The sequence below is a fragment of the Paraburkholderia solisilvae genome, from assembly GCF_902859875.1.
In the GTDB taxonomy this organism is placed as follows: Bacteria; Pseudomonadota; Gammaproteobacteria; order Burkholderiales; family Burkholderiaceae; genus Paraburkholderia; species Paraburkholderia solisilvae.
On record NZ_CADIKF010000049.1, the window covers coordinates 1 to 54,294 of the forward strand.

Genomic DNA, 54,294 nt, shown 5'->3' on the forward strand with positions numbered 1-54,294 from the left:
CGCCGGCCCGGCCGACCATCGGGCGCCGCGCGCGCGCCGGAGCAGCGCGCCCGCCTGCTCGACGTGGCAATCGCGCTGTTTGCCCGCCAGGGCATCGTCGATACCACGCTCGGCGCGATCGCGCGCGAAGCGGGCTACACGCCGGCCATGGTCCATTACTACTTCAAGACGCGCGATCAGCTGATCGACGTGCTGATCGACGAGCGTTTTGCGCCGCTGCGCAAAGCGCTCGCCGGCGCGTTCCACGAGAACGGCGACGACCCGGTTGCCGCCATTACGGAACTGGCGCGCAGGCTCGTCGAGATGGCCGGCGAATATCCGTGGTTTCCGTCGTTATGGGTGCGCGAAGTGATGAGCGAAGGCGGGTTGCTGAAAAAGCGCATGAATGAGCGCTTCGGCGATACACGCCAGAAAGCGACGCTCGCGCGTCTCGCGAAGTGGCAAAGAGAAGGGCGCCTGAACCCGGATCTCGAGCCGTCGCTGCTATTCGTGTCGATATTGGGGCTGACGATTCTGCCGCTGGCGGCGTCGAATGCATGGCGTAGCGATCCTGCGCGCAACCGGCTGACTGCGGCCGATATCGCCCGTCACGCGCTGGCGTTGCTGACGCAAGGCGTCGGACCGCGCTGACGTCTCACGCTCCGCTCACTGCTCGAGCGGCCTGCGCTCGAGTTGTCCATCGAGTCCCTGCGAATCGGTCAGCGCGTCGAGCGACGCGAACGCCGCATCGCGATACTTCGCGGACAGCACACCCCAGCGGCGCGCCCACAGCGACGTGACGACCGGCGTGAGCAACGCGGTCACGACCACCGAGGTCGCCACCAGTGCGGTCGCCGCCGGCGCGACCGCGGCGTAGCGCGGCTCGATGCCCGCGATGATCTGCGGCACCGCGACCGCCGCGCCGGCTGTCGACGATGCGCCGATGCCCGCGGTGCCATTGCCCTTCGCGAGGAAGATATCGGCCAGCACGAGCGTCGTGCCGGTCACGAGCATCACGCAGATACCGACCAGAATGCCGAGCAGGCCCGTGTTCAGGATGACCGCGAAATCGAGGTTATTGCCGAGCGCGAAGGCGAAGAACGGCACCATCACCGGCACCGCCGAGCCGAAGAAGCGGCGCAGCTCCGGGTCCAGATTGCCGAGCGCGAAGCCGATCAGAAACGGCAGCAGCGCGCCGAACAGCGTCGCGTACGGGAAGCTCGCGATGCCCGCGATGCCGAGCGTCACCATGGTCATGAACGGCCCCGATTCGAGCGACATCAGGCAGAACGCTCCCGCTTCCTCTTTCGTGCCGTACTGCTGCATCAGCGCCATATAGAGGCCGCCGTTCGTCTCGTTCATCACACAGATCACGGTGAGCGCGGAAAGCCCGGTGAGAAAGCCCGACGTGATGCCGCCCGGCGGCAGGAAGCGCGACGCGACGACGCCGGCGAGCGCGGCCGTCGCCACTTTGGTCGCCACGAGTACGCCGCTTTTGCGCAGTACGACCGGTGTCGCCTTCAGGCTGATGCTCGCGCCCATGCAGAAGAACCAGACAGCGAGAATCGGCAGCGTGCCGGTAATCAGCGCGTTCGAGAATGAGCCGAGGGACTTGCCCGCATGCGGCGCGAATGTATGCACGCATGCGCCGAGCAGAAGCGGAACCAGCATCAGTCCGCCTGGAATACGGTCGATGGCTTGCTTGATCTTCATGCCGGAGCGCTCCTCCACGGACGGGTCGTGCCCGCTCGGTTGTTATCGGTTGCGCTGCCCGCCGCAGTGCGCGCCGGGCAGTGCCGGACTGCAATTTAGCATTGCTTCGGAACAGCGTTCTAAAAAAATTGGCATTCAACCGTCATCGTTTACACCTACGTAATCCAAGCTGGATATGTATCTGTCACGCATCGCCGCGAGATCTATGCGCATTGACATGAACCATTTTGGACCGATGTTCCGAAATCAATCTTTTCATGCTCTAATGCGCGGCAAGCGGCCGGTGCGTATGCCGCGACTTCTGACAACTGGATGGAGACAAGCGGATGGACGAACAGGCCGTCATTTCACCGAGCTGGTCGATTCATTCAGGTGTCGGCACGCGCGCGTATACGTTCATCTGGGGCATGGTGGGCGAGAACCTGGTGTTCAAGGACATGGATCATGTCGCAGTTGCGGATCTGCGCTGAGCATATGAAACAGGTTGAATGCAGCGCACGCATCACACGTATGACATGCCGGGCGCGCATCGCATCCGAAGTAACGATGGCAACTACGGCAACCACCGCAACCACGCACGGAACACCACGCGCATGAACCCCAGCCTGTTCGATCTGACCGGCAAGATCGCGATCGTGACCGGCAGCAACACCGGCCTCGGCGCGGGGATGGCAGTCGCACTCGCGCAGGCGGGCTGCGATATCGTCGGCGTTTATCGCAGCGCGCCGGGCGATACGCCGGGCGCGATACGCGAAATCGGGCGGCGCTGCGTCGACGTGCAGGCGGATCTCAATACGATCGAGCCGATCGCGCGGATCGTGCAGGAAGCGCTCGACGCGTTTGGTCGTATCGATATCCTGATCAATAACGCGGGCACGATTCGCCGTAACGATGCGTTGAATTTCACCGAGGAAGACTGGGACGCGGTGACCGGTGTCAATCTGAAGACGGTGTTCTTCCTCGCACAGGCCGTCGCTCGGCAGTTCGTTGCGCAACAGGGCGGCGGCAAGATTATCAATATCGCGTCGATGCTGTCGTTCCAGGGCGGCGTGCGCGTGCCGTCGTACACGGCCGCGAAAAGCGGCGTGCTCGGCTTGACGCGTTTGCTCGCCAACGAATGGGCGGAGCGCGGCATCAACGTCAACGCGATCGCACCGGGTTATATGGCGACGCGCAACACCGAACCGCTGCGCGACGATGCACGCCGTCACGATGAGATTCTGTCGCGCATTCCCGCTGGTCGTTGGGGTGTGCCGGATGATCTCGCGGGGCCGGTGGTGTTTCTCGCGTCGGCTGCATCGGATTACGTGCACGGCCATACGCTTGCCGTCGACGGCGGGTGGCTCGCACGCTGACGCGGCGGCGCATCGCACAGTGACTTCGTGATGCGCGGACCAGCGCACGCGGGCCGCTTCGCGTTCGCCGCAACACTTCGCGCGGGCATGGGCAAAAGCGCTATGCTCTCGTTCCAGGGAAAGATGAACGGATGACGAAATATGCGAGTGGCAGCCAGAAAAATTAAAGCTGACGACAGGCACGGCGACATCGCATTAGCCGGCAGCGCCGAGCTTGCGGCTGACGGCGGCGAACGCAGCGAATCGGTGGCCGCGGTCAACAAGGTGTTCGCGATCCTGCAGGCGCTGGGTGAAAACAGCCAGATCGGCATCAGCGAGCTTTCGCAGCGCCTCGTGATGTCGAAGAGCACCGTACATCGCTTCTTGCAAACGCTGAAAGGTCTTGGCTATGTCGCGCAGGAAGAAGACACCGATCGCTATCGTCTGACCATCAAGCTGTTCGAGCTCGGTTCCAAGGCGCTCGAAAGCGTCGATCTCGTCCGCGAAGCCGACGTACAGATGCGCCGCCTTTCGCAACTCACGCGCGAAGCAGTTCACCTCGGCGCGTTCGACGAAAACAGCATTGTTTATATCCACAAGATCGACGCCGACTACGACTTGCGGATGCAATCGCGCATCGGCCGGCGCAACCCGCTCTACAGCACCGCAATCGGCAAGGTGCTGCTTGCGTGGATGGAGCCCGACGAGGCACGCAACGTGCTATCTCACGTGGTGTTCAGGAAGTCGACGCCGAAAACGCTGGCGTCGGCGCAAGCCGTATTGAACATCCTGCCGCATGTGCGGGAGCAAGGGTACGGCGAGGACAACGAAGAGCAGGAAGAAGGGCTGCAATGCATCGCGGTGCCGGTGTTCGAGCGCTTCGGGCGCGTGATCGCAGGGCTTTCGATTTCGTTTCCGAGCATGCGTTGCGGGGCCGATACGAAAGCTCACTACGTCGCGCTGCTCAAGGACGCCGGGCGTGCAATTTCGGCACAACTGGGCTATCACGACAGTCAGCGCGCGGTAGATTAAGCATTGTGCAGGGTCCGCAACCGGTCACGCGAGCGCCTTAATGTTGGGCTAAGGTTGCGTCGCCAGCCTCGCTGCGGTGCATTGCGCACCAGCGTACACTTCCTTGCAACTCGTCGGACGCAGCCGGGTCAATGGACGGTAGATTGATACGGAGCGCACGGCGAACAGCGCGCCGGCGGTTCGTGCAGGAACGTTGTGTAATTTCGCAGGGGAAGGGTGTGAAGGTCGTACAGTCTTTTCGCTGTCGGCGCTGGCGCGGAGCAGGTGCCTGACCAGACCACGTCAGAATGCATAAACAAGCTGTACCAACAGCTTTTTGGGTAACAACGCAAAAATGAACGGTGTATTAAGGCTCGATCAGGCGACGATCGTGCTTGTAGAAGACGACCCGCAGAATCGCGAGTCGCTCAAGAGTTTGCTCGAATCCGAGGGTGCACATGTGGTGGCGGTGTCGGATGCCGAGGAGGGAGTCGAAGCGGCGATGCGTGTGATGCCGGACGCGGTCGTCTGCGACATCGACTTGCCGGCGATGGACGGCTTCTATCTGATCCAGCGGCTGCGCGACCACGAGATTCGCGGCGATCACGCGCCGGCGGTGGCGGTCGCGATTACCGGCCACACCGACGACGCCTACCGGCTACGCAGCATCGGCGAAGGATTCCAGCACTTCATGACGAAACCGGCTCGCCCGGAGACGCTTGTGACGCTATTGCACGACGCAATCGGCACGCGCGCAGCGGGTTAGCGCCTACTGGTGTGTCGCTGCGGCGCGCGTTGCAACGCATGCGCGTTGCGATCCGCGTCCGGCGGACGACCGGCGCGTCTCGCGAATGAGTTCGCGTGAAATAATCTCGCGTGAATGCTAGCCGGCGGCGGCTTGTGCCGCCTGGCATGCCGCGCACAGTCCCTTCAGCTCGATCTCTTCGCCGGCCAGACGATAGCCGGCATCTTCGACTTGCGCGATTAGCGCTTCGCGCAATTTCGGCTGATGCAGTTCGGTGACGCTGCCGCATTGCTGGCACACCACCAGCATGCCGTGCTGACAGTGCGTCAGATCGTGGCACACGGTGAACGCGTTGATCGACTCGATGCGGTGCACGAGTCCGGCGGACAGCAGGAAATCCAGCGCGCGATAGACGGTGGGCGGCGCCGAACCGGGGTGGATTTCGCGCATTTCGTCGAGCAGCGAATAGGCCTTCGTCGCGCGTCCGGAGTTCAGCAGCAGTTCGAGCACCTTGCGCCGGATCGGCGTGAGTTTCTCGCCGCGCTTGCGGCAGTACGCATCGGCCAGCGCGAGCGCCGCCTCCGGCGAAGCGGCATGGCGATGCGCGGCGGACGCGCGCGCGCGGGGTGACTTTTCGGTGGCCGCGGAGGCCTTTGCATTTTTCATGCGCTGATTATAAAGGTCCGGCGCGCGTGCGGATTCAGTCGAGCTTCACATCGAAACCGCGCTTCACCGCGGGCCGCTCGAACATCATCTGATACCAGCGCTGCACGTTCGGGTAGTCGGCCAGGTCGACCTTATGGCGTTCGTGGCGCCATGCCCAGCCGAGAATCGCGAAATCGGCAATGGACAGATCGCCCGCGACGTATTCGGTCTGGCCCAGACGCGTATCGAGCACGGTGTACAACCGCCGCGTTTCCGCGGAAAAACGCTTGAATCCATACGCGCGGTCGCTTTCGGATTCGAGCGCGGCGAAGTGGTGCACTTGCCCGGGCATCGGTCCGAAGCCGCCCATTTGCCACATCAGCCATTCGAGCACCGGCACGCGGTCGCGCAGGCTTTTCGGCAGGAATTTGCCGGTTTTTTCGCCGAGATACAGCAGGATCGCACCCGACTCGAACACGCTGATCGGCTGGCCGTCCGGTCCTTGCGGATCGACGATCGCCGGGATCTTGTTGTTCGGGCTGATGCGCAGGAAGTCCGCCTGAAACTGCTCCTTGTTGCCGATATTGACCGGCTTGACCGTATAGGGCAGCGCCATTTCTTCGAGCGCGACGCTGATCTTGCGTCCGTTGGGCGTGGCCCACGCGTATAAGGTGATGGTCATGTCGCGAGGTCGTGTAGATCGTTGCGCAAATGGCTGCGCGGGTCGGATGAGCCGCGGGGTGGGCCGCGCCGGCTCACGCGCGCGGCGCGTGTCCCGCGCGTGATGTTGCGGTTCAGGTCAGCGGGAAATCGATGTATTTCCGGAAGCCGGTGCGCGGCGCGAGACGCGCGTACCAGCGTTCGAGATTCGGCAGCGACGGCCGTTCGATTCCCTCGAGGCCGAACCAGCGCCTGGCGTACGAACCGAGCACGATATCGGCCAGCGTAAATTGCTCGCCCTCGATATGAAAGCGCCCTTGCAATTGCGCGTCGAGCATTTTCCACAATGCGCCGGTTGCTTCGAGATCGGCGGCGAGCTTCGCGGTGTCGCGCTTTTCCGCGGGCGTGCGCACGAGCGCAAGAAACAACGGGCGCTCGGTCGGCGCGAGCGTGGCGAGCGTCCAGTCGAGCCAGCGGTCGATGCTCGCACGCGCTTTCGGCTCAGCCGGATAGAGGCTGCTCGAGTCGCCGTACTGCATCGCGAGATAGCGCAGAATGGCGTGCGATTCCCACAGCACGTAATCGCCATCGACCAGTGTCGGAACACGGCCGGTCGGGTTCATGACGAGATATTCGGCGGTATTGTTGCGCCCGAATTGCAAACCCGCGTCAATGCGGTCGTACGGCAACACCAGTTCGTCACAGCACCACAAGACCTTCTGAACGTTGACGGAATTGCTGCGTCCCCAGATCGTAATCACCGGCACACTTCCTCTGACATTACAGTTTGGCAAGCCGCGCACGCGTGCGGCGTTCAGCGGTTAACGATACACGAAGCCGAATCGTCCGACTGAAGCGCACGCGAGGCCGTCGCGTTCGCCTCGCGGCATTGCGTACAATGAGCGCTCGCTGGCGCAGCGGCATCGACCGGCACCGGTGCACGCCAGGCACACGCCAGGTGTTCGCCAACTGCACGCCGACACTCCGATAGAAGCGCCCACTCATCACGAGGCACTGCATGGCCCGCATCGTTCCCGACGACTGGAAGCATGTCGCCGCCACCGGCGCGGCGGCGCGCGAACGCGAAACGCTCGCCCTCTTTGCCGAAGCGCTGCCCGCCGGCTACACCGTGTATCACGGCGTGCATTGGACGCGCGTCAATCAGGGCTTTTCGGTGTTCGGCGAAGCCGAGTTCGTGGTCGTGTCGCCGTCGGGCCGCGTGATGCTCGTCGAGCAGAAAACCGGCTTTTTGCGCGAAACGCCGAAGGGGCTCGTGAAGGCGCATCTGCAGGTCGAGCGCAATGTGGCGATCGCACTCGCGCGCACGGTCGAAGGGCTGCATCGGCGTTTTACCGCGGCGTTCGGCGCCGGCACGTATTTCGTCGACGGGCTGCTGTACTGCCCCGACTACGCGGTGAAAGAAGCGGCGATCGCCGGCGTGGACCCGGCGCGGATCGTCGACGCGACGCGCAAGGAGCGGCTCGCGGCGATCATTCGCGACGCGCTGCCGGCCGACGAGCCGCGTTTGCCATGCGCGTCGAAGGTCCATCATTTTCTCGCCGACGAATTGTCGCTGACGCCTGACGCCAGCGCGCTCGTCGGCCAGGCGGGCACGCTCGTCACACGCCTCGCGGGCGGTCTGGCGACCTGGGCGCGGCGCCTCGAATTCGCACCGTTCCGGCTGCGCGTGATCGGCACCGCCGGTTCCGGCAAGACGCAACTCGCGGTGCAGGTGATGAAAGACGCGGTCGCGCGCGGCGAGCGGCCGCTCTATGTGTGCTTCAACCGGCCGCTTGCCGATCACATCGCGCGGGTCGCGCCGCCCGAAGCGAAGATCGCGAACTATCACCAGCTATGCGACTGGATCGCGCGCGACGCCGGCCGTGCGCCGGACTTTACCGCCCCTGACGTATTCGAGCAGCTCGAAACTGTGTTCGCGCAGACGCCGATCGACGCGCGCTGGCAGTACGATGTGCTGATCGTCGATGAAGGGCAGGACTTTCGCGAGGCGTGGGTCGCGCCGCTCGAACGCGTGCTGCGGCCGGGCGGCAAATGGTGGTGGCTGGAGGATCCGCTGCAGAACCTCTACATGCGCGAGCCGGTGGCGCTGCCGGGCTGGACCGTGCTGAAGGAAACCACCAACTATCGCAGCCCGCGCGACATCCTTGATTATCTGCGCGACGTGGTCGGCGCAACGGTGCCGCTCGCGGCCGGACTCGCCGCCGCGAGTCCGTTCGACGGCTCCGACATCGCGCTGTCGACGTACGACGAGACCGAGGCTGCGCACAGCTGCGTCGATGCGACCAAACGCGCGATCACGCAGGCGTTGTCGCTGGGTTTTCGCAAGCAGGACATCGCGGTGCTGTCGTTTCGCGGACGCGAAGGCTCGGTGCTTGCCGCGCTCGACCAACTCGGCCCGCACCGGCTGCGCAGCTTCACCGGCAAGTACGATCTGTTCGGCAGCCCCGAGTATCGCGACGGCGATGTGCTGCTCGAATCGATCTACCGCTTCAAAGGGCAGGCCGCGCCGTGTGTGATTCTCACCGAGGTCGATTTCGACGTATTCGACGAGCGCAGTGCGCGCAAGCTGTTCGTCGGCGCGACGCGCGCCACGATGAAGCTGATCGTGGTCGCGTCGCATCGTGCGGCGCGGCAATTGCAGTTGGGCGAAGCGTCGGAAACGGCCGACGGGGTCGAGTGAACGGAACCGAAGCGCCGGCTCTGCGTGCGAACCGGGCTCGGCGGGACGCTATGAGGCGTCGACTGTCGAAGGCGACCAGCGCGATGCATTCACCAGCGTACCGGTACGCGTCGCCGCATCCCACCAGATCACGCGCAGCAGCGGCGCGGCCTGCGCAATGCGCAGCGCCTGCACCGGGTCGCTTTCGATGAAATGCGTGACGCCGCAGCGCAGGGCCGCCGCGGCCTTGTGCTCGGCCGCGGCCAGCGGCGTCTCGTCGTGCGCGTCCGGCACGCGCATCACCAGTTCCAGGTGACCGAAGCCGTGGCGCTCGAGCCAACCGCGGGTCCGATCGAGATCGGTCTGCGGGCGGCCGGTGATCACCGCGCGCACGCGCTCGAGATCGATACCCGGCAGCACCTCGAACGGCTGCAGCGCATCGCGTTCGGCGAGCGCGGCGGACAAATCCGCGTCGTAGCGGGACAGCGGCACGTCCGGCAGCAGGATGCCGTCGAGGTCGATCGCGTACGTCGCGTACTCGTGATCGTGCGCCATCGCCTGCGCGTCGCCGGCTTCGACCTGCAGCCAGTCTTCGCGATAACCCTCCGTGTACGCCTGCCGCTCCCACGGGAACAGCGCGAAATAGCCGGTCGCGTCGTTCGCATAGTCGGGGCGAATGCGGCTCAGTTCGTCGAATGCGCCGGTCAGCGTCTTGACGATCAGCCCATGCTGCTCGAGAAACGCAATGCAATCGACAAGCGTGAACCCGCGGCCCGCGATGTCTTCGCACAGCAGCACTTTCGATCCGGGCGACGGCAGCGGCAAGCTCGAATCCCATGTCACATGCCGTGCGCGGCGGTCATAGCTCAGAAATGCGACCGGCACGCCGATGCTGTGCGAGGCCATCAGTGCGAGCGGCGCGCCGCCCCGCAGAATGCCGATCGCGGCTGAAAATTCTTCTGCGAGCAAGGCCGGTTGCAGCGATTCGATCCAGTGGTCGAGCTGTTCGTAAGTGAGCTGAAGAACGGGCTTTTTCATGGCTGGCGTTCGTTTGCGTTCGTTGCGTTCAGTTGCGTTGAGGGTGCGAATGGACGTTCAAAAGGGGCCGGCAGGTCGATACGCAAGGGCCGTCGACGTGGCGGCTTTTTCAGGATGGAGGCGATATTATGCATGCGGTTCACCGAATGCGCGCTTCAAATGGCGCATCGCACGGGGTTGTGCGGCGTGCGCAGCGCGCGCGGTGAACCCGTATACACATCAAAAAGAAAAGGCCAAACCATGCGGGAATACGACGGAATAGCGGGTTTTTTCGACCGGACGACACGCGGCGCGCTGGCGTTCGCGATGCTCGCATGCTGCGCGGCAGCGGCGCACGCCACACCGATGGCGCTCGACGTGACCGGCAAGATCGCGCATACGACCGACCCGGAACACCGGCTTTTCCACTTTTCCGAAGCGCAGATTCTCGCGCTGCCCGCGCATTCGATTTCGACATCGACGGCATGGACGCCGAAATCGACCTTCACGGGGCCGTTGCTCGCGGATATCCTCAGGGTGGTAGGCGCTTATGGCGACCGTATCGAGGTACATGCGTACGATGACTACACCTACACGGTGCCGGTGTCCGACATCGGCCGCTATGGCGTGATCGTCGCATACAGCATGAACGGCCAGCGGCTCAAGATCAGCGATTTCGGGCCGCTTTTTCTGATTTATCCGCGCGACGCGTATCCGGCGGAACTGACCGGCGGCATGACCGACGCGAAATTCATATGGCAGATCAAGGCTCTGATCGTCAAGTGACGAGGCCGCAGACGCCGCGGCGCGCGGCGCGCCGGTGGCGGCGGCGCGTCGTCTACGCGCTGATCTGGCTGACCGCGCTCGCCGCGCCGACCGCGGCGATCGGCTACCTGCTGTACGACGCGCTGCTGAACCCGCGCGTGACGCAGCTTGCAGGTGCGTACGACGGCTTCTACTGGGACGCCGCACAGTTGCAAATTGCGTATGCGCGGCTCGAGAGCCAATTGCTGCAGTACGAAACGGGCATCGACGGCGACTATGCGCAACTGCGCCTGAACTATCACCTGCTGCAGTCGAAGCTGCACGTGATGGCCGGCTCGACGCGCCAGTTGCCCGCCCAGGCGGCGCTGGCTGACGAGCAGCGGCGCGAAATCCGCAAGCTGACCGACATGCTCGATGCGCTCGAGCCGACGCTCGATGCGCTGCCGCGCGACCCGATGCTTGCGGACACGATCGTGCTCGAGTTGCGCCGTCACTGGGACGCGCTCAATCATCTCGCGTTGAGCCGGCGCTTCTCTGAAGTGACCAACCGCGCGGCGCTGAATACGGACTTCCTCGCGAAGCGGCGCATGCTGTTCGCAGCCGGCCTCGTGCTGCTGGTGCTGCCGGCGGCGGCCAGTGCGCAACTCGTCGTGAACGCGCGGCGCCGCACGAAGCTGATCCGGCAGCAGCGCGCGGCGCTCGACGCCGAGCACCAGGCGAGCCGCGCGGCGCGCGAAGCGGGTCTCGCGAAAGACGCGTTCCTCGGCATGATCAGCCACGAGCTGCGCACGCCGCTGCACGCAATTGTCTCGTCGATCGAACTGCTCGGCCTGAACCATCACGCCGAAGCGGACCGCAAGGTGATCCGGCGGCTCGAAGCCGCTGCGCGCCAGCTCGAAACGCAGATGAAGGATTTGACCGACTACGCGCGCCTTGGCGCGGGCAAGCTCGAGTTGCGTCACGAGCAGTTCGACCCGCGCGAGCTGCTCGCATCGGTGGCCGACGAAAGTGAACCGGCCGCGAGCGCGCGCGGCCTCGCGTTCTCGAGCAGCGCGAGCGGCGCGAGCGGGCTGGTCGAGTCGGACCCGCACCGGATCCGGCAGATCGTCACCAACCTCGTGACGAATGCGATCCGCTATACGGAGAAGGGGGGCGTCACATTGCGCTTCGAGCAGCGCGCCGACGCACTCGTGATTGCCGTGGGCGACACCGGGCGCGGTGTGCCGAACGCGCAGATTCCGCTGATCTTCAAGGAGTTCACGCGGCTCGACGAGTCGCGCGCGCAGCGCCTCGAAGGCGCGGGGATGGGACTCGCGATCGTGCAAGGTCTCGTCGATCTGTTCGGCGGCAGCATCGTGGTGGACAGCCGCGTCGGCGAAGGCACGACGTTCACCGTGACGATTCCGGTCAGGTCCGTCGCGCCGCAGGCGGCGCCGCCGCTGGCCACGCAGGCGCCGCAGCGCGGCGCGCGCCCGCGCGTGCTGGTGATCGACGACAACCCGCTGGTGCGCGAGTCGCTATGCGAAATGGTCGCGCATATGGGCTGCGACAGCACCGCGCTCGACGGCGCGGACGCCGCGCTTGCGTGGCTCGACGCGCAGCGTTGCGAGCTGATTCTGCTGGACCTGCAGATGCCGGATAAGGACGGCTACGCGTTTGTCCGCGAGTTCGCCGCGCGTGATGTGCATGCGCTTCGCGTGCCGGTGATCGCGGTCACCGCATACGGGCCCAATCTGCAGACAAAAGGCGTCGAGAATGTCTTCTTCGAGTGTTTGACGAAACCTGTGCACTACGATGTATTGCGCAATGCGGTGCAGCGCGCGCTTGCGGCGCACGCGGCTAAACAGGCCAGCGATGCCAGAGACGCGCGGGGCGGCAGTGCGGCGGTCGCGTAACGGCCGTCGTCGGCGTGGGAGCTGTGGCTGGCTAGACGCGGCGCAGCCGCTTCGACAGATCGGCGACCAGAATGGCCATCCGCGCGGGTTTTTCGTAGCACGCGACATCGAACGAGCGCACGACGTCGCTGATCTCCGACTCGCTCGCCTTGCCCGTCAGCAGTTCGCCGGTCAGCACGAAAATCGGCGCATCCGGGTTTTCCGACGCGCGTACGGCGCTGATCGCTTTGGCCGATGTCTGATTGCCGAATAGCCAGTCGATCACGACACCGTCGAATACTTGTGTGTGCAACGACTCGTTGAACGCGTCGAGGCCGTAGATGGCAACCGCGGTGAAGCCGTTGCGTTCGAGGTAGTCGCGCAGATTGTCGGCGGAGAGTTGGTCGTCGTCGACGACGGCGATCAGCGGTTTGTCGGTTTCCGCGCGGCGCGGGTAGATCTCGATCTTGTGTACTTCGAACGCGTTCTGATAGAGCGCGCCGTCGCAGCGCACGACGCGCCACTGGTCATGCCGCGACCACGCGATAAACTCCGGCCGGCTGCCCGGCTCGATCGGTGCGCCGACCCATGCGGTGCACCCGAGTTCGAGGTTGCCGATGCAGAACAGCGCCTCCTGCGCGGTGGCGCCCACCATGCCGGGGTCGAGCGACTGCGCGCCGAACAGCTGCGCGGCGGGCTCACCGAACACTTCGGCGACTTTGCGGATTTGCGACAGCGTCCACGGACTGTTGCCGCGCAGTTTGCGATGGCCTTGTGAGAAGCTCAGTTCCAGAATGCGGCACAGCTCGCTGGTTTGCTGGCGCTTCGCAATGCCGTGCCGGCTCATCAGTTCGCGCACGCGTTCGGCGACCGCGAGGGAGTCCGGGGATTGGGCGTCGTTGGGCATGCTGGATGGTTGTTCAGTCGTCGAGTTATTCATTGGGCATTGGCGCCTGATGCGTATTCTAACGAGTAAGTCGATGCAAAATGCATCAGGATCACTACCGGATTGACGCGCGACTGTTGTGCGGGTGTTGATACGGCTGTTGTACACCGGAGTACGAAGCGCTTCCTTCACTTCGGGGCGTTCATTTGCGCGAGTTCACGTGGGTGCGTGTGTTTGAGGGCACTCATTGGGTGTGCTCATGCAGGTGCGCTCATTTGGGTGCGCTCATTTAGGTGCAATATCGCGGCGCACGCGGATGATGTGTTGCTCGACATAGAACGCTGCCGCATCGCCGTCTCCATTGACGATTGCCTCGTAGATCAGACGATGCTCGGACACATACAGGCGCAGGCGGCCGATGTCGTAGATCGCGTCGTCTTTCAGCCGTTTCCACAGCGGCTGGTTCATCGCCTTCGCGACTTCGTCGGCGATTTTCACGAATAGTGCGTCGCCGGTCATCATCGCGAGCTGGCGATGGAACAGGCGATCGCTGTCGTTCCATAGCGCGCGCTGCGCGGCATCGTTCAGATCGGTGATCGAATCCATTTGCGCGAGGTAGTGCTCGGCGAGGTCGTCGCGTTGCGCGTGCGTCGCGGCGCGGCGCGCGATGGCCGGCTCGAGCACGAGACGCACGTCGAGTGCCGATGTCGGGCTGAAGTCCGCATCGGACGGTGCGCCGTTTGCGGGCGCGGTGGCGAGGCGCTGCAGCGCATCGCTGCATACGTAGGTGCCGGAATTGCGGCGCGTGAGCACGAGCCCTTCGTTCTGCAGTGCGCCGAGCGCCTCGCGCACCGCCGGCCGGCCGACGCCGAAGCGTGCCGCCAGCTCGCGTTCCGACGGCAGGCGCGACAGCGGCGCGAATTGACCTGCGCGGATGTCGATACGCATCCGCTCGGCGACCTGCTCGTAGATCTGCTTGGGGCGGAACGCGTTGTCTGGCGGCAGCAATGTCATGACCGAATGCGCGTCGGATAACTGATCAGAAATAGAACCAGTTCGACGCGGGATTTTTGAAAATTGGTTGATATGGAACCAAAGGTGGTCTACATTCAGTGCCAGTATAGAACAGTCTGATTCGGAGACAACAAAATGGTCTGCATAAAGGATCATTCGCCGGCGCTGCCACAAGCGGTGCGGAAGGCTCGGAGGTGATGCGCGCATGAAACTGAACCGCGTGATCAGCACGGTTGAAGTGCACACCGCAGGGGAACCGTTTCGCATCGTCACGAGCGGCCTGCCGAAAATTCCAGGAAAAACGATAGTCGAGCGGCGCGCGTGGCTCAAGGAGCATGCGGATTATCTGCGGCGCGCGCTGATTTTCGAGCCGCGCGGGCATGCCGATATGTACGCTGGGTATCTGACCGATGCGGTTAGCGAGGGCGCTGACTTCGGCATCATCTTCGTTCACAACGAGGGCTACAGCGATCATTGCGGACATGGCGTGATTGCGCTGGCCACGGCGGCGGTGTCGCTGGGTTGGGTCGAGCGGACCTCGCCGGAAACGCGCGTGGGTATCGATGCGCCGTGTGGGTTTATCGAGGCGTTTGTGAAATGGGACGGCACGCATGCGGGCAGCGTGCGCTTTATCAACGTGCCGTCGTTTATCTGGGAACGCGATGTGAGCGTGCGGACGCCGAGCTTTGGTGAAGTGCGCGGTGATATTGCGTTTGGTGGGGCGTTCTATTTTTATACATCAGGTGTGCCGTTTGATCTGGCTGTGCGGGAGTCGGAGATTGAGCGGTTGATTCGCTTTGGCGCTGAGGTGAAGCGGGCGGCGAATGAAGCGTTCGAGGTGCGGCATCCGTATATTCCCGAAATCAATCATGTGTACGGGACGATTATTGATAACGCGCCGCGTCATGCGGGGTCGACGCAGGCGAATTGCTGCGTTTTCGCGGACCGTGAGGTTGATCGGTCGCCGACCGGGTCGGGGACTGCGGGGCGTGTTGCGCAGCTTTATTTGCGCGGCGAGTTGAAAGAGGGGGAGACGCTTGTTAATGAATCGGTGATTGGGACGATTTTTCGCGGGCGTGTGCTGCGGGAGACGAAGCTCGATCGGTTCGATGCGGTCGTTCCGGAGATCGAAGGGGAAGCGTTTATTTGCGGGTTTGCGAACTGGATTGTGGATGAGCGGGATCCGTTGGCTTATGGGTTTTTGGTGCGGTGAGGGATTCGTTCGAACTACTCCGCGGACGCGGCATTACCTCTTGGTGACCGTTACTCGCGTATCCCATCCATCACCGCACGCTAACCGATACGATTCGACACGGTATGACGCAGCGTCGTTGGACTACCGGGTGGGTTCGTGGGTGTCGAACTCCAGGTGGGTGTAGCTACCCAATGTCTGCAAGTCGATAGCCTCCGAGGGAATGTCGCGGCTGGGGGGGAGTTCTTGCTGCCACGATGTTCGTTTCACGCACGGTCGCACGTTGCTTGAATTGCTGTTTCCGCTAACACTGCCACCTGACCCGTTGTTCATTCGGCCGCTACCCGACCGTCGGTCTGCCTCCAAACTACTCTCCAGACCGGAATCATTGTCCACATGTTGGCTTTGGGCGATATGATCGCTTTGCCCTAAAGCCGGTTCGTTCGATTCCACTACCCTTTGCGATGATGATGCACGCCGGGATGACGCCGGAATCTCTTCTTCCAACTCGGCGCGAATAGGCATTGGCAGGCCGGTCCTCCGGTAATCGTGCAGATTAAATTCAGGGTTCTTCGGCCTAAGCTTTCGTACCTCTTGAAGCATATTTATGCCGGAGACCACGCTCCCGATTTTACCGATGGTTCCAATGACCTTATGGGCGATTTTAAGTTTGGCTGCCACTGCTTCGTTTCCGTGCTTTGCTTCCACGCCTGAGGCTATGCCTAAAGCAAGTCCTGTGACACCCAAAGCGGCCGATCCTAGCGCGGTTGCATTCGCGGCGCTCGCGGCTACGCTTGCGGCTGCCGCTCCCACAACCGCGGAGTCCAAGCTGGCCCCCACCACGCTGCCCATCAGGGTGACGGCTTCGGTAAAAATTGCGGAAAAAAATGCGACCATAAACTGCTTGCCACTTGGATCGATCCGGTTTATCGGGTCATTTGCGCAGTACGCGTATGCATTTATTCCCCCCAATCCGAATGGACTTTCTCTGTCCGGGCAGTTGAACCGCATTAACGCAGGATTGAATGCACGGTAGCCATTCCCCAAGTGCGTGACCCCGCTCATCGGGTCGTTCCGCTCTCCGTTGAATCCCGGGATCGACATCGGTATACCTTCGCCGCGTTCCAGACAACCGAATGCTGCATACGAAAGGTCTTGTGGCATGCCGTCCGACAGCGCGAGCAGGGCGCTGCCGGTAAGATCGGTGCCGATAAGTTGAAGTGCCATGGTTCTCTCCGCAAAGGTATTGAGCTTTGGGTGCGCTCGGCGTCGCCAAGCTCCACTTCGTAGTCTTCGCGCAAACCTCACTCGTCGCTGACCGCGGCGCATCCGCCGTTAACCAGAACAAAACGACTTTGCTGATTTGCAGTTGCGCGTACCTCATTGACCAATTTCTGGCCGCGATAATACAACTGCCGGACATCAGCATTGTTAAGTACTTGAGTGACCAGCATGTCGTTAGCGTCGTACCCATAGCTGGCGCTTCCGCCATCCGGTGACGAGACAGTGGCAAGCCGGCCCGCGTCGTCATAGGTGAGCGTCCGGCCGGCCTCATCCAGCGTCATTCGTCCATTTGAGTCGTATTGCAAATCTATCCGGACCGGGTAAGCGCTATTACCAGAATGAATAACAGCAGTAAGTTGGGTCGGGTCCGAAGCATTGTCGTAGATGAAGGTCGCGGTGTCGGCATTGCCGTTGACTGGTGTCGTCACACATTGCGTCATATTGCCAAGCATATCGTATTGAAAACCCTGCGACGCAATGAACTGACCATAGCTGTCTGACGGAGGCTCGTTTCCGCTGCATGAATAGCTAATCAAGCGATTGCGTTTGTCGTAACCAAAATCTTCATTGCGTAAGACGCTACTGCCACGAGACGTCTTTCGGGTTGCAAATTGATTGTTGAACCGGTAAGTGCGTTCGACGGTCATCGTTTCACCTCCGCTTGTCAGGAATGCGCGCCTGGTCTCCCGACCGAAATCGTCGTAGGTGAACTGCGTGGTCAACGATGCAGACGAGGTAGCATCTGTCGCGACCTGAGTAACTAGACGACCCGCTTCGTCGTATGCGAATGTGACGTGCACGGTGGGATCTGTGAGCATCACCATCCTGCCGAACTCATCGTACGTCGCTTGTTGCAACTTACCACCGACGTCTGTGTATGAGAGCGGCTTGCCAAGTAAAGTCCATGTGTAGTCGGCATGGCGCGTTGCCCCTGTGGTTGGCACAAACTGTTCCCGCGCAATCCTGCCGCTGGCGGACCATTGGGACGATCGTGCGAGACTCCCATTCTCGTTAGCATCGACCGGTCTTCCAGTCTGATTGTTATATGTGAAATCTTGCGACAGCGTCGGACCTCTGACCTCACGCACGGCGTTTTTCAGTTCGGGAATGTATTGATATGAAAGCGTCACACCTAGATTGTCGGTGATCGACGATGGGTCGTACCCCGCATTTGCGTAGGAGCGGGTTTCCGATCTGCCGCCAGTCATAATCTTGGTCACGCGACCGAGTCCGTCGAATGTTTGACTGCCAAGATCGGCTTCGACGCCGCCTTGACTGACCTTAATTTGGGATATTTGCGGCTGCTTTGACTGAGGCGCGTAGCCCCTCGTTACCACGGTTTCGTCTGCCAGAGTTTGGGTACTTGCCCTATCGAAAACGTCATAGCTATATCGGGTTGTGTTTCCCACTTCGTCTGTTATCTGCCGCAACCGGTCTAGCCCGTCATAGACGTAGCTGATTGTAGATTGCGTTATCCCTTCTGAATCGATAAGATCGATTTTAATCGGTGATTTTGCAGTGTTATAGTGAGTAACCCGTCTGCCTAGCTGCACAGAGCCTGAGTTGATCTTCAGCTGAGAAGTTTGGGTGCGAGATACTGGGTCGTTACGTTGGTATTGTGTGTGTCCGCTCTGGTATTTTAGTTCATAATTGTTACCCCAGTCATCATACATACAAGTCGTGACCATCTGGAAAATCTTGCTTTTGTCTTTTGGATCAAGATAATCGGTGACAGTGACTCGGGCAGGCACATCGAATACATTGTATTCGATAGTTGCCGTGTCGAACCACGTTGTTGGAAGTCCAGCATCGATCGCATTATGGCAGCGGCGAATGGGGTGATTCTTTCCATCTACATAAATTTGTTCTGCATTACCCAAAATATCCGTGATGGTTGTACAGACACCCGAAACAGCGCCATTCGAATTAATGCACGGTTCATACAAAAATGTTAACGTGTTTTCGTATTCTGTTTCGGGATTAAGAACTCTCGAAACAATTCGCCCAGCAGCGTCATAAACGAAATTAATAGAATTTCCCAGCCTGTCTTGGGCAGAAAGTAATCTCATGCTCAGCCGTGATCGAGATATTTTTTTAATCCAGCTTGTGTTATCAAAACCGGTAAATGTGATATTTTGATGAAGCGAGGTACTCTGTACATCGAATATCGAGCTTAATTTTCGAATATAGTTCAGTGAGCCGTCAAAAATAGTACTCTCCAAATAATTCGCACGTCCGTAATTGGGTGAGCTTTTATCAGATGCGTCATAAGAGATTGCATTCGATAGAAGTTTCGTACCATTTCTAGAAACGGTCTCGCGACTTAGTAATATGCAATTTTCCACCGGGCTGTTATCACGGGTTGGAATACTCATATATTGGTATTCTGTTATCTCCTCCGGTACATCGTCGAAGTCAGACGGCGCCGGGGTGACGGTTTTGCTCTTTGCGTGGAGTTTAAATCCATTAGGCTCGGGCGGGCATCCAGTATTGCCTGCGTTCACTTCTCCGTCCGCCGAGTAGTATACCCATGTCGTCAATTTCCCGTCGAGTGCCTGCTCGGTCAACTTGTTGCCGTCCTCGTCGTATGTAGTTGTAGTTACCTCGCTATAAGACGATGCGTCAACAGGCAGCGTCGTATCGGTCCAGGTAATAGTTATTTTCTTCCGCTGCTGGAATTGAGGTGGTTGATTGGAAAATGCAACTCCGACTTGTGCGTAATATTCAATTGCGGTACTACGAGTGCACGAGCCTTTGGCAACTGTCTCGCTCACTAACAAATGGTAGTTATTATATGTGCGGATTGTACGATGTTCAGAGTTGTTTTCGTCAGTAATTATCTCTGTGCTGCCATACGTGTATTCGTTCAGAATCTGATAGGCGTTATCGTTATCTGGATCCCATGTATTAACACCTCCCCAACCTAGATAGTTTTGTGTTGTATATTGATAAGTGGTCACCATACCCGGCCGGTCCGGCGACGAAATCTGTGTATAGCGTTGTACCGCAGGCAAATCAGGTTGCCCTGCTGCTGGTGGAAATTTCATTATTCCAGAAGAGTAATTTGCGATCTCCTGGTAGCCTGTGGGGGAGGTCATCTTGTATAACAGGGTATAGTTTGATACGGTTTGATATTCAAACGTCCAAGTAAAGTTCAAAGCACCGGCGTTAATCATGTAACCTGTCAGGTTCTGGTTGGAAAACTTCAACGTCACGGTGTATCTCTCAGAGCTACCGGGCCAAACCTCGATTGTAGTTATGCCATTGTAAGTAAGGCTACACAACTGAGTGGTCTCATCGCTAATTCCGAGCAAATGAGTCGCGCTGCCAGAAATTCCCCACGAAAAAATCAGACCGTATCCTTTTGAGTTGAATTTTTTCGTGCAGTAAAATTGATCGGGTCTGACGGGGGTTAATATTTGAATTTCACCTGTTTTTTGAATATAATGATATTCGGAGTCAGATATTTTTTTAAATATGAAATGATTGGCCGGATTCTGCTGAATTAAGACGGAACCGTCTGTTGTTTCGATTGCTTTATATTGTTCTCCTGAATCAAGCGTTAGCAGGTGATTCGACCGATCATAGGTGGACACTGAACTAGCCCAGCCAATTCCTAGACCCATGCTATTGTCTGAATAAAACGGGGCGTATTGTAAATTTAAGGAAAAATCAGGTCCGCAACCGTTATTTCCCTTGAATTCCGCAATTTCCAGCTGGACGTGGTATTGACCAGTACGGGAGTCGACATTACCTTGAGCAGGATTTTCGAAATTGGACGGAGCTTGGCTAAAATGGGATGCGGCCATGATTTTCCCTTTTTACATAATTTGTGATTCAGATTTACGTCGCACGATTGTCTGGGCCTGTAAAAACAATTGAGTTGGAAATTAGTTTTGCGAGGTAAAGGACGGAATCCCGCTTGCCGGAGAATCGACGGTTCCTTGAGCGAAACCCTCAAATCAGATAATGCTCGAATAAACGGTTGCAATCGATCATACCGGTTCGTCGTCAATGGCTTCGATTTTAATCGTGTTGTCATCGTCGTCGCCCTTGTAAAGAGTGACTTTGACACTATTTCCGTAAGCGTCGTATACGGTAAAATAAGGGTGGACGTTCCAATTATTGGCTATATTGCCCTGATAGTACTCATCGGGAATGCGTCCAGTGAAACGGGCGGCTGTTGGTCGATGGTTCAAGTTGACATTTCTTATAGAAAATGAGTTTGTCACATTTTCGAATCCCTGATTCGTTGTTTGCGCCGTCATTGACATTTCAGTGGTTGTTTGGGATTCCATAAACTGAACCAAATTTCTTAGTGTGTGGGAGGAGTAATGGAAACCAAAAAGACTGAAGCCGTCCGAAAAACCGTAATCAACATTTGAAGCGGTCCAGGTTTTGATTATGTTTTTGGTGTTCGTGAATTCAAGGTAGTAATTGTCATGGTCAATGGTCATTGGATAGCCAGTGGTGACGCTGGTGGAAATTGTGGTTACATTTTCCTGTTTCAAAGCAATATCGTCTTTGGTATACCGAATGGGTTCCAGGAGCTCGATATCAAGTTTACAATTAAACGCATTTGGACCGAATGATCGAGTAGTATAGGTCGTGCCGTTAATGCAGATTCCCGCAGCTATTGCGCAGTATCCTGATCCGCCCTGAGATTTTGACGTCACGTAGGCCGTCATTGAACTGTCCGTGGTTCGGGGACGGGCGGCGCTCGACGTTTTTCCGGTGGAAGGGATGCTTTCGTTATATCCTGTGCTAGTTGTGCTCCACGTGCACGGGGTGCTCGACAAATCTGTGCCACCGTCGGTGTCCTGGGCGTTACACAAATATGCGCACTGCTGCATCTGCTCCTCGGTGAGTTGCACCGAGTCCGGGTAAAAGGAAACAAACACCTTTATCGCGACCTCGTGCCGGGTATTGGAATACAGTGACATTCGTGTCACGTCCGGTGCACCGTCAAATTCAATTCGTAGTTCAGTGACAACGGCGGAGGCAGGTATGTCATCGTTGTACTTTCTTAATGGCTTGAATCTGGCGTTCTCATTCATGGCATGCTCCAATGTGAGGTTTTCAACTTCCATGGGTTTGTTGGCGGCTATTTACGTTTGAAGATAGATATCTTCGCCAAGTCGTACGGTTTCGATGTAGTAGAATATATAGCCTCGATTTATTAAAGTGATGGAGCTATTGGAAAATATTAGGAAAATCGAAAATCGATTAAGTTGGTAAATCATATTGAAATATAACGTTCGAATTCTATGAGTATCCAGAGTTGATGGCGCCATGCGTGGGCCGGTTTCAAAACGTTTTAAACGGTTTCTGGAAGGAGCAGTTGAGACGGTAGTAACAGCAGACGAATGACGGAATCTCAGAAGCCGCTGATAACGGTGCTATCGGGCTTTTTTCTTGCGCACCTGATAAGCTAAAAGACCCCTGCACAGAAATCGATAACATGCCGCAAAGTCGCCCACCAGCTCCATTTGCCGCTACCGCAACCGCGCGACTCACCCCCTATCCAGCGCTCGTCGATGCACTCGCCACCGCAATCACCGACTACACAGCGCAACGCATCTCGAGCCCCGAACGGCTCGTAGTCCCCCTGAACGAAGATGCCGTACTGCTATCGATGCCGGCCACCGCGCCGGACCTCGCCATTCACAAGCTGGTGAACGTATGCCCGCGCAACCGGGAGCGCGGCTTGCCGACCATTCATGGCCAGGTGATGGCGATCGAACCCAATACGGGAGAGACGCTGTTCATCCTCGATGGCCCGACCGTGACCGGCCGCCGCACTGCCGCGATGACCATGCTCGGCGTGCGCACGCTAAGCCGCGCGGCGCTGCGCGACGTGCTGCTGATCGGCACCGGCGCGCAGGCGGCAAACCATCTGGACGCGATCGCCGAGCTGTATCCGGATGCGCTCATACGCGTGCGAGGCAGTGCGCCGGCGCGCGCTCAGGCGTTTTGCGACGAGCATGCGGCGAAGGTGCGCCGCATGCAGCCGCTCACAGACGACGCAGTACCCGACTCAGTTGATCTGGTAATCGCATTGACGACCAGCCGCACACCCGTCTACGACGAAGCACCCCGCGCGGGGCGGCTTGTAGTCGGCGTCGGCGCATTCAGACCGGATATGGCGGAGATCGGCGCGTGCACGCTGCACGGCAGCACAGTGTTTGTCGACGATCCGGCCGGCGCGAAGCATGAGGCAGGGGATTTGATCCAGGCGGGAGTGGATTGGGCAAAAGTATCGGGCCTTGCCGCAGCGCTCAACGCAGCGCCAACCACCGCCAACTACGACGCCATCGCACGAGTCTTCAAGACCGTCGGCTGCGCCGCATGGGATCTCGCCGCGGGCCGTGTCGCGCGCAGTGTGTTGAACGCAGGCTAACGCCTGCTTGTGAGTCCCGAAACCAAAAACGGGCGGCGAAAAGCGCGTACGGTAGAAACCCGCGACTCCGCCTGCACATCTGCGCACGACCGTTCACTATCCAGGCCCCACCGCCCCCCACGTGCAAACAACCCGAAAACGTTGCACCATAGGCGTCTCGCGAAAAACGCTGCGGCAAAGTGCCGAACCCCGGCCGGGTCGGGTCCGCCTGAGTCCCGAGCGGCCTTCTCCGGCATCGCGCTTTTCTAGCAATCCAGTTTCCCGACCGCCGCTTCTTTACCTTGGTGCACCTGCGCTATGACGACCTCCACCGCTCCCGCTACCCCCGACCTCCCGCTCGACATGATCATCTTCGGCGGCGCCGGCGACCTGTCCGCCCGCAAGCTGCTGCCCGCGCTCTTCATGGCGCATTCGCACGGCAATCTGCCTGCCGACACGCGTATTCTCGCGATCGGCCGCCGCGACTGGACGCGCGAACAGTACGTAGGCTGGATGGAAGAGCACTCGAAGCCGTTTATCGAGCGCAAGGCGCTCGACGCGGGCGCGTGGGACCGGTTCCTCGCACTCTTCGAGTACGTACGCATCAATGTCGATCAGGCCGATGACTACGCGCGCCTCAGTCAGGCCTCGCGTCCGGATGCGCAGCGCATCTTCTATCTCGCGACGTCGCCCGATCTGTTCACCACGATCTGCGACAACCTGTCGTCGCATGCGCTCGTCGACGCGAACTCGCGCGTCGTGCTCGAAAAACCGCTCGGCCACGATCTCGCATCGGCGCAGGCGATCAACAACGCGGTCGGCAAGCATTTCGCCGAGCCGCAGATCTACCGGATCGACCACTACCTCGGCAAAGAAACGGTGCAGAACCTGATGGTGCTGCGCTTCGGTAACGCGATCTTCGGCCCGCTATGGCAGGCGCCGAACATCCGCAGCGTGCAGATCACGGTTGCGGAGACGGTCGGCGTCGGCAGCCGCGCGGGCTTTTACGATCAGACCGGGGCGATGCGCGACATGGTGCAGAACCACCTGTTGCAGCTGCTGTGCATCGTCGCGATGGAACCGCCCGTGTCCCTCGACCCGGACGCGGTGCGCGATGAAAAACTGAAAGTGCTGCGCTCGCTGCGCCCGATGACCGCCGAAGATATTTCACGCGATACGGTGCGCGGCCAGTACACGTCCGGCGCGGTCGGCGGCGAGCCGGTGAAGGGCTACCTCGAAGAAGACAACGTGCCGCAGGACAGCCACGCCGAAACCTTCGTCGCGCTGCGCGCGCATATCAACAACTGGCGCTGGGCGCATGTGCCGTTCTTCCTGCGCACCGGCAAGCGGATGGGCAAGAAGCTGTCGGAGATCGTGATCGAGTTTGCGGACCTGCCGTTCTCGATCATGCCGAACAGCCCGTGCGGCCCGCGCAATTGCGGCAACCGGCTGGTCATCCAGCTGCAGCCGGCCGAGTCGATCCAGTTGCAGATGCTCGCGAAGGAGCCGGGTAGCGGCATGCGCACCTTGCCGGTCAACCTGAACCTCGATCTCGAGCAGGCGTTCAGCGGCCGCCGCGCGGAAGCGTACGAGCGTCTGCTGATCGACGTCGTGCGCGGGCGTCTCACGCACTTCATGCGCCGTGATGAACTGGAAGCCGCATGGGCATGGGCCGATCCGATCATCGAAGGCTGGAAGCGCGCCGGCGACCGGCCGCGGCCGTACACGGCCGGCACGTTCGGGCCGGGCGCATCGACCGCGTTGATGGCGCGGGAGAATATGGTATGGTCGGAAGAGTCGTGATGAGCAAGTGAAAAAAGGCCGAGCCACGCTCAGGCTCGGCCGATCGGATATCTAACCCATCTCTAACCCGTCACACACGCGCTATCACGCCGTATGCAACCCCCCACGCATCAACTCCCGCACCCGCGACAAATCCGCCTCGACGTGCCCAGCCTTCTCGAACAGCTCCGCGAGCCAGTCGACGAACGCGCGCACGCGCGGTGACACACGCCGCCCCTTCACATACGCAATGGAGACGGTGGTCGGCAGCGGCTGCCACTGCGGCAGCACTTCGCGCAGCATCCCGGAATCGAGCCACGGCTGCGCGGCGATCCGTGCCGGCTGAATCAGCCCGAGGCCCTGCAATCCGCAGGTCAAACACGCCTGTTCGTCGTTCACATTGACGAACCCGTCGACCTTCACCGCGAGCGGGTCGCCGTCCACGTCGAAATCGAAGCTGGCCGCGCGTTCGCTGTGCCGCGCGGTGCAGTTCACCGCGACGTGCCGCGCGAGGTCGTCGAGGCTCTCCGGCATGCCGAAGCGTTCGAGGTACGCCGGGCTCGCGCACGTCACATGTTCGAGCGTGCCGAGCCGCCGCGCGGCGAGGCCGGAGTCGGGCAACTCGCCGAGCTGGATGCTGCAATCGACCGCTTCGCCGACCAGATCCACCGTGCGGTGGCTGACGCCGATCGACAGTTCGATGTTCGGAAAGTGCGCATGGAAATCGTCGAGCGCGGGCAGCACGAACGCGGTCGCGACCGCGCCGGGCATCTCGACGCGCAGCCGCCCGCTCGGGTTCGCGTGGGTCTGCTGCAGGCTCGCTTCCATTTCGTCGATATCGGCGAGAATCTGCGCGCAGCGCTCGTAGTACGCGGCGCCTTCGGGCGTGAGACTCAGACGCCGCGTCGTGCGGATCAACAACGCGGTGCCGAGCAACGCCTCAAGGTTTTGCACGATCGTCGTCGCGCTTGCACGCGGAATGTTCAGCGACTCCGCGGCGCGCGTGAAGCTGTTCGTATCGACGATCCGGATAAAAGTGCGCATGGCTTGAATACGGTCAATCACGGGCTTCTCCAATGAGAAACAAAATAAACATGCAGCAACGACGAGCGGCCGGTGCGCCATTCCTGTCGGAAAGGCGCACCGGCACTGCGGGGCGAAACTCGGGTTGTGCCGCTGAACTGCGCGCGGCCGTTAATGGGCGAAGGTAGCGAAAATGCGCGTGCTGCCGCCCGTCGTGGTCATGTGGATTCCTGCAAAAGAGACCTCGCGGCTGCCGCCTTTAATGGCGGCAACGGCTTGCACGTTCGCGTCGGCAGTGTTCCGGCATCGGCATATGAGCGGGCGTCGCACGGACGCGATCAGCACGGCAGACACTGAATGACGCGGGTGACGTGAAGTAAAGGGTCTCTCGCCAGGGTTCCCATATTACGGAGCACGGCTTGCCCAGGGAATACCTGAATGTCTTGAAGGTTTGCCTTTTTCTCTCGCCGTCACACGCCGCAGCGCATTTGGTGCTAGATTTCAAGCCTTATTCTGTGCCGCACGAGAGGTATGCTGAACATTTCGTGTGATCTCCGCGCACTTTCAACGCTGTTTCCGCACTGTTTTCGCTCAGGTATCGCGATGACCTTTCTTCCCGATCTCCCCGTTCTGCCCGCATCGCGCGACCTGCCGGTCGCCGGCGAGACGGCCCGTGCGGTCAGCCGCGCGCAGCGTCACATGGTCGATCTGTTCGACCGGCTCGCGCCGACCGACGGCTTCACGTATTCGTGCGTGCACGGCGTCAAGCTGCTGCGCGCAAGCCGGCCGATGCCGCGCCATCCGGTGATGTACGATCCGTCCATCGTAATCGTCTGCCAGGGGCGCAAACGCGGCTTTTTCGGCGGCCGCTCGTTCGTCTACGACGCGCAGCAGTATCTGGTGCTGTCAGTGCCGCTGCCGCTCGAATGCGAAACCGAGGCGAGCATGGCTGAGCCGTTCCTCGGCATCTCGATCGACGTCGATCTGACGATGGTCGCCGAACTGCTGATGCTGCTCGAAGGCAGCAGCAACGACACGCACGACGAGCCGCGCGGCATCTATTCGACGCCGCTCGACCCGACGCTGTGCGATGCGGTCGAGCGCCTGCTCGAAGCGCTCGCGGCGCCGCTCGATGCGCGGGTGCTCGCGCCGTCGATCGTCCGCGAGATCTGCTATCGCGTGCTGACCGGCGTGCAGGGCCACGCGATTCGCGCGGCGCTCACGCATCAGCAGCACTTCGGCCGCATTGCGAAGGCGCTGCGACGCATTCATAGCGACTACGGCAATGCGCTCGACGTCGATACGCTCGCACGCGAAGCGGGCATGAGCCTCGCGGTGTTTCACGCGCAGTTCAAGAGCGTCACGTCCACCTCGCCGATGCAATACGTGAAGACGACGCGGCTCCATCAGGCACGGCTGCTGATGGTGCAGGACGGGTTGAATGCGGGAGCCGCGGCGGCGCGTGTCGGTTATGAAAGCGCGTCGCAGTTCAGCCGCGAGTTCAAGCGCTTCTTCGGCCTTACGCCGACTGACGAGTTGCGGCGCGTACGCAACGCGCTCGAAGCGCCGCCGGTGAGCATCGCACCGCCGCCGCGGCATCTCGCCGACGCGCGCTGAATCCGGCCCATGCGCATGCGGCGTGCGCGCACGCATGCCGCACACACCCACGCCGCCCGGCGAAAAAGCGGGTAATCGCCATACCCGCATCGCCGCTTGACGGGTTGAGCCCGCACGCCTTTCGTACAATGGTCCTCGCAATCCTTGACGCAGAGAGAAGGAGAGAGGGACAGCGTACCGGCGCGTCCCGCCGGCAACGTGTCACAGCGGCGAAAGCGCCGCGGCTCGGCTCGCGCAAGCGCCGCGCGACTATACTGCATGCTCCCATGCTCTTTGAAGACAGGAGGTGCACGATGGTCAAACTGGCGCTGTATGTCCGCCTGGAAGCGAAGCCCGGCAAGGAGAAGGACGTCGAGCAGTTTCTGCGCGGCGGCTTGCCGCTCGTCGACGCGGAGCCGGGTACGATCGCGTGGTTCGGTGTGCGGCTCGGCCCGTCCACGTTCGCGATTTTCGATGCTTTCAACGACGAAGCGGGCCGCGACGCGCATCTGTCCGGCAAGGTGGCCGCCGCGCTGATGGAGAAGGCCGGCGAGCTGCTGGCCGAGCCGCCGAAGATCGAAAAGATCGATGTGCTCGCGGCGAAACTGCCGCGCTAGGCCGCGCTAGCAGCACAAACCAGCGCGAGAGCGCGCCTCGCGAGTCAGGCATCCCGCGTTCGGGCGTCCTCGCTCGCGTAGATGGCGCGCTTATCTTCGTACATCATCAGATCCGCGCGCTGCACGCCTGCTTCGAGGCGCTCGCCGCGCTGCACGGTTGCCGCGCCCATCGAAAAACTGAGCGGCGAGCCCGGATAGAACTGGTTGTTCAATTCGACCAGCTTGCGCACCGTATCGATCATCGCGAGGCCGCCGCGCTCGTCGGCGCCCGGCAACAGAATCGCAAATTCGTCGCCGCCGATGCGCGCGGCGACGAACGGCGTTTCCATCGCCTTTGCGAGCACTTCGCCGGCGCGCCGCAGCAGCGCGTCGCCGGCCGCGTGCCCCAACTGATCGTTGATGCGCTTTAACCCATTGAGGTCCGCCACCACCACGGTGACCGGGTACGGGCCTTTGCGTTCGAGCCGGTTCAATTCGTCGACATAGTACGAGCGATTGCGCAGCTTCGTCAGCACGTCGTGCTTGCCGAGATACTCGAGATACGCCTCGGCCTTCTTGCGGGCGGTGATATCGGTGAGCGCCACCAGCACGAGATCCCAATTCTGCTCGTGGCCCGGCAACACGGAAAACTGCAGATGCACGTGCACTTCGTTCGCGTCGAGCGAGTAGTTGAGCACTTCGCGTTGCTGAAACAGCTTGCCTTCCCACAGGTCGATCAGCTGCTCGCGAAAATGCGGACGCATGTCGTCGCGAAACACGTCGGGCAGACGCGCGAGCAACGTGTGTTTGTCAGGTGCGGCAAACATCTCGAGCGTGTGCTGGTTCACGTCGAGCACATGGATTTCCTGCATGCAGCGCTCGACAAACTCCGGATGCACGTCGGTAAACACGCGGAAATCGACGATGCCTTGCGCCCGCGCATCGTCGAGCAGCCGCTTGACCGCGCTAAAATCCTCGACCCACAACGAGACCGGCGAATGCTCGAAGAGCCCGCGCGCGTACTGTTCGGCGTGCGCAATGCGCAGGCGCGTGCGCTCGAGTTCAGTGATGTCTTCGACGGATACCAGCACGCGGTCCCACTGCGCCCCGTGGCCGGGCAGCACCTGGCCTTTGAGCAGAACGTCGAGGCGCCGGCCGCCGAGCGTGTAGTTGACAGTCTGGCTCGTGAAGTGGGTTTGTCCGGACCAGAGCTGACACAGCTCTTCGAGGTGCGTGATCAGCATGTCGTCGCGGAACACGGCGGCGAGATTGCTGGTGAGTTCGCCGCAGTCGGTCGCTTCGAATAGCGCCAGCGTCTTGCGGTTGACCTTGATCACGCGAATACGGCTCGCGCATTCGGCCACCCGCGGTGGATGGGCTTGCAGGAACGTGCGCAGATCGGTTACGCCTTGTGCGCGCCACTCGTCGAACAGCGCGCGCACGCCGCTGAAATCTTCGAGCCACAGCGACACGGGGGCGAGCTCGAACATATCGGCATCGTCGCTCGGCGTGGCGTGGTCGTGTGGCGCGGGTTGGGCTGGGGCGGTATTCGGCATGGCGGCGTCGGAATGAACGAAGGCGCTATTTTAAGATGCGCCGGGCGCGCCAGAAAGCAGGGAAAGCGTGGGGCAGGGCGGGCGCGGCGGCGGCTCTACCGGCAAAGCCGGCTATTTCACGCACATTCGGGACACCGGAGCAACCGCTCCAACAAGGAAGGCCAACCATGACCATCGAACTGACCTTGCTCGCGTGGACGCTGGTCCTCGCGCTGATTCAGGTGCTGCTGCCCGCGCTGCTGCGCAACCGCGAAACTGGCATTCCCTACAACACGAGCGCGCGCGACGAGCCGGGCGCGCCGGTCGGCAAGATTACCGGCCGGCTGATGCGTGCGCAGGCCAACCTGTTCGAGACGCTGCCGGTTTTCGCCGCGGCGGTGCTGATCGCGCACGTCGCGGGCCGCGACGGCGCGCAAACGCAATGGGGCGCGTGGCTCTACCTGCTGGCGCGCATCGCGTACGTGCCGCTCTACGCGGCCGGCATTCCGTATCTGCGTTCGCTGCTGTGGGTCGTGTCGCTCGCGGGTATCCTGCTGATACTTTCCCGGCTGATCTGACGCCTGCCTTTCCCTGCAAGGAGCCACTCCACATGAACGACCCGCTGTCGACGATCGAAATCGAAACCGCGCCGAACCCCGAGTTCGCGGTGATCCTGATGCATGGCCTCGGCGCGGACGCGAACGATTTCGTGCCGCTGATTCCCGAACTGCGCCTGTCAGGCGCGCCCGGTGTGCGTTTTATCTTTCCGAACGCGCCCGAGATTCCGGTGACGGTGAACAACGGTTACGTGATGCGCGCGTGGTACGACATCCGGTCGTTTCAGGGCATTCACCGGGAGGTCGATGAAGCGGGCATCGACGCATCGTGCACGACCGTGCGGCAACTGATCGATGCGCAGAACGCGCGCGGCATCGCGACATCGAAGATTTTTCTCGCGGGTTTTTCGCAGGGCGGCGCGATGACGTACTCGGCCGGGCTCACGCACCCGCAGGCGCTGGCCGGCCTGATCGTGCTATCGGGCTATCTGCCGTCGCGGCCGTATATCGAGACCCGCGCGACCGATGCGAACCGTCACACGCCGGTCTTTGCCGCGCACGGCACGCAGGACGATGTGCTGCCGGTCAGCCTCGGCGAAACGGCACGCGACTTCGCGCGTGCGCACGGCAACGATGTCGAATGGCACGCGTATCCGATGCCGCATTCGGTGTGCGCGGAGGAGATCGCCGCGCTGCGCGCGTGGCTGGTGGCACGGCTCGCGTAGCGGGAAAGCGGCGAGCGAGGGACCGGCGGCGCGGCCTCCGGGTCGATGCCGGACGGCCGGAGAGGCCAAGGCCCCTGCGCAGGAAGCGTCAATTCATCTCGGCGTGAGCCGTCCGCGCCGCGCGCGCATCGTCGGCTTGCGCCGCCGGCTCGCCCGCCGGTTTGCGGCTCGCCATGTACTCGCGCGGCGTCATGCCGTAGCGTTCCTTGAACGCGCGGCTGAAGTGCGCCGCGCTGGCAAAGCCGCACTGATACGCGATCTCCTGAATCGGGCCCGGTGGCGAACCGGAGAGCAGTCGCGTCGCGTGCTCGAGGCGCAACGACCACGCGTAGCGCATCGGCGATAACCCGGCCGCCTTCAGCGCGCGCGTAAGGCAACTGGCGGAAATATTCAGCTCCGACGCGAGGCTCACCACGCTCAGCTCCGGGTCGCCGATGCGGCGCGCAATCGCCTGTTTCGCACGCAGCACGGTCATCACGTTCGCGCGGCCGGCAACCGGCGCATCGCGATCGCTGACGAGCACGTCCATCAGATCGAGGCACTGGTCGCCCAGCCGTGCCAGCAGCGCGTCGCTCACCTTGCCGGCCTGCGAGCTCAGATTGAGCACGCTGGCGCGGACCGCGCCGACATCCGCCGATGCCGGATCCGGACGGTAGACCGCCGCGAAACGGTGGCGCAGCCCGCGCTCGCGCAGCGCCGACTTCGGCACGCGCAGCACCGACAGGCGCGTCGGCTCGCAGAACGATTCGTTGAACGAATGCAGCGGGTCGATGACAGCCATCTCGCCCGGCTCGAACGTCATCGTCTGCCCGCGTTGTTCGATCGCCATCGCGCCGCTCAATACGACCTTCACGAACAGATGCTCGCCGTTCCAGTACCGCGCGCGATCGAAGATCGGCGAGACCGATTGCCACGCCAGTTCGACGTTGAGAATATCGGTCTGCCCGGCGCGGGCGACGTCCACTTTCGACGCGCCGGAGCGGCAGGTATCGAAGCGGCACGCAAGGCCGCGCATCGACATCGCTTCGACCCAGGCGTGGCGGCCGATCGGCGCGCCGTCCCAACTGTTTTCGTGATACCAGGTGTCCACGGCCGCACTTCTCCTATCGGAAACGAACGCGAAGTCTTCGCGCCGCTGGTGCCGCTTCGCGGCGGGTCGTCCGGCTGATGTGCCGTCAGGTCCGACAGGGACGGATGACGGCGTGCATTGACGCAATTTCTTCAGGAAGAACAATTGAGATGCCGAACTATTCCGTGTGCGGCAGATAAATTGCCGTGCGCGAGCAAGGATCTTCGCATAGTCAAGCCGGCGGACGCATACAGTCAACATTGCCTGCATACGGGCCGCTAGAGTCGTGTGGTACACCGCGCGCCATCGCGTGCGATCGCGTGCGGTATGACGTACCACCTCTCGCGCCGGGCCACGACCACGGCCCGCCGTCCGCGATATGTACCGGCCAGCAGCGGTGCAGAAGCGGTGCAGACGCGGTCCAAAAATGTGCAGGAGTGCCAGCACGATGAACCAACCCGACCCGACCGATCCCACCGCTGCGTCAGCCGCGGAGTTCGCCGATGCCGTGCGCGCAAATCAGCAGCAGCGCGCGTCGCAACTCGCGGGCACGTTCGACTATATCGTCTGCGGCGCCGGCACGTCCGGCACGGTCGTGGCCGCGCGGCTCGCCGCCGGCAGCAACACGCGCGTGCTGGTGCTCGAAGCGGGCGGCAGTGAAGACACGGACGCCGTGCACGATGCGCACCGCTGGCCGGAGGCGCTTGGCAGCGAACTCGACTGGGGCTTCGTCACGGTGCCGAGCCCGCTTCTGAACGGTCGTTCGATCCCTTATTCGATGGGCAAAGTGCTGGGCGGCGGATCGAGCATCAACGTGTCGGTCTGGTCGCGCGGTCATCGGGCGGACTGGGACGGCTACGCGGCGGCATCCGGCGAGCCCGCATGGCGTTACGAGTCGGTGCTCGACCTGTACCGCACCCGCATCGAACGCTGGGCCGGCGCGCCCGACCCGGCGTATCGCGGCACGCACGGCGCCGTGCATATACAGCCGCCGCCCAATCCGCATCCGTTCGCGTCCGCGGTGCTGGACGCGGCAGCATCGGTCGGCCTCACGCGTTATCCGAATGCGAACGGCCAGATGATGGAAGCCGACAACGGCTGCGCGCCGCTCGACGAAAACGTGCGCGATGGACGACGCCAGTCGGTTTTCCGCGCGTACCTGTATCCGCACATGGCGCAACCGAACGTGACGGTGCTGACCGGCGCGCTGGTGACGCGCATTCTGTTCGACGGGCTGCGCGCGACCGGCGTCGAATTCGTTCGCGACGGCGTTACGCATCGCGTCGAAGCCGCCTGCGAAGTCGTGCTGTCGCTGGGTGCGATCCACACGCCGAAGCTGCTGATGCAGTCCGGTATCGGCGATCCGGGCGAACTGCGCAACGCGAAGGTTGCGCTGCGACATGCGCTGTCTGGCGTCGGACGCAATCTGCACGATCACATCGCGTTCGGCTGCATCTGGGGCGCGCCCGACGGCTTGCCGCCCGTCCCGCCGCGCAGTCAGACATCGTGTTTCTGGGCGTCGCGCCCGGAGGAAAACGACGGCCCCGACATCTACGCCTATTCGCGCAGAGGAAGTGTGTCGGCGACCGTTCAGAACGCGCAACGCTTTGCGATTCCCGATTCCGCGTGGTCGCTCGTGCTCGGCATGCGTCCGCAAAGCCGCGGTACGGTCCGCCTGAGCGGGCCGAACCCGTCAGACCCGGTCGCGATCGACACGAATTATCTTGGCAATCCAGAAGATCTCGAACGGCTCCTCGCCGGCTTGCGCATGGCGCGCGAGATCGGGCAAGCCGCCGCGTTGCGGCCGTTCACGAAACAGGAAGCGATGCCCGGTCCGCTCGATGCAGCCGGACTCGAATCGTACTTTCGCGATGGCATCAGCACCTTCTGGCACCAGTCGGGCACCGCGAGGATGGGGCGCGACGCGCTGTCGGTCGTCGACGGCCGGCTGCGCGTGCATGGCATCGAGCGTTTGCGCATCGCCGATGCATCGATCCTGCCGCGCGTGACAGCCGGCAATACGATGGCGCCGTGTATCGTGATCGGCGAACAGGCAGCCGATTTTCTACGGCAGGACAACGCGTCCTGAACCCAGCCGTTAGCGAATCGCGAACACGCTGATGCGCGGCGCATGGACTGCCGCGCACGCCGCATAACGTGCCGCGCCACGCTTCGTTTCGACTCCAGACAAACCCGGATTGCTGCGTCAAAAGCGCCGCTGATATCGTGCGCAACGGACGAATGGAAGCGCTTCCATTCCAGATGGGTCAACCACCGTGTCAACGTCCCTGAAGTTCAACTTTTCCGGTTCACGTTTCCGACAGGAGTACCCGTGACTCACGACGCAGTTGAATCTACCGATACCGCACGCAGTGACTCCCGCGGTGACTCCCGCAGTGATGCGGGCAGCGACCCCTTCACGCCGGCCGCCGGCTCCGCGCTCTGGCGCAAGGACTTTCTGCTCGGCGCCGCGACCGCGTCGTATCAGATCGAAGGCGCGGTCGACGAGGACGGCCGCCTGCCGTCGATCTGGGACACCTTCTCGGCGACACCCGGCAAGGTGCTGCATGGCGATACGGGCGCAGTCGCCTGCGATCACTACCACCGCTGGGAAAGCGACATCGAGCTGCTCACGTCGCTGAATTTCGAAGCGTACCGGCTGTCGATTGCGTGGCCGCGCGTGATGGACGAAGCGGGGCGGCCGAACCGCAAGGGCCTCGATTTCTACAAGCGTCTGCTCGGCAAGCTGAAGGATAAAGGCCTGCAGACCTTCGTCACGCTTTATCACTGGGACTTGCCGCAGCATCTCGAAGACCGCGGCGGCTGGCTGAATCGCGAGACCGTCTATCGCTTTGCCGACTACGCGGATCTGATGAGCCGCGAACTGGCCGGTCACGTCGATGCATGGATGACGCTCAACGAGCCGTGGTGCTCGGCTTTCCTCGGCTACGGCAACGGCCACCATGCGCCGGGGCTCGCGAAGCTGCGTTACGCGACGCAGGCGATGCATCATCTGCTGCTGGCGCACGGCCATGCGCTGACGGCGTTGCGCGCGAACGATCCGGCCTCGAAAAAGGGCATTGTCGCGAACGTCGGCCGGGGCACCGGCAATACGTCGAGCGCCGCCGACACGCGCGCCGCGCATCTGTTCGAAGTGCAGCACAACGCGTGGATTCTCGACCCGCTGCTGAAAGGCGAGTATCCGGCGGACCTGTGGTCGCTCTGGCCGGGCGCCGAGCCGCTCGTGCTCGATGGCGATATGCAGACCATTCGTGCGCCGCTCGATTTTCTCGGCATCAACTATTACTTCCGCACCAACGTGCAGAGCGACGGCGCGCACGGTTATACCGAAGTGCCGCTCGACGGCGTGGAACGCACGCAGATGGGCTGGGAGGTATATCCCGACGGGCTGCGCGATCTGCTCGCCGGATTTCATCGCAACTATCCGGCGCTGCCGCCGATCTATATCACCGAAAACGGCATGGCGTCCGACGATCAGGTGAACGACGGCCGCGTCGACGACGCGCAGCGCATCGCGTTCCTCAAGCGCCATCTGGCGGCGGTCGATCAGGCCATTGCGCAAGGCGTCGACGTGCGCGGCTACTTCGTGTGGTCGCTGCTCGACAACTTCGAATGGGCGTTCGGTTATGAGCGCCGCTTCGGTGTCGTGCATGTCGACTATCGTACGCAACAGCGCACCGTCAAACGCAGTGCGCAACTGATCGCTCGATTCCTGCAGGAACGCGCCGCGCGCGCCTGATCCCGCGTCTCTGTTCCATGCCATCGAGCTTGCCGGCACGCGCCGGCGAGCCTGCAGCCGACTTTGCAGAAAAAGCAGGCGCGAAGCCTGAAGGAGACGGAATGAAAAACCGCAGACCCAGCGCGTCGGGCGCCGCCGCCGTAGCCCTCGCGTCGGCCTTGACGCTATGCGGCGTGCTTGCGCACGCGGCCGAGCCGCTCAAGGCGAACGTGATTCACTGGTGGACCTCGGGCGGCGAATCCGCGGCGATCCGCCAGTTCGCCGAAGCGTACGACAAGGCCGGCGGCCAATGGATCGACAACGCGGTGGCCGGCGCCGACCAGGCGCGCGCGACCGCGATCAACCGGATTGTCGGCGGCGATCCGCCGACGGCCGCGCAATTCAATACATCGAAGCAGTTTCACGACCTGATCGACCAGGGCTTGCTGAATAACGTCGATACGGTCGCCGCGAAGGAAAACTGGGCGGGAATTTTCCCGCAGTCGATTCTCGACAGCATCCGCGTCAACGGCCACTACTACGCGACGCCGGTCGATATTCACATGCAGGGCTGGTTCTTCTATTCGAAGCCGCTGTTCCAGAAAGCGGGCATCGCGAACGAGCCGCAGAATTTCGACGAATTCGTCGGCGATCTCGACAAGCTGAAGAAAACCGGCGCGATTCCGCTCGCCCTCGGCGGCCAGCCATGGCAGGAGAAGATCACGTTCGACGCGATTTTCGCGGACGTCGGCGGTCAGGATCTGTATCTGAAGGTGTACCGCGATCGCGACGTGAACGCGGTGAAGTCCGATGCGTTCAAAAAGGTGCTCGCGTCGTTCAAGAAGCTGCACGATTATGTCGATGCCGGTTCGCCCGGCCGCAACTGGAACGATGCGACCGCGCTCGTCATTTCCGGCAAGGCCGGCGTGCAGATCATGGGCGACTGGGCGAAGGGCGAGTTTTCGGCGGCGAAGCAGGCCGCCGGCAAGGACTTCGGCTGCTTCCCGGGCTTCGGTCCGCATTCGCCGTATCTGGTGGCCGGCGACGTGTTCGTGTTTCCGAAGACCGACAACCCGAACGCGATCAAGGCGCAGAATCTGCTTGCGACGGTGATGACGTCGCCGGCTGCGCAAGTGGCGTTCAGCGCGCGCAAGGGCTCGATTCCGATCCGCCCGGACATCGATGCGAATCAGCTCGACATCTGCGCGAAGGAGGGGATTGCGATCATGAAGGACAAGTCGCGGCAGTTGCCGAATCCGGAGATGCTGATTTCGCCGGACGTGCAGGGCGCATTGACCGACGTCATCACCAATTTCTGGAACAAGAACCAGTCGGTCGACGATGCGCAGAAAGCCTTCGCCGGCGCGCTGAAGGGCTGAGCGCACGATGGGCGCGCTGAAGTCGCACGCTCTGCCGGAGGTCGCGGGCAAACCGCGGCCGGCCGGCGCCGACGCGGGCAGCGGCGCGCAGGCGGGTGCGCGTTCGGCCCGCGCGCGGCGCGGACGGCCGCTGCGCAAGCGCTGGCCGCTTGCCGCATGGATCGCTCTGGCGCCGATGCTGCTCACCGTGGTGTTCGCGTATCTCGGCACGATGGTCTGGACCGCGCGCGTTTCGCTCAGCAACTCGCGCACTTTTCCATCGAACGATTTCATCGGCTTCACGCAGTACGTGCGGCTCTTTCACAATGACCGCTGGCTTGTGTCGCTGCAGCATATCGTGCTGTACGGCGCGTGTTTTATCATCGCGTGCATCGTGATCGGCATGCTGCTCGCGATTTTCATCGATCAGCGCGTGTCCGCGGAAGGCGTGCTGCGCACGATCTTTCTGTACCCGTATGCGATGTCGTTTGTCGCGACCGGCCTTGTCTGGCAGTGGATTCTCAATCCGTCGCTCGGCGCGCAGGCGGTGCTGCGCAAGCTCGGCTTTGCGCATGCGCATTTCGACTGGATCGTCGATCAGGACTGGGTCGTCTATACGCTCGTGATCGCGACGGTCTGGCAGGCGTCGGGCCTCGTGATGGCGTTGATGCTCGCCGGCCTGCGCGGCGTCGACGACGAACTGTGGAAGGCCGCGCGCCTCGACGGCATTCCGCGCTGGCGCGTGTATGCGAGCATCGTCGTGCCGATGCTCGGGCCGTCGCTGTCCACCGCGTTCGTGCTGCTGTTCGTGATGGTCGTAAAACTGTACGACGCGGTCGTCGCGATGACGCAAGGCGGTCCCGGCACGGCGAGCGAAGTGCCCGCGAAGTTCATCATGGACTATCTGTTCGGCCGCGCGAATATCGGGCTCGCGTCGGCGGCGTCGGTCGTGATGCTGCTGACGGTGCTCGCGATTCTCGCGCCGTTCTTCTATGCCAGAAGCCGCGCGGCTGCGCGAAAGGACGTGTGATGAGCACGCTCGACCCTGCCGATAGCGCCGCGCATCGGCCGCAGCAGGCACGACAGGCGACAGGCGTCGCTGCCGCCGCGCGCGCGCCGCGGCCACGCCCGCGCCGGCCGCGCTTTGCACCGGCGCGCATCGGCATCTACGCGTTTCTGATTGTCTGCGCGCTGTTCTTCCTGCTGCCGCTGTACGTGATGCTGATCACGTCGGTGAAACCAATGGAGGAGATCCGCCTCGGCAATCTGCTCGCATGGCCCGCGGATTTCACGCTGCGTCCGTGGGTCGACGCGTGGCAGGCCGCCTGCACCGGACTCGACTGCAACGGCATTCAGGTCGGATTCTGGAACTCGGTGCGCATCGTCGTGCCGAGCACCGTGCTGTCGATCGCGGTCGGCGCGGTGAACGGCTATGCGCTGTCGTTCTGGCGGCCGCGCGGCGCGGGCTGGCTGTTCGGCGTGCTGCTGGTCGGCGCGTTTATTCCGTATCAGGTGATGATCTATCCGATGGTGCGCGTGCTGGCGAGCGTGCACCTGTTCAGCTCGCTGCCCGGCATCGTGCTGATCCACACCATTTTCGGCATGCCCGTGATGACGCTGCTGTTCCGCAACTACTACGCGGGCATTCCGCTCGAGCTGTTCAAGGCCGCGCGCATCGACGGCGGCGGCTTCTGGCGCATCTTCCTGCAACTGATGCTGCCGATGTCGGTGCCGATCATCGTCGTCGCGATGATTCTTCAGGTGACCAATATCTGGAACGACTATCTGCTCGGTCTCGTGTTCGCCGGCACAAAGAACCTGCCGATGACCGTGCAACTGAACAACATCATCAACACGACGACCGGCGAGCGTCTTTACAACGTGAATATGGCCGCGACGATCCTGACGTCGCTGGTGCCGCTCGCGGTCTACTTTATTTCGGGGCGCTGGTTCGTGCGCGGTATCGCGTCCGGCGCGGTGAAAGGGTGAATATGGCAACGGTAGCGAATTCCGCGGGTCTCGCGAATGTCGCGGTGCGCGACCTCAAGGTGCAGCTGGGCGCGAACACCGTGATCGACGCGCTCGATCTCGACGTGCGCGGCGGCGAGTTCGTCGTGCTGCTCGGCCCGTCGGGCTGCGGCAAGTCGACGCTGCTGCACAGCATCGCCGGCCTGATCGATGTGACCGACGGCAGCATCGAGATCGGCGGCGAAGACATGACGTGGGCCGACCCGAAAGACCGCCGCGTCGCGCTGGTGTTCCAGTCGTATGCGCTGTATCCGACGATGAGCGTGGAGCGCAACCTGTCATTTGCGCTGCGCATCAACGGTACGCCGAAGGCGGAGATCGCGAGGCGCGTCGCGCGCGCCTCGGAGATGCTGCAGCTCGGGCCGCTGCTCAAGCGCAAGCCTGCGCAACTGTCGGGCGGGCAGCGGCAGCGCGTCGCGATCGGCCGCGCGATCGTGCGCGAAGCGGACGTGTTCCTGTTTGACGAGCCGCTGTCGAATCTCGATGCGAAGCTGCGCACCGAACTGCGCCGCGAACTGAAGCAACTGCATCAGCGCCTGAATGCGACGATGATCTACGTGACGCACGACCAGGTCGAAGCGATGACGCTCGCAACGCGCATGGCCGTGATGAAAAGCGGCGTGATCCAGCAGTTCGGCACGCCGGCCGAAGTGTACGCACGGCCGGAGAACCTGTTTGTCGCGACCTTTCTCGGCTCGCCGGCGATGAATCTGCTGAATGGCACGCTCGTGCCGGACGGCGAGCGCGTGCACTTTCGCGGTGCGCATCTGACGCTCGACGTCTCGCGCTATGCGTTTCGCGCGGCGCCCACGGCGGGTCGGCCTTGCGTGCTGGGCGTGCGGCCCGAGGACGTGCGGGTGCGCATCGACGGCGAAAACAGCGCGGCAGGCGCTGGAAACGCAGCAACCGGCGAGCGCGCAACGGTGTCGCTCGTCGAACCGATGGGCAATCACCGGGTTATTTGGCTCGATTATCATGGCGCGCAGATAGCGTCGATCGATCAGGATAAGAGACCGGTCGCGGTGGGTGATGCCGCCGCGTTCACGGTCGACGGCGCGCACATCTCGCTGTTCGACGAGGCAAGCGGCTCGCGCCTCTGACCAGCACCGGCTGAGGAGGCAGTCTGTGGCAACCCTGAAAGACGTGGCGCGGCGCGCGGGCGTCGGCCTTTCGACGGCTTCGCGCGCGATTTCCGGTAAAGGTCCGGTGTCGGCCGACGCGGCGGCGCGCGTGCATGCCGCGATCGCGGAGCTGAACTTCCGGCCGTCGTCGATCGGACGGGCGATGGCGACGCAGTCGCTCGGCATCATCGGCCTGTTCGTGCCGACGTTTTTCGGTTCGTATTACGGCACCATTCTGAAAGAAACCGACACGCAGCTGCGCGCGGTGCACCGCCATGTGGTGGTGGCAACCGGCTGCGGCGAGGCATCGCCGCGCGATCAGGCGATGGAAGCGGTGCGCTTTCTGATCGGCCGCGATTGCGACGGGGTGGTCGTGATCAGCCACGACCTGCACGACGAAGACCTGCATGCGTTGCACCGCATGCATCCGCGCGTCGTGTTTCTGAATCGCGCATTCGATGCGCTGCCGGACGCGTCATTCTGCGCCGATCATCAGCGCGGCGGCGCGCTGGCCGCGGCGACGCTGCTCGCGCATGGGCACCGGCAGATTGCGGTGGTTTCCGGGCCGTTCACCGCCTCGGACAACATCGCGCGGCTGGCCGGCTTCTTCGACGAACTGGCGCGGCACGGCATTGCGCGCGAGACGGTGCCGCTCATCGAGTCGGACTTCTCGCCGGAAGGCGGCTATGCGGCTGCGCAAACGCTGCTCGATATGAAGCGGCCGTTCACCGCGCTGTTCTGCGCGAACGATACGATGGCGATCAGCGTGCTGGCGCGGTTTCAGCAGGCGGGCATCGTGGTGCCGCGCGACGTCTCGGTGATCGGCTACGACGACGACTATTCCGCCGCGTACGCGGCGCCCGCGCTGACGTCCGTGCATATTCCGACCGCCGAGCTCACGCAGAATGCGGTGCGATGGCTGATCAACCGCTGCTATCGCACGTCGTGGGATATCGTGCGCGAGTTTCCGGTATCGGTGACGATGCGGGCGTCGGTGGGGCCCGCGCCGAAGCTGGCGATCAACGCGTGAAGCCGTGCCACGTAGCAGGGGCGCGAGCGGTTGGGTGAAAAGCGGTGGCCGTCCGTGAGCGCATGAGACGCCATTGACGGTCACGCATTGCCGGCAAACCAGTCGCGCAACACATACTTCTGGATCTTGCCCGACGGCGTTTGCGGAAAGCTGTCGACGAAGCGCCAATGCCGCGGCGTTTTGAACGGCGCGAGGTGCCGGCGGCAATGATCGAACAGTTCGGTTTCATTCAGCTGCACACCCGCCGCGGTGCGAATGAAGGCCACGACCACTTCGCCCCAGGTGTCGTCCGGCGTACCGACGACGGCCGCGTCCGCGACGCCGGCGTGCATCACCAGCACGTCCTCTATCTCACGCGGGTAGATATTCTCGCCGCCGCGGATAATCACATCCTTCAAACGCCCGCGAATGCTGCAGTAACCATCGGCGTCCATGCTGCCGAGGTCGCCCGTGCGCAGCCATCCTTGCGGGTCGAGTGCCGCGGCGGTCGCTTCCGGCTGTTCGAAGTAGCCGCGCATCACCGCATAGCTGCGCACGCAGATTTCGCCGACCTCGCCGATCGGCACGATCGCGCCGGTGTGCGGGTCGACCACTTTCACTTCGGTGTTCGGCAGCGGCCGGCCCACTGTCAGCGCACGCCGTTCGAACGGTTCGTCCGGCCGCGAGTGCGTGATGTACGGCGAGTGCTCGGTGAGGCCGAAGCCGACCGTCACACGTGCCGGCACGGTTCGCTCGATGCGCTCGGCGAGTTCGGTCGTCACCGGCGCGCCGCCGAGCGCGGCGATGCGCCATTCGGACAGGTCGTGCGTCGCGAGCGCCGGATGCTCGAGCAGCGCGATCGCCATGGTCGGCACCGATAGCGTGATCGAGCCGCGTTCGGATTCCAGCAGTTCGAGCATCAGACCCGCGTCGAAGCCGGGAAGCATCACGTGTGTGCCGCCGGTCTGCAGCGAGCCAAGCGTGACGAGGCCGCAGCCCGCGGTGTGGAACATCGGCAGCGGGTTGATCCAGACATCGCGCTCGCGCGCGCCGGTCGCCTGCGCATAAAAGCGCGCGTTATTGACGAGGCCGCGATGATGCAGCATCGCGCCTTTCGGAAAACCGGTGGTGCCGGACGTGTATTGAATCTGCGCAATGTCGTCGGGCTTGACCGCCGGCAGCCGCGCGGCGGCGGAGTCGTCGGCGCTTGCATACGGCAGGTCGTCGAGCGCGGCGACCTCGCGCAGCGCGGGCAAGCCGGCGCGCACGCCGGCGAGCGTCGCGAGCATGTCGCGCTCGCGATAGTGCGGCACCGCAAAGCAGCCGACCGCGCGCGACTGTTCGAGCACGTACGCGAGCTCGGCTTCCCTGAAGGCCGGGTTCACCGTGACGAGCACCAGCCCGGCCAGCGCCGCGCCGAGTTCGAGCAACAACCAGTCGGGGCTGCTGTTGCCCCATACCGCGACATGTTCGCCGGGCCGGAAGCGCTGCAACAAACCATGCGCAAGCCGTTCCGACGCGCTCAGCAGTTCGCTGTATGTCCACGCGCGGCGGGCGTGCCGCTGCGCATGACCTTCGACCAGCGCGATGTTGCCGGCAAACACGCCGGCTGCGCGGCGCAGCGTGTCGCCGACGGTTTGCTCGAAAACAGGATTGGAGGTATCCGGAAGCCAGTGCGCGTGCTGCAGACGCGGGTGAGGGGTGGGCGAATTCATCCGGCGGCTCCGTTTGTTTCGTTTGTTTCGTTTGTTGGTCAGGCCGGCGACGCGCTTTTGCGGTTGCCTCGCGGCCGCTTCGCGGCTGCCTTGTAACGAGAACAAACGGTGCCGATGTTTATTCCGCCCCGGCGCGGTCCGGTCTGACGGATCGCGGAAAACGGTCATTCGCCCGTCACTCCTGATGCCGGCACTACGCGAGGATGTGGGATTGCGTCAGCCAGGTGTCGAGCGACTGCGCCGACGGCTGCGCGCTGCGCCAGCCAATATGGCCATCGGGACGCACCACCCAGACCGTGCCGCCGGGCGCGCCGAACGCGGTTGCGAACGCGCCGGCGGCGTCGGTCAGCAGGGGGATCGTTTCGTCGCGTGGCGGCGTGCAACCGGGCGCCGCAATCAGCAGCGACGCCGAGGCGGAACCGAGCGCCGCGTGCAAAGCCCGCGACGCATCGGCGAATGCCGCAAGCTGCGCGTCCAGTTGAACGCCTTGTGCATCGACGTAACCGATCAGCACGTGCCGGCCGCGGCCGATGCGTCGATGCAGCCGCACCGGGTGGCCGACGTATGCCTGCGTGAGGCCGTTCGCGTCGGGCAGGCGATCGCCGGGCGCCGGCAGTTCGGCTGCGAGCGGCGGACCGTCGTCGGCGACGATCGGGCTGCCGCGATAGCCGATCAGCACCTGCGTTTCGCGTATGCCCGGCAACGCGGTTTGTTGTGCGAGCACATTGTTCATCGCGCGAGTGGTCGATTCGACCACATCGAGTCCGACTGGGCGCCGCTCGTCGGAATAGCTGTCGAGCAGTGCAGCGCGTGCGAGGCCGCGCGCGACCAGTGACAATTTCCACGCAAGGTTATGCGCGTCCTGCAAACCGGTGTTCATTCCCTGGCCGCCGACCGGCGGATGAATATGCGCGGCATCGCCGGCGATAAATGCGCGTCCGTGTCCATACGATGGCGCGATCCGATGACTCACGCGATAAACCGACGACCAGCGTTGATTCGACAATTGCGTGCCGTCGGGCAGCGCGGGTTGCATCAGTAAGCGCATCTGATCGAGGTCCGGTGCGTCGACCGTCGCGAGTCGCGCAGCGACTTCCTCAGATGAAACGATGACCGAAAGCCGGTAGCGCCGCACCGAGCCGCGCACCGGCACCGCGGCGAGCGACGACACCGCGCGGGACGAATCGGACGTATTGAAGCGGTACATCGGTCCGCGCGGCAGCGCCCAGTCGACATCGACGTCGGCAAGCGCAAATGTCTGCGGATAGCGTCCGCCTTCGTATGGCAAGTTTAGTTGCGCGCGCACCGTACTGTGCGAGCCGTCGCAGCCGGCGAGCCAGCGGCAGCGCAGCGTGTGCGCTTCGCCATCGGGGCCGCGCAGGCGGGCGAGCACGTCATCCGCGGTTTCGCTGAAGCGCTCGAGCGTCCATCCATAGTCGACGCGTCCGCCGTGCTGGTGCAATGCGGCTTCGAGCAGGCGTTCCGTATCGAATTGCGCGAGCGACAGCGCGCCGTACGGCAGTCCTTGCGGCTGCACCTGCATGCCGCCCGCGGGCGCGCCGTCCTGCCAGGTTTCGATGCCGGTCAACCAGACGCCCGCGTCGATGGCCGCATCGGCAACGCCGATATCGTCGAAGATTTCGAGCGTGCGCGCGGTCACGCCGAGCGCCTTGCAGAAGAACGTGCGGCCGGGCAGCTGGTCGATCACGCAGGCATCGATGCCGTCACGGCGCAGTTCGGTGGCGAGCAGCAGGCCGACCGGGCCTGCACCGACAATCAGCACGTCTGTGTTGTCCTGCATGATCCGTGACCTCCGTTCTGGTGTGCGTGGCGGGCAAGCATGCGCGGATCGGTGCGCAGGACGGCACATCACACGCGCGCCGCCGATCGTCCTGATGATAGGTGATCGTTCCCCGGATGCCCAGCGCGGTGCGATGCAAAACGGTCGCGATGATGGGGCGTAGCGGCGCCGCTGTGTGTCACACACAGCGCCCGATAATGAAGTTAGGATCGCTAGGCTTCCGGTCGGAACAGTCAACCCGCGCGATCAATACGTGCAACCCCAGGTGCTGGTCGATTCCATAGGCACCCGCGCCTGACTGCCGCACAGGCCGGTGCGGCACGGCGACGCCGATCGCGCATGGAATAACACGAGCGCGTCGCGTGTTCTTGTTGCGTTGCCGTCACTGTTCTTACACGAACGGCCGTACGGTCAGTCTGGTTTCATCCGAAACACATCAAGCCGCCATTTCGCCATTTCCAAGGAGGAAACAATGCACGCAGGTATGCTCAAGCAGCGCGACGGCAAGCTCGTCGAGTCCGCCGCCGTCGAGACGTTCCGCAGTGAGTTCAAAGGGCAGGCGCTTTTGCCTGGCGACGAAGGCTACGATGCGGCGCGCACGATCTGGAATGCGAGCATCGACCGGCATCCTGGCCTGATCGCCCGCTGCGCCAGCGCGTCGGATGTGATTCGCGCAGTCAGGTTCGCGCGCGCCAACGATCTGCTCGTCGCGGTGAAGAGCGGCGGACACAATGTCGCAGGGCGCTCGCTATGCGATGACGGCCTCGTGATCGATCTGTCGGCAATGAAGCGCGTGTCGGTCGACGCGGAAACGCGCACCGTGCATGTCCAGGCCGGCGCGCTGCTGGCGGACGTCGATCGCGAAACGCATGTGCATGGGCTCGCGGTGCCGGCCGGCGTCGTGTCGAAGACCGGCATCGCGGGGCTCACGCTCGGCGGCGGTGTCGGCTGGCTGGTGCGCAAGTACGGCATGACCATCGACAATCTGCTGTCGTGCGAGGTCGTGACGGCAAACGGCGAGATTATTACCGCGAGCGCCGATTCGAACCCGGATCTGTTCTGGGGGCTGCGCGGCGGCGGCGGCAATTTCGGCATTGTCACGTCTTTCGTGTTTCGCGCGCATCCGGTCAAGACCGTGCTGAGCGGATTGCTGCTCTATCCACGCGCCGATGCGCGTGCGGTGCTGCGCAATTTCCGCGAGTTTATGACGACCGCGCCTGAAGAGTTGACCGCGTACGCCGGTCTGCTGTCGACGCCGGATGGCGTGCCGGTGGTCGGGATGATCGTCTGCTATTGCGGCGATCTGGCCGAAGGCGAGCGCGTGCTCGCGCCGCTGCGCCAGTTCGGCACGCCCGTGCTCGACGGCATCGAGCCGATGCCGTTCCCGGTGATGCAATCGCTGATCGAGCAGTCGTTCCCGGACAACTCGCACAACTATTGGAAATCGACCTTCGTCAAAGCGTTCGACGACGAAGTGATCGATCGGTTGATCGACCACATGGAGCGCTGCACGTCGCCGCTGACCGCAGTCGTCATCGAATACTACGGCGGCGCGGCCACGCGCGTTGCCCCGACGGAGACCGCGTTCCCGCATCGCGACCCGCTGTACAACGTGAATATCGCATCGGAATGGCTCGATCCCGCGGAAAGCGACGAACACATCGCCTGGACGCGCGCGATGTTCGACGCGTTGCAATCGAAGTCGAACGGCGGCTATCTGCCGAACTTCTTCAGCGATGAGGTGCCCGACCAGGCCAAAGTCGCGTTCGGCGGCAACTATGCGCGGCTCGCTGAACTGAAGGCGAAGTACGACCCGACGAATCTCTTCAGTCTCAACCAGAACATCAAACCGACCCGTTGAGAGATGCACGCAGCGTTCGTCACGTTTATGCGTCGCGCGCGGTTGGGGGCCGCGCGCGGGCCGAACTCAGGAGTGGAAGCATGATCCGGATCAATCATCTGTCGAAGTGGTATGGCGATGTTCAGGTGCTCGACGACTGCTGTCTGTCGCTCGACAAGGGCGAAGTCGCGGTGCTGTGCGGGCCGGCCGGCGCCGGCAAGTCGACCTTCGTGAAAACGATCAACGGACTCGAAGGCTTTCAGCGCGGCGAGATCACGATCGGCAAGCGCACCTTGCAACCGGGCCGCCGGGTGGCGCGCGAGCATCGCTTGAGCGTCGGCATCGTGTTGCAAGGCGTGCATCTGTTTTCTCATCTCACCGTGCTGGAGAATCTCGATCTCGCCCAGACCCAGGTGCTGCGCCGTTCGCGCGACGAGGCGAGCTTGCGCAGCCGTGCGCTGCTCGGGCGCGTCGGGCTGCGTATGTGCGAAGGGAAATATCCGCATGAGTTGTCGCGTGCGCAGCAACAATGCGCGGGCATTGCGCGCTCGCTGGTGCTCGACCCCGAAGTGCTGCTGCTCGACGATCCGACCGCGGGCGTCGAGGCGGAGCGGGTCGGCAGCGTGCTCGGCATCATCACGGATCTCGCGCAAGAGGGCATGACGATGCTGGTCGTCACCGCTCGGCACGAGTTTGCGCGAGCCGTTGCGGACCGCGTGCTGTTTATGGCCGGCGGCCGCATTCTCGACGACAGGCCGCCCGCGCAGTTCTTCGATATCGCGCGCCGCAAGGACGAACGCGAGCAGGGATTTCTCGCGCAGACGCTGGCGCACTGAGGGGCCGCGCTGAGGGGCCGCGCTGAGGGGCCGCACCGACGGTCGGACGCGCCGCGCTCATGCGCGCGCCGTTTCGACGGGACGCGGCGCGCGATCGACAACCGCATCGTCGATCGGAAAATGCAGCAGCGCCGCCAGCACGCCGGCTGCGGCCGTGGCGGCCCAGATCAGCGAATACGAGCCGGTCACGTCGAATACGAAGCCGCCGAGCCACGCGCCAAGAAACGAGCCAAGCTGATGACTCAGAAAGCACAGGCCGAATAACGTGCCCAGGTGCCGCGTGCCGAATACCTTCGCGACGAGTCCGCTCGTCAATGGCACTGTGCCGAGCCACGTGAGGCCCATTACCGCCGCGAACAGCACAACCGATGCCGTCGTCTTCGGCAGCAGAAAAAACGCTGCAATCGCGGCGCCGCGAATCAGGTACAGCCAGCCGAGTACGTGCTGCTGCCGGAAGCGCCCGCCGAGCCAGCCGCATGCCCAACTGCCTGCCATATTGAAGAGCCCGATCAGCGACAAAGCGGTTGCGCCGAGGCCGATCGGCATATGGCACAGAAACAGATAACCGGGTAGATGCGTCGCGATAAACGCGAGCTGGAAGCCGCAGGTGAAAAAGCCGAGCGTGAGCAGCCGATAGCCGCGGTGCCGCGTGGCCAGCGCAAGCGTGTCGCGCAACGAGGCGGTCGCGGCATCGTGCGGCGCGGTGGCGGGCGTAAGCGCGCCGTACGAGCGACGGCGGTCGAGTGCGATGCCAAGCGGCGCGGCGAGCAGCATCACGAACGCGAGCACGAGCAACGATGTGCTGATGCCTGCGTTCAACCGGACCGCCTGCGCGAGCGGCACCATCAGCACCTGGCCGAGCGAGCCGCCGGCGCTCGCGATACCCATCGCGAGGCTGCGCTGTTCGGCCGACGCCACGCGGCCGACGGCGGTCAGTACGACGCCGAAGCTCGTGCAGCTGATGCCGATGCCGACCAGCACACCGAGGCCGACCACCAGCGCCCAGCCCGACGGTGCGGCTGCCGCCAGCGCAAGACCCGCCGCGAATACCGCGGCGCCGAATGCGACGACCGGCGCTGCGCCGTGACGGTCGGCGGCGGCGCCGGCGAACGGCTGCGCGAAGCCCCACACGAGGTTGTGCAGGGCGATCGCAAATGCGATCAGCGTCACGGGCATGCCGCGGTCGAACGAGAACGGCCCGATGAAAAGGCCGAAGGTTTGCCGCACGCCCATGGCCGCGCTCATGATCAGCGCCGCCGCGACGATCACGAGCGTCAGTTGGGTTTTCAAGGTGAGCGAATCACCGCGTGTTGCCGTCGACATGGTGGGGTTTCCTCCTCGCGGCCATAGTGGCAGCGGCGCCGCGCGGCGACAAAGGAAATGTTTTCGACGACAGATGAGAAAATTTCACCCGGCCTGCGGGGCGATCGTTGCGCGCTCAACCGGTTCGATCAGGGCGGCTTCGGCGAGCAGCCAGTGTTTGAACGCGAGCAGATCCGGTCGTTCGTCCGTGCCTTGCGCGCCGACCAGCCAGTAGGCCGGCTCGGCGTCGACGATCCGCTCGCTGGCCGCCACCAGCATGCCTGCGGCGAGGTCCGGGCCGGCCAGCGGCAGCCGTCCTATTGCGATGCCGAGGCCGCCGGCGGCCGCTTCGAGCGCGAGTTGCGCGGTGTCGAAGTGCAGGCCGCCCGACGCGTCGATGTCGGTCCGGCCGGCGCCGTCCAGCCACGCTTGCCAGTCCGCGCTGGCCGTATCGACGTGAATCAGCGTCGCGCGGCACAGGTCGGGTTGTCCGTGCGGACCGGTCAACGTGCGGAGGTACGCCGGGCTGCATACCGGCACGAGCTGCTCGCCGAACAGCCGCTCGCACAACGCGCCCGCCACCGGGCCGCGGCTCAGGCGCAGCGAGAAATCGAAGCCGTCGGCCGGGAAACCGACCGGCCGGCGCGACGTGTCGACCGTCACGCTGACGTTCGGCCAGCATTCGCGAAAACGCGTGAGGCGCGGCACGAGCCAGCGGCTCGCAAGCGTCGGCGCACAGCTGACGGCGATGGTCCGGTTCGCACGCCGGTCCGGCAGCCGCTGCGTGCCGATCGCGATCAACGCGAACGCCTCGGCGATATACGGCAGATACTGTTTGCCCTCCGGCGTCAGCGAAAGCCTGCGCGGCTCGCGCACGAACAGGTCGACGCCGAGCGCCTGCTCCAGCCCGACGATGCCGTGACTGACCGCACTAGGCGTCACGTTCAGTTCCGCTGCGGCGAGCTTGAAGCTTTGATGCCGCGCAGCCGCTTCGAAAAAGCGTAGCGACGACAGCGGCGGAAGGCGAAGCGGCATGAAATGTCCCTGTTGGCAGCGGGTGGTAGGGTTGGACCGTCGGTCATCAGCGTTTGAAGGTCCGCGACGTCGTCACGCCGCTTGAATCTGCTTTGAAAACTGCGTTGAATCTGCCTTGAAACTGAAAGATAGCAAATCAACGGAATATTCTTACGTATTGGGTGTTATTTTTCGAATGTCGGCCGGAATTGCGACGTCAATGCGGCGACGTAAATGCGGCGACGTCAGCACGGCGTTTCCCGACACGCGTAATTGCCGGCCGTTTTGCCTGTCCACCGTGTATGAGGTTTGAATCGAACGTGACAGAACACGCACGCCTGACCACCCGCGCCGCGCGCCGGCGCTCCGTCTTACGCCTGCTTGGCGCAGCAGCCGTGTCGGCGCCGTTTGCCGGCGCACAGCTTGCCCGCGCTGCCAACGCACCCGCCGCCGGCGCATTCGCGGGCGGGAAACAGCTGAACATCTACAGCTGGCCCGACTACTTTTCGAGCGCCGATCTGCATCGCTTCGCGCAGCAGTCGGGCGTGACGCCGGCGGTATCGACATTCAATTCGAACGAGACGCTGTTTGCGAAGCTCAATAGCCCGGCGGGCGCAGGCTTCGATATCGTGATTCCGTCGTCGAGCTGGATCGTGCAGTTCGCGAAGCGCGGTCTGCTGCAGGAACTCGATCACAGCCGCCTGAATCTCGCGTCGCTCGATCCGAAGCTGTTGAACCGTGAATACGATCCGGGCAACCGCTACTCGATTCCGAAGGACTGGGGGCTGCTCGGCGTGCTCTACGATCCGCAGGCGACCGGCGAGATTGTCACGTGGGAAGACTTCTTCAAGGCGGGCGAGAAGCCGGGCGTGTCCGGCAAGGTGCGTCTGTCGGTGTCGGGCTGGGAGACGATCGGGCCCGAGCTGTGGATGCGCGGTCAGGACTGGAACAAGGCGAGCGCCGATCAGATTCGCTCGGCGGCCGAGCCGGTCAAGCGCTTCGCGAAGCACGTGAAGACCTTCGCGACGCTCGAACCCGATGCGGCCGCGAATGGCTCGATTGTGCTCGCGCAGACTCACCAGGCCGGCGCGCGTGCGGCGATCGCTTTGAACCCGCGCTTGAAGTGGGTCGTGCCGGCACCGCTCAGCGAACTGTGGGTCGACAACTATGCGATTGCGAAGCGCGCGCCGGATATCGGCATCGCGTATGACTTTCTCGCGTATCAGTTGCGCCCTGAAGTGCAGGTGTCCGAGACGCGTTACCTGGGTTTTCCGGCGGCGCTCGCGGGTCTGCGCGAGAAGATCGGCCCCGATGTGCACAATGCCGACCTGATCTTCGGCGGCAAGGACATCGACTTCAGCAAGCTGACCTCATTCGTCGTCAATCCGGATACGATCGGCGTCTATCTGCAGATGCAGACAGAGATCCGCGCGGCCGCGGGTTGAACCGGTCCGGCATGCGCGCGTTTCGAGGCGATCATCTGCTCGCGGCGCTGCCGGCGTCGTGGCTCACGGTGTTCTTTCTGGTGCCGTTGGGCTTCACGGCGGTGTTTTCGTTCGGACATGCGACGTTCGGCGGCGTAGCGCCGGGCTTTACGCTTGCCAATTACGCGGCGGCGCTCACGGGTTTTTATGGCGCGACGCTCGCGAGAACATTGCGCTTTGCCGCGACGGCGTCGTTGCTGTGCGTGGGCATCGCCTATCCGGCCGCGTACTTCATCGCGTTTCATGCGCGGCGTCGACTGCTCGCGCTGACGTTAATCCTGATTCCGTATTTCTCGAGCTTCCTGATTCGCGTGATGTCGCTGCGCATGGTGCTTGCGCGGCACGGCTTCGCTGAAACCGTGCTCGATGCGCTGGGTTTGCACACGGGCGCGCTCGATGTGCTCGATACACCGGTTGCGGTGTTTATCGGCATGGTCTACGTGTACCTGCCGATCGCGATCGTGCCGATTGCGGTCGTGCTCGAACGCATTCCGCGCGCACTGATCGACGCCAGCGAAGATCTCGGCGCGACGCGCTGGCGCACCTTCGGCGCGGTGATTTTGCCGCTGAGCCGGCCCGGCATCGCAACCGCGCTGCTGCTGACCGCCGTGCCGATGCTGGGCGAAATGGTGATCCCGACGCTGCTTGGCGGCGGCCGCGGCGTGCTGATGGGGCAGGCGATTGCCGGGCAGTATCTCGATGCGCAAAACTATGCGCTCGGCTCGGCCATGGCGATGGCTGTGCTGGCGGTCGTCGCGGTGCTGGTGGCCGTGCTCGCGCGCGTCACCGCGGGCTTCGCGGAGGTCGGGCGATGAACGCGCCACGCGGCGATGCGATGACGGGTTCGCTCGATGTGCGGCCTGCGCCGCGCGCGTATGGCGCACCCGGCGTGCGCGTCGCGGAGATTGGCCTCAGGGCCTGGTATCTGCTGGTCGTCGTGTTTCTGTTTGTGCCGATCATCGCGGGCATTGTCTATTCGTTCAATGTCGGCATCGACAACAAGCAGACTGCGACGCTGACCGGCTGGACCGTGCAGTGGTATGCCGCTGCCTGGAACGATCTGTCGTTGCGGCGCGCGGTTGAGCAAAGCGTGGTGGTCGCGTTCTGGTGCGCGCTGCTGTCGGTGTGGCTCGGCACGATGCTCGGTTTTGTCGTGGTGCGGCATCCGGCGCGACGCGTGCGGCGGTGGTTGAGCGGGCTCACCTATCTGCTGCTGATCGTTCCGGAATCGGTGATCGGCATTTCGCTGTTGCTGTTTTATGCGGTGACGGGCGTGCCGCTCGGCACCGCGACGCTCGTCGCGGGCATTGCGCCGCTGGCGATTGCCGTGGTCGCGCTGGTTGTGCGCGCTCGTATGCTGACGCTCGACCGCGACCTCGAAGACGCCGCCGCCGATCTCGGCAGCACCCGTGCCGCGACATTGCGCCAGATCGTTTTGCCGCAACTGGCGCCGGCGGTCGCGGCGGGCGCGCTGATGGCGTATACGTTTTCGTTCGACAATCTCGTGGTGTCGGCTTTCCTGACGACGCCGCAAACTGGCACGCTGCCGGTTTATCTGTACGGCAGTCTTCAATATGGGCCGTCGCCGGCTGTCTATGCGGCCGCGTCGGCGGTGTTCACCTTTACTGTGCTGATGCTCGCGTTGGCAGCGTTGTTGTATCGCGCGACGCAGCATCCGCTGCATGCGCCCGTATCCTCGTAAGCGGGTTTATCAAACCACAAGCAAAGGCCCATCGATGTCCCGTTTCGATTTTCATCTGCTGCTCGATCCGCCGCGTTATCCCACCGACCGTTTTGCGCCGCTTGCGGATCGCATCAAACGATTGCTCGCGACGCAGGCCGATGTGGTGTTTGTGCAGGCGGAAGCGATGCTGGCGCTCGAGGCGGTCGCGACGAGTATCGCGCGGCCGGGCCTGGTCGCGCTCAATGTTGTGACGAGCCCATACGGCACGTGGTTCGGCACATGGTTAAGACGCGGCGGCGCGACCGTGCATCAGGTGAGTGCGGCGCCGGGGCAGCCGATCGACGCCGCCGACGTATCGGCGTGCCTCGATGGCTTGCCGCAGGTCGATATCGTTGCGGCTGTGCATGCGGAATCGTCGAACGGTGCGCTCAATCCGCTTGCCGAACTGGCGGCGCTTGCGCGCTCGCGAGGGGTGCTGTTCGTCGTCGATGCGGTGGCGTCGGTGGGCGGTCATCCGATCGACTTCGACGTGCATGGAATCGATATCGCGGTGATGGGGGCGCAAAAGGCGCTCGCGGGTCCGGCGGGTGTGTCGGCGGTTGCGGTGAGTGCGCGCGCATGGACGCATATTGCAGCGGCACCGGATTACGCACCGTCGAGCCTGTCGCTTGCGGAGCTCAAACATGGCTGGATCGAGCGGGGCCGGCTCGCGTTGCCGGGGACGCCGGCGCCGCTCGAATTCTGGGCGCTCGAAGCGGCGCTCGATCGGGTCGACGCGGAAGGTATCGAACAGGTGATTGCGCGTCATCAGCAGGCGGCGCGGGCGAGCCGGGCGGGGTTGCGTGCGCTTGGCATCGAGCCGTGGATTGCGCATGATGCTGCGGCGTCCGCGCTTGTCACGTCGGCGCCGGTGCCGGCGGGTGTCGATGCGAATGTGCTTATCGCGGATGCCGCGCGCCTCGGTGTCGAACTGATGCCGGGCTTTGGCGATATCGAAGGACGGATCGTGCGGCTCAATCACACCGGCATGCATGCGGCGTTTGATACGGTGCTGGCGAATGTGACTGCGTATGGCGCGGCGCTTGAGCGGCAGGGTGTCAGCGTGGATATCGGCGCGGCGGCGCGTGCGGTGAGTGATGCTTATGCGGGGGTATGACGGGTGGTTTGCTACTGCGCTGATGTGGGTTTTTGATTTGACATAATATAAATTATCAACGAACTGGCTGTTACGGCAAAGCTGTAATGTCGTACCTGGGCAAAGCTGAAACGTCGCATGTCATGCTGGCTGACCTTTGACGGGAG

General features: G+C 62.9%; 44 protein-coding genes and 1 pseudogene. 28 read left to right on the forward strand and 17 right to left on the reverse strand.

Annotated features, from left to right (window positions below; genetic code table 11):
- On the forward strand, positions 1–630 hold a 630-nt coding region (locus tag HV675_RS24815), incomplete at its 5' end, for a TetR/AcrR family transcriptional regulator (RefSeq protein WP_175114102.1).
- A 15-nt stretch (positions 631–645) separates the two neighbouring features.
- Here HV675_RS24815 and kdgT read toward each other — a convergent pair.
- The gene (gene kdgT, locus HV675_RS24820; protein WP_175114103.1) at positions 646–1,692 is read right to left on the reverse strand and encodes a 2-keto-3-deoxygluconate transporter; all 1,047 of its coding nucleotides are present in this window, start codon (positions 1,690–1,692) and stop codon (positions 646–648) included.
- A 329-nt stretch (positions 1,693–2,021) separates the two neighbouring features.
- Here kdgT and HV675_RS24825 point away from each other — a divergent pair.
- From HV675_RS24825 to HV675_RS24840, 4 genes and pseudogenes are all read left to right on the forward strand, one after another.
- A pseudogene (locus HV675_RS24825) lies at positions 2,022–2,162 on the forward strand (5-dehydro-4-deoxy-D-glucuronate isomerase); the annotation flags it as partial.
- A 123-nt stretch (positions 2,163–2,285) separates the two neighbouring features.
- Entirely contained in the window at positions 2,286–3,047 is a 762-nt protein-coding gene (gene kduD / locus HV675_RS24830) for a 2-dehydro-3-deoxy-D-gluconate 5-dehydrogenase KduD (protein WP_175114104.1), read from the forward strand.
- 141 nt (positions 3,048–3,188) lie between these two features.
- On the forward strand, positions 3,189–4,058 hold the full coding sequence (kdgR, locus tag HV675_RS24835; protein ID WP_175114105.1) for a DNA-binding transcriptional regulator KdgR: 870 nt from the start codon (positions 3,189–3,191) through the stop codon (positions 4,056–4,058).
- Between the two features lie 334 nt (positions 4,059–4,392).
- Complete coding sequence (locus tag HV675_RS24840; RefSeq protein WP_175114106.1) at positions 4,393–4,803, forward strand: response regulator; 411 nt, start codon at positions 4,393–4,395, stop codon at positions 4,801–4,803.
- Between the two features lie 117 nt (positions 4,804–4,920).
- Here HV675_RS24840 and HV675_RS24845 read toward each other — a convergent pair whose 3' ends face one another.
- The 3 genes from HV675_RS24845 to HV675_RS24855 all read right to left on the reverse strand — a co-directional run bounded on the left by HV675_RS24845 (position 4,921) and on the right by HV675_RS24855 (position 6,848).
- A complete protein-coding gene (locus HV675_RS24845; protein WP_175114107.1) occupies positions 4,921–5,448 on the reverse strand; it encodes a Fur family transcriptional regulator in 528 nt (175 codons plus the stop codon).
- A gap of 34 nt (positions 5,449–5,482) precedes the next feature.
- On the reverse strand, positions 5,483–6,109 hold the full coding sequence (locus HV675_RS24850) for a glutathione S-transferase family protein (RefSeq protein ID WP_175114108.1): 627 nt from the start codon (positions 6,107–6,109) through the stop codon (positions 5,483–5,485).
- A gap of 112 nt (positions 6,110–6,221) precedes the next feature.
- On the reverse strand, positions 6,222–6,848 hold the full coding sequence (locus tag HV675_RS24855; RefSeq protein ID WP_175114109.1) for a glutathione S-transferase family protein: 627 nt from the start codon (positions 6,846–6,848) through the stop codon (positions 6,222–6,224).
- 257 nt (positions 6,849–7,105) lie between these two features.
- Between HV675_RS24855 and HV675_RS24860 the strand changes: the two genes are divergently transcribed.
- On the forward strand, positions 7,106–8,788 hold the full coding sequence (locus HV675_RS24860; RefSeq protein ID WP_175114110.1) for an ATP-binding domain-containing protein: 1,683 nt from the start codon (positions 7,106–7,108) through the stop codon (positions 8,786–8,788).
- Positions 8,789–8,836: 48 nt separating this feature from the next.
- On the opposite strand, the gene HV675_RS24865 is transcribed toward HV675_RS24860, so the two are convergent.
- Positions 8,837–9,805, reverse strand: a complete 969-nt coding sequence (locus HV675_RS24865; protein ID WP_175114111.1) for a phosphoribosyltransferase — start codon at positions 9,803–9,805, stop codon at positions 8,837–8,839.
- A gap of 240 nt (positions 9,806–10,045) precedes the next feature.
- Here HV675_RS24865 and HV675_RS24870 point away from each other — a divergent pair, with 240 nt between their 5' ends.
- On the forward strand, positions 10,046–10,570 hold the full coding sequence (locus HV675_RS24870) for a putative pterin-binding protein (RefSeq protein ID WP_175114112.1): 525 nt from the start codon (positions 10,046–10,048) through the stop codon (positions 10,568–10,570).
- Entirely contained in the window at positions 10,540–12,444 is a 1,905-nt protein-coding gene (locus HV675_RS24875; protein WP_175114113.1) for an ATP-binding response regulator, read from the forward strand. The genes HV675_RS24870 and HV675_RS24875 overlap by 31 nt, the downstream gene beginning before the upstream one ends.
- A 31-nt stretch (positions 12,445–12,475) precedes the next feature.
- Here HV675_RS24875 and HV675_RS24880 read toward each other — a convergent pair whose 3' ends face one another.
- Together HV675_RS24880 and HV675_RS24885 are read right to left on the reverse strand one after the other, a co-directional pair.
- A complete protein-coding gene (locus HV675_RS24880; protein WP_175114114.1) occupies positions 12,476–13,330 on the reverse strand; it encodes a helix-turn-helix domain-containing protein in 855 nt (284 codons plus the stop codon).
- A 264-nt stretch (positions 13,331–13,594) separates the two neighbouring features.
- Positions 13,595–14,323 (reverse strand): FadR/GntR family transcriptional regulator, encoded by a 729-nt coding sequence (locus HV675_RS24885; RefSeq protein ID WP_175114115.1) that lies wholly within the window; start codon positions 14,321–14,323, stop codon positions 13,595–13,597.
- A gap of 205 nt (positions 14,324–14,528) precedes the next feature.
- Between HV675_RS24885 and lhpH the strand changes: the two genes are divergently transcribed.
- Complete coding sequence (gene lhpH / locus HV675_RS24890; RefSeq protein ID WP_175114116.1) at positions 14,529–15,536, forward strand: trans-3-hydroxy-L-proline dehydratase; 1,008 nt, start codon at positions 14,529–14,531, stop codon at positions 15,534–15,536.
- Positions 15,537–15,659: 123 nt separating this feature from the next.
- Here the strand turns inward: lhpH and HV675_RS24895 are convergent, their stop codons facing one another.
- The 3 genes from HV675_RS24895 to HV675_RS24905 all read right to left on the reverse strand — a co-directional run bounded on the left by HV675_RS24895 (position 15,660) and on the right by HV675_RS24905 (position 21,856).
- The gene (locus HV675_RS24895) at positions 15,660–16,742 is read right to left on the reverse strand and encodes an RHS repeat-associated core domain-containing protein (RefSeq protein WP_246270524.1); all 1,083 of its coding nucleotides are present in this window, start codon (positions 16,740–16,742) and stop codon (positions 15,660–15,662) included.
- Positions 16,743–16,819: 77 nt separating this feature from the next.
- The gene (locus HV675_RS24900) at positions 16,820–20,608 is read right to left on the reverse strand and encodes an RHS repeat domain-containing protein (protein WP_175114118.1); all 3,789 of its coding nucleotides are present in this window, start codon (positions 20,606–20,608) and stop codon (positions 16,820–16,822) included.
- 186 nt (positions 20,609–20,794) lie between these two features.
- Positions 20,795–21,856, reverse strand: a complete 1,062-nt coding sequence (locus tag HV675_RS24905) for a hypothetical protein (RefSeq protein ID WP_175114119.1) — start codon at positions 21,854–21,856, stop codon at positions 20,795–20,797.
- Between the two features lie 404 nt (positions 21,857–22,260).
- On the opposite strand from HV675_RS24905, the gene lhpI reads away from it, so the two are divergent.
- Both lhpI and zwf read left to right on the forward strand, forming a co-directional pair.
- The gene (gene lhpI, locus HV675_RS24910; RefSeq protein WP_175114120.1) at positions 22,261–23,199 is read left to right on the forward strand and encodes a bifunctional Delta(1)-pyrroline-2-carboxylate/Delta(1)-piperideine-2-carboxylate reductase; all 939 of its coding nucleotides are present in this window, start codon (positions 22,261–22,263) and stop codon (positions 23,197–23,199) included.
- 297 nt (positions 23,200–23,496) lie between these two features.
- On the forward strand, positions 23,497–24,981 hold the full coding sequence (gene zwf, locus HV675_RS24915; RefSeq protein WP_175114121.1) for a glucose-6-phosphate dehydrogenase: 1,485 nt from the start codon (positions 23,497–23,499) through the stop codon (positions 24,979–24,981).
- Positions 24,982–25,065: 84 nt separating this feature from the next.
- Here the strand turns inward: zwf and HV675_RS24920 are convergent, their stop codons facing one another.
- Positions 25,066–26,025, reverse strand: coding sequence for a LysR family transcriptional regulator (locus HV675_RS24920; protein WP_175114122.1), 960 nt, complete (start codon positions 26,023–26,025; stop codon positions 25,066–25,068).
- A 657-nt stretch (positions 26,026–26,682) separates the two neighbouring features.
- Here HV675_RS24920 and HV675_RS24925 point away from each other — a divergent pair.
- Positions 26,683–27,600, forward strand: coding sequence for an AraC family transcriptional regulator (locus HV675_RS24925; protein ID WP_175114145.1), 918 nt, complete (start codon positions 26,683–26,685; stop codon positions 27,598–27,600).
- Between the two features lie 293 nt (positions 27,601–27,893).
- A complete protein-coding gene (locus HV675_RS24930; protein ID WP_175114123.1) occupies positions 27,894–28,196 on the forward strand; it encodes a putative quinol monooxygenase in 303 nt (100 codons plus the stop codon).
- Between the two features lie 44 nt (positions 28,197–28,240).
- On the opposite strand, the gene HV675_RS24935 is transcribed toward HV675_RS24930, so the two are convergent.
- Positions 28,241–29,731 (reverse strand): sensor domain-containing diguanylate cyclase, encoded by a 1,491-nt coding sequence (locus HV675_RS24935; RefSeq protein ID WP_175114124.1) that lies wholly within the window; start codon positions 29,729–29,731, stop codon positions 28,241–28,243.
- A 167-nt stretch (positions 29,732–29,898) separates the two neighbouring features.
- Here HV675_RS24935 and HV675_RS24940 point away from each other — a divergent pair, with 167 nt between their 5' ends.
- The gene (locus HV675_RS24940) at positions 29,899–30,288 is read left to right on the forward strand and encodes an MAPEG family protein (RefSeq protein ID WP_175114125.1); all 390 of its coding nucleotides are present in this window, start codon (positions 29,899–29,901) and stop codon (positions 30,286–30,288) included.
- A 32-nt stretch (positions 30,289–30,320) separates the two neighbouring features.
- Entirely contained in the window at positions 30,321–30,992 is a 672-nt protein-coding gene (locus tag HV675_RS24945) for an alpha/beta hydrolase (RefSeq protein ID WP_175114126.1), read from the forward strand.
- An 88-nt stretch (positions 30,993–31,080) separates the two neighbouring features.
- On the opposite strand, the gene HV675_RS24950 is transcribed toward HV675_RS24945, so the two are convergent.
- On the reverse strand, positions 31,081–32,082 hold the full coding sequence (locus HV675_RS24950) for an AraC family transcriptional regulator (RefSeq protein WP_175114127.1): 1,002 nt from the start codon (positions 32,080–32,082) through the stop codon (positions 31,081–31,083).
- Positions 32,083–32,509: 427 nt separating this feature from the next.
- On the opposite strand from HV675_RS24950, the gene HV675_RS24955 reads away from it, so the two are divergent.
- The 7 genes from HV675_RS24955 (at position 32,510) to HV675_RS24985 (ending at position 41,337) form a co-directional block, all read left to right on the forward strand.
- Complete coding sequence (locus HV675_RS24955) at positions 32,510–34,150, forward strand: GMC family oxidoreductase (RefSeq protein WP_175114128.1); 1,641 nt, start codon at positions 32,510–32,512, stop codon at positions 34,148–34,150.
- A gap of 243 nt (positions 34,151–34,393) precedes the next feature.
- Positions 34,394–35,821: a GH1 family beta-glucosidase gene (locus HV675_RS24960; protein ID WP_175114129.1), complete on the forward strand. Its 1,428-nt coding sequence runs from the start codon at positions 34,394–34,396 to the stop codon at positions 35,819–35,821.
- 101 nt (positions 35,822–35,922) lie between these two features.
- Positions 35,923–37,179 (forward strand): ABC transporter substrate-binding protein, encoded by a 1,257-nt coding sequence (locus HV675_RS24965; RefSeq protein WP_175114130.1) that lies wholly within the window; start codon positions 35,923–35,925, stop codon positions 37,177–37,179.
- 175 nt (positions 37,180–37,354) lie between these two features.
- Positions 37,355–38,188, forward strand: coding sequence for a carbohydrate ABC transporter permease (locus tag HV675_RS24970; protein ID WP_377700510.1), 834 nt, complete (start codon positions 37,355–37,357; stop codon positions 38,186–38,188).
- Positions 38,188–39,147 (forward strand): carbohydrate ABC transporter permease, encoded by a 960-nt coding sequence (locus HV675_RS24975; RefSeq protein WP_175114132.1) that lies wholly within the window; start codon positions 38,188–38,190, stop codon positions 39,145–39,147. The genes HV675_RS24970 and HV675_RS24975 overlap by 1 nt, the downstream gene beginning before the upstream one ends.
- 2 nt (positions 39,148–39,149) lie before the next feature.
- Positions 39,150–40,286, forward strand: a complete 1,137-nt coding sequence (locus HV675_RS24980) for an ABC transporter ATP-binding protein (protein WP_175114133.1) — start codon at positions 39,150–39,152, stop codon at positions 40,284–40,286.
- 25 nt (positions 40,287–40,311) lie between these two features.
- Positions 40,312–41,337, forward strand: a complete 1,026-nt coding sequence (locus HV675_RS24985; RefSeq protein WP_175114134.1) for a LacI family DNA-binding transcriptional regulator — start codon at positions 40,312–40,314, stop codon at positions 41,335–41,337.
- Between the two features lie 80 nt (positions 41,338–41,417).
- Here HV675_RS24985 and HV675_RS24990 read toward each other — a convergent pair whose 3' ends face one another.
- Complete coding sequence (locus tag HV675_RS24990; RefSeq protein WP_175114135.1) at positions 41,418–43,031, reverse strand: AMP-binding protein; 1,614 nt, start codon at positions 43,029–43,031, stop codon at positions 41,418–41,420.
- A gap of 193 nt (positions 43,032–43,224) precedes the next feature.
- Positions 43,225–44,832 (reverse strand): FAD-dependent monooxygenase, encoded by a 1,608-nt coding sequence (locus HV675_RS24995; RefSeq protein WP_175114136.1) that lies wholly within the window; start codon positions 44,830–44,832, stop codon positions 43,225–43,227.
- 472 nt (positions 44,833–45,304) lie between these two features.
- Here HV675_RS24995 and HV675_RS25000 point away from each other — a divergent pair, with 472 nt between their 5' ends.
- Positions 45,305–46,693 (forward strand): FAD-binding oxidoreductase, encoded by a 1,389-nt coding sequence (locus HV675_RS25000; RefSeq protein WP_175114137.1) that lies wholly within the window; start codon positions 45,305–45,307, stop codon positions 46,691–46,693.
- An 80-nt stretch (positions 46,694–46,773) separates the two neighbouring features.
- Positions 46,774–47,508 (forward strand): amino acid ABC transporter ATP-binding protein, encoded by a 735-nt coding sequence (locus HV675_RS25005; protein WP_175114138.1) that lies wholly within the window; start codon positions 46,774–46,776, stop codon positions 47,506–47,508.
- A 57-nt stretch (positions 47,509–47,565) separates the two neighbouring features.
- Here the strand turns inward: HV675_RS25005 and HV675_RS25010 are convergent, their stop codons facing one another.
- Positions 47,566–48,831, reverse strand: coding sequence for an MFS transporter (locus tag HV675_RS25010; RefSeq protein WP_175114139.1), 1,266 nt, complete (start codon positions 48,829–48,831; stop codon positions 47,566–47,568).
- Between the two features lie 84 nt (positions 48,832–48,915).
- Entirely contained in the window at positions 48,916–49,845 is a 930-nt protein-coding gene (locus tag HV675_RS25015; RefSeq protein ID WP_175114140.1) for a LysR substrate-binding domain-containing protein, read from the reverse strand.
- Between the two features lie 299 nt (positions 49,846–50,144).
- On the opposite strand from HV675_RS25015, the gene HV675_RS25020 reads away from it, so the two are divergent.
- The 4 genes from HV675_RS25020 to HV675_RS25035 are packed head-to-tail and all read left to right on the forward strand — an operon-like array spanning position 50,145 to position 54,148.
- Positions 50,145–51,269, forward strand: coding sequence for a polyamine ABC transporter substrate-binding protein (locus HV675_RS25020; RefSeq protein ID WP_175114141.1), 1,125 nt, complete (start codon positions 50,145–50,147; stop codon positions 51,267–51,269).
- An 11-nt stretch (positions 51,270–51,280) separates the two neighbouring features.
- Positions 51,281–52,123 carry an ABC transporter permease gene (locus tag HV675_RS25025; RefSeq protein ID WP_175114142.1) on the forward strand — a complete coding sequence of 281 codons (843 nt, stop codon included), beginning with the start codon at positions 51,281–51,283 and terminating at the stop codon, positions 52,121–52,123.
- On the forward strand, positions 52,120–53,010 hold the full coding sequence (locus tag HV675_RS25030; RefSeq protein WP_175114143.1) for an ABC transporter permease: 891 nt from the start codon (positions 52,120–52,122) through the stop codon (positions 53,008–53,010). The genes HV675_RS25025 and HV675_RS25030 overlap by 4 nt, the downstream gene beginning before the upstream one ends.
- A 34-nt stretch (positions 53,011–53,044) precedes the next feature.
- Positions 53,045–54,148: a pyridoxal-phosphate-dependent aminotransferase family protein gene (locus HV675_RS25035; RefSeq protein ID WP_175114144.1), complete on the forward strand. Its 1,104-nt coding sequence runs from the start codon at positions 53,045–53,047 to the stop codon at positions 54,146–54,148.
- The last annotated feature ends 146 nt before the right edge of the window (positions 54,149–54,294 follow it).

Excerpts from the sequence above, each read along its gene's own strand:
- kdgT (WP_175114103.1), bottom strand. The coding sequence starts at position 1,692 with ATGAAGATCAAGCAAGCCATCGACCGTATTCCAGGCGGACTGATGCTG.
- kduD (WP_175114104.1), top strand. The coding sequence starts at position 2,286 with ATGAACCCCAGCCTGTTCGATCTGACCGGCAAGATCGCGATCGTGACC.
- kdgR (WP_175114105.1), top strand. The coding sequence starts at position 3,189 with ATGCGAGTGGCAGCCAGAAAAATTAAAGCTGACGACAGGCACGGCGAC.
- HV675_RS24840 (WP_175114106.1), top strand. The coding sequence starts at position 4,393 with ATGAACGGTGTATTAAGGCTCGATCAGGCGACGATCGTGCTTGTAGAA.
- HV675_RS24845 (WP_175114107.1), bottom strand. The coding sequence starts at position 5,448 with ATGAAAAATGCAAAGGCCTCCGCGGCCACCGAAAAGTCACCCCGCGCG.
- HV675_RS24850 (WP_175114108.1), bottom strand. The coding sequence starts at position 6,109 with ATGACCATCACCTTATACGCGTGGGCCACGCCCAACGGACGCAAGATC.
- HV675_RS24860 (WP_175114110.1), top strand. The coding sequence starts at position 7,106 with ATGGCCCGCATCGTTCCCGACGACTGGAAGCATGTCGCCGCCACCGGC.
- HV675_RS24865 (WP_175114111.1), bottom strand. The coding sequence starts at position 9,805 with ATGAAAAAGCCCGTTCTTCAGCTCACTTACGAACAGCTCGACCACTGG.
- HV675_RS24870 (WP_175114112.1), top strand. The coding sequence starts at position 10,046 with ATGCGGGAATACGACGGAATAGCGGGTTTTTTCGACCGGACGACACGC.
- HV675_RS24875 (WP_175114113.1), top strand. The coding sequence starts at position 10,540 with ATGGCAGATCAAGGCTCTGATCGTCAAGTGACGAGGCCGCAGACGCCG.
- HV675_RS24880 (WP_175114114.1), bottom strand. The coding sequence starts at position 13,330 with ATGCCCAACGACGCCCAATCCCCGGACTCCCTCGCGGTCGCCGAACGC.
- HV675_RS24885 (WP_175114115.1), bottom strand. The coding sequence starts at position 14,323 with ATGACATTGCTGCCGCCAGACAACGCGTTCCGCCCCAAGCAGATCTAC.
- lhpH (WP_175114116.1), top strand. The coding sequence starts at position 14,529 with ATGAAACTGAACCGCGTGATCAGCACGGTTGAAGTGCACACCGCAGGG.
- HV675_RS24895 (WP_246270524.1), bottom strand. The coding sequence starts at position 16,742 with ATGGCACTTCAACTTATCGGCACCGATCTTACCGGCAGCGCCCTGCTC.
- HV675_RS24900 (WP_175114118.1), bottom strand. The coding sequence starts at position 20,608 with ATGGCCGCATCCCATTTTAGCCAAGCTCCGTCCAATTTCGAAAATCCT.
- HV675_RS24905 (WP_175114119.1), bottom strand. The coding sequence starts at position 21,856 with ATGAATGAGAACGCCAGATTCAAGCCATTAAGAAAGTACAACGATGAC.
- lhpI (WP_175114120.1), top strand. The coding sequence starts at position 22,261 with ATGCCGCAAAGTCGCCCACCAGCTCCATTTGCCGCTACCGCAACCGCG.
- zwf (WP_175114121.1), top strand. The coding sequence starts at position 23,497 with ATGACGACCTCCACCGCTCCCGCTACCCCCGACCTCCCGCTCGACATG.
- HV675_RS24925 (WP_175114145.1), top strand. The coding sequence starts at position 26,683 with ATGGTCGATCTGTTCGACCGGCTCGCGCCGACCGACGGCTTCACGTAT.
- HV675_RS24930 (WP_175114123.1), top strand. The coding sequence starts at position 27,894 with ATGGTCAAACTGGCGCTGTATGTCCGCCTGGAAGCGAAGCCCGGCAAG.
- HV675_RS24935 (WP_175114124.1), bottom strand. The coding sequence starts at position 29,731 with ATGCCGAATACCGCCCCAGCCCAACCCGCGCCACACGACCACGCCACG.
- HV675_RS24940 (WP_175114125.1), top strand. The coding sequence starts at position 29,899 with ATGACCATCGAACTGACCTTGCTCGCGTGGACGCTGGTCCTCGCGCTG.
- HV675_RS24945 (WP_175114126.1), top strand. The coding sequence starts at position 30,321 with ATGAACGACCCGCTGTCGACGATCGAAATCGAAACCGCGCCGAACCCC.
- HV675_RS24955 (WP_175114128.1), top strand. The coding sequence starts at position 32,510 with ATGAACCAACCCGACCCGACCGATCCCACCGCTGCGTCAGCCGCGGAG.
- HV675_RS24965 (WP_175114130.1), top strand. The coding sequence starts at position 35,923 with ATGAAAAACCGCAGACCCAGCGCGTCGGGCGCCGCCGCCGTAGCCCTC.
- HV675_RS24970 (WP_377700510.1), top strand. The coding sequence starts at position 37,355 with ATGCTGCTCACCGTGGTGTTCGCGTATCTCGGCACGATGGTCTGGACC.
- HV675_RS24975 (WP_175114132.1), top strand. The coding sequence starts at position 38,188 with ATGAGCACGCTCGACCCTGCCGATAGCGCCGCGCATCGGCCGCAGCAG.
- HV675_RS24980 (WP_175114133.1), top strand. The coding sequence starts at position 39,150 with ATGGCAACGGTAGCGAATTCCGCGGGTCTCGCGAATGTCGCGGTGCGC.
- HV675_RS24990 (WP_175114135.1), bottom strand. The coding sequence starts at position 43,031 with ATGAATTCGCCCACCCCTCACCCGCGTCTGCAGCACGCGCACTGGCTT.
- HV675_RS24995 (WP_175114136.1), bottom strand. The coding sequence starts at position 44,832 with ATGCAGGACAACACAGACGTGCTGATTGTCGGTGCAGGCCCGGTCGGC.
- HV675_RS25000 (WP_175114137.1), top strand. The coding sequence starts at position 45,305 with ATGCACGCAGGTATGCTCAAGCAGCGCGACGGCAAGCTCGTCGAGTCC.
- HV675_RS25005 (WP_175114138.1), top strand. The coding sequence starts at position 46,774 with ATGATCCGGATCAATCATCTGTCGAAGTGGTATGGCGATGTTCAGGTG.
- HV675_RS25010 (WP_175114139.1), bottom strand. The coding sequence starts at position 48,831 with ATGTCGACGGCAACACGCGGTGATTCGCTCACCTTGAAAACCCAACTG.
- HV675_RS25015 (WP_175114140.1), bottom strand. The coding sequence starts at position 49,845 with ATGCCGCTTCGCCTTCCGCCGCTGTCGTCGCTACGCTTTTTCGAAGCG.
- HV675_RS25025 (WP_175114142.1), top strand. The coding sequence starts at position 51,281 with ATGCGCGCGTTTCGAGGCGATCATCTGCTCGCGGCGCTGCCGGCGTCG.
- HV675_RS25030 (WP_175114143.1), top strand. The coding sequence starts at position 52,120 with ATGAACGCGCCACGCGGCGATGCGATGACGGGTTCGCTCGATGTGCGG.
- HV675_RS25035 (WP_175114144.1), top strand. The coding sequence starts at position 53,045 with ATGTCCCGTTTCGATTTTCATCTGCTGCTCGATCCGCCGCGTTATCCC.